This window comes from Lysobacter sp. TAB13 (assembly GCF_052113885.1).
Taxonomy (GTDB): domain Bacteria; phylum Pseudomonadota; class Gammaproteobacteria; order Xanthomonadales; family Xanthomonadaceae; genus Lysobacter; species Lysobacter gummosus.
Window position 1 is genome coordinate 1 of sequence record NZ_JBFRDR010000026.1, and the last position, 56,203, is coordinate 56,203.

General features: G+C 66.7%; 50 protein-coding genes and 1 pseudogene (1 of these 51 cut by a window edge). 30 read left to right on the forward strand and 21 right to left on the reverse strand.

The genetic code is table 11. From position 1 onward, the window contains the following. The 5 genes from AB4Y92_RS22060 to AB4Y92_RS22080 all read left to right on the forward strand — a co-directional run. Nucleotides 1-438, forward strand: a 438-nt coding sequence (locus AB4Y92_RS22060) for a helix-turn-helix domain-containing protein (protein WP_441821609.1), incomplete at its 5' end; no start/stop codon positions are given. A 658-nt stretch (nt 439-1,096) separates the two neighbouring features. Next, complete coding sequence (locus tag AB4Y92_RS22065; protein WP_441821610.1) at nt 1,097-3,493, forward strand: S8 family serine peptidase; 2,397 nt, start codon at nt 1,097-1,099, stop codon at nt 3,491-3,493. A 497-nt stretch (nt 3,494-3,990) separates the two neighbouring features. Further along, nucleotides 3,991-5,361: a hypothetical protein gene (locus AB4Y92_RS22070; protein ID WP_441821611.1), complete on the forward strand. Its 1,371-nt coding sequence runs from the start codon at nt 3,991-3,993 to the stop codon at nt 5,359-5,361. 10 nt (nt 5,362-5,371) lie between these two features. Further along, nucleotides 5,372-5,866 carry a hypothetical protein gene (locus AB4Y92_RS22075; RefSeq protein ID WP_441821612.1) on the forward strand — a complete coding sequence of 165 codons (495 nt, stop codon included), beginning with the start codon at nt 5,372-5,374 and terminating at the stop codon, nt 5,864-5,866. Next, complete coding sequence (locus AB4Y92_RS22080) at nt 5,863-7,833, forward strand: GMC family oxidoreductase (RefSeq protein ID WP_441821613.1); 1,971 nt, start codon at nt 5,863-5,865, stop codon at nt 7,831-7,833. Before AB4Y92_RS22075 ends, AB4Y92_RS22080 begins: the two co-directional genes overlap by 4 nt. A 275-nt stretch (nt 7,834-8,108) precedes the next feature. Here the strand turns inward: AB4Y92_RS22080 and AB4Y92_RS22085 are convergent, their stop codons facing one another. After that, nucleotides 8,109-9,056: a helix-turn-helix transcriptional regulator gene (locus AB4Y92_RS22085; RefSeq protein ID WP_441821614.1), complete on the reverse strand. Its 948-nt coding sequence runs from the start codon at nt 9,054-9,056 to the stop codon at nt 8,109-8,111. Between the two features lie 102 nt (nt 9,057-9,158). On the opposite strand from AB4Y92_RS22085, the gene AB4Y92_RS22090 reads away from it, so the two are divergent. Together AB4Y92_RS22090 and AB4Y92_RS22095 are read left to right on the forward strand one after the other, a co-directional pair. After that, nucleotides 9,159-9,566: a GFA family protein gene (locus tag AB4Y92_RS22090; RefSeq protein ID WP_441821615.1), complete on the forward strand. Its 408-nt coding sequence runs from the start codon at nt 9,159-9,161 to the stop codon at nt 9,564-9,566. An 82-nt stretch (nt 9,567-9,648) separates the two neighbouring features. After that, nucleotides 9,649-10,113 (forward strand): MmcQ/YjbR family DNA-binding protein, encoded by a 465-nt coding sequence (locus tag AB4Y92_RS22095; protein WP_441821616.1) that lies wholly within the window; start codon nt 9,649-9,651, stop codon nt 10,111-10,113. Here AB4Y92_RS22095 and AB4Y92_RS22100 read toward each other — a convergent pair. Further along, nucleotides 10,025-11,452: an aminotransferase-like domain-containing protein gene (locus AB4Y92_RS22100; protein WP_441821617.1), complete on the reverse strand. Its 1,428-nt coding sequence runs from the start codon at nt 11,450-11,452 to the stop codon at nt 10,025-10,027. The two genes, AB4Y92_RS22095 and AB4Y92_RS22100, sit on opposite strands and share 89 nt — an antisense overlap. Before the next feature lie 228 nt (nt 11,453-11,680). Between AB4Y92_RS22100 and AB4Y92_RS22105 the strand changes: the two genes are divergently transcribed. From AB4Y92_RS22105 to AB4Y92_RS22120, 4 genes are read left to right on the forward strand one after another with little or no spacing between them, the layout of a single operon-like run. Beyond that, nucleotides 11,681-12,037 (forward strand): hypothetical protein, encoded by a 357-nt coding sequence (locus tag AB4Y92_RS22105; RefSeq protein WP_441821618.1) that lies wholly within the window; start codon nt 11,681-11,683, stop codon nt 12,035-12,037. Next, nucleotides 12,034-12,240, forward strand: a complete 207-nt coding sequence (locus AB4Y92_RS22110) for a twin transmembrane helix small protein (RefSeq protein WP_057941446.1) — start codon at nt 12,034-12,036, stop codon at nt 12,238-12,240. The genes AB4Y92_RS22105 and AB4Y92_RS22110 overlap by 4 nt, the downstream gene beginning before the upstream one ends. 53 nt (nt 12,241-12,293) lie before the next feature. Next, entirely contained in the window at nt 12,294-12,674 is a 381-nt protein-coding gene (locus AB4Y92_RS22115) for a cupin domain-containing protein (protein ID WP_441821619.1), read from the forward strand. Continuing rightward, on the forward strand, nt 12,671-13,603 hold the full coding sequence (locus AB4Y92_RS22120) for an ADP-ribosylglycohydrolase family protein (protein WP_441821620.1): 933 nt from the start codon (nt 12,671-12,673) through the stop codon (nt 13,601-13,603). Before AB4Y92_RS22115 ends, AB4Y92_RS22120 begins: the two co-directional genes overlap by 4 nt. A 343-nt stretch (nt 13,604-13,946) precedes the next feature. Here the strand turns inward: AB4Y92_RS22120 and AB4Y92_RS22125 are convergent, their stop codons facing one another. The 7 genes from AB4Y92_RS22125 to AB4Y92_RS22155 all read right to left on the reverse strand — a co-directional run bounded on the left by AB4Y92_RS22125 (nt 13,947) and on the right by AB4Y92_RS22155 (nt 23,413). Next, nucleotides 13,947-14,291 carry a hypothetical protein gene (locus AB4Y92_RS22125; RefSeq protein WP_441821621.1) on the reverse strand — a complete coding sequence of 115 codons (345 nt, stop codon included), beginning with the start codon at nt 14,289-14,291 and terminating at the stop codon, nt 13,947-13,949. Between the two features lie 140 nt (nt 14,292-14,431). Next, complete coding sequence (locus tag AB4Y92_RS22130) at nt 14,432-17,884, reverse strand: amidohydrolase family protein (RefSeq protein WP_441821622.1); 3,453 nt, start codon at nt 17,882-17,884, stop codon at nt 14,432-14,434. A gap of 350 nt (nt 17,885-18,234) precedes the next feature. Next, nucleotides 18,235-19,182 (reverse strand): DegV family protein, encoded by a 948-nt coding sequence (locus tag AB4Y92_RS22135; RefSeq protein ID WP_441821623.1) that lies wholly within the window; start codon nt 19,180-19,182, stop codon nt 18,235-18,237. A gap of 103 nt (nt 19,183-19,285) precedes the next feature. Further along, entirely contained in the window at nt 19,286-19,924 is a 639-nt protein-coding gene (locus tag AB4Y92_RS22140) for a 2-hydroxychromene-2-carboxylate isomerase (RefSeq protein WP_441821624.1), read from the reverse strand. 11 nt (nt 19,925-19,935) lie between these two features. Continuing rightward, nucleotides 19,936-20,340 (reverse strand): DUF1761 domain-containing protein, encoded by a 405-nt coding sequence (locus AB4Y92_RS22145; RefSeq protein WP_441821625.1) that lies wholly within the window; start codon nt 20,338-20,340, stop codon nt 19,936-19,938. Between the two features lie 302 nt (nt 20,341-20,642). After that, entirely contained in the window at nt 20,643-21,944 is a 1,302-nt protein-coding gene (locus AB4Y92_RS22150) for an amidohydrolase family protein (RefSeq protein WP_441821626.1), read from the reverse strand. After that, nucleotides 21,941-23,413: an amidohydrolase gene (locus AB4Y92_RS22155; protein WP_441821627.1), complete on the reverse strand. Its 1,473-nt coding sequence runs from the start codon at nt 23,411-23,413 to the stop codon at nt 21,941-21,943. The genes AB4Y92_RS22150 and AB4Y92_RS22155 overlap by 4 nt, the downstream gene beginning before the upstream one ends. A gap of 142 nt (nt 23,414-23,555) precedes the next feature. Between AB4Y92_RS22155 and AB4Y92_RS22160 the strand changes: the two genes are divergently transcribed. The 5 genes from AB4Y92_RS22160 (at nt 23,556) to AB4Y92_RS22180 (ending at nt 27,927) form a co-directional block, all read left to right on the forward strand. Continuing rightward, nucleotides 23,556-24,332, forward strand: coding sequence for an AMP nucleosidase (locus tag AB4Y92_RS22160; RefSeq protein WP_215056816.1), 777 nt, complete (start codon nt 23,556-23,558; stop codon nt 24,330-24,332). A gap of 33 nt (nt 24,333-24,365) precedes the next feature. Continuing rightward, entirely contained in the window at nt 24,366-25,259 is an 894-nt protein-coding gene (locus tag AB4Y92_RS22165; protein WP_441821628.1) for a hypothetical protein, read from the forward strand. Between the two features lie 52 nt (nt 25,260-25,311). Continuing rightward, nucleotides 25,312-26,346, forward strand: a complete 1,035-nt coding sequence (locus AB4Y92_RS22170) for a serine hydrolase domain-containing protein (RefSeq protein ID WP_441821629.1) — start codon at nt 25,312-25,314, stop codon at nt 26,344-26,346. Between the two features lie 182 nt (nt 26,347-26,528). Beyond that, complete coding sequence (locus AB4Y92_RS22175) at nt 26,529-27,098, forward strand: lysozyme inhibitor LprI family protein (RefSeq protein ID WP_441821630.1); 570 nt, start codon at nt 26,529-26,531, stop codon at nt 27,096-27,098. 271 nt (nt 27,099-27,369) lie between these two features. Continuing rightward, nucleotides 27,370-27,927, forward strand: coding sequence for a DUF924 family protein (locus AB4Y92_RS22180; RefSeq protein ID WP_441821631.1), 558 nt, complete (start codon nt 27,370-27,372; stop codon nt 27,925-27,927). A gap of 134 nt (nt 27,928-28,061) precedes the next feature. Here AB4Y92_RS22180 and grxD read toward each other — a convergent pair whose 3' ends face one another. After that, entirely contained in the window at nt 28,062-28,988 is a 927-nt protein-coding gene (grxD, locus tag AB4Y92_RS22185; RefSeq protein ID WP_441821632.1) for a Grx4 family monothiol glutaredoxin, read from the reverse strand. A gap of 128 nt (nt 28,989-29,116) precedes the next feature. On the opposite strand from grxD, the gene AB4Y92_RS22190 reads away from it, so the two are divergent. Next, nucleotides 29,117-29,893 (forward strand): polysaccharide deacetylase family protein, encoded by a 777-nt coding sequence (locus AB4Y92_RS22190; RefSeq protein WP_441821665.1) that lies wholly within the window; start codon nt 29,117-29,119, stop codon nt 29,891-29,893. Between the two features lie 19 nt (nt 29,894-29,912). Here the strand turns inward: AB4Y92_RS22190 and AB4Y92_RS22195 are convergent, their stop codons facing one another. The 3 genes from AB4Y92_RS22195 to AB4Y92_RS22205 are packed head-to-tail and all read right to left on the reverse strand — an operon-like array spanning nt 29,913 to nt 32,489. Then, nucleotides 29,913-30,611: a methyltransferase domain-containing protein gene (locus AB4Y92_RS22195; protein WP_441821633.1), complete on the reverse strand. Its 699-nt coding sequence runs from the start codon at nt 30,609-30,611 to the stop codon at nt 29,913-29,915. Beyond that, nucleotides 30,608-31,231, reverse strand: a complete 624-nt coding sequence (locus AB4Y92_RS22200) for an SGNH/GDSL hydrolase family protein (RefSeq protein WP_441821634.1) — start codon at nt 31,229-31,231, stop codon at nt 30,608-30,610. Before AB4Y92_RS22200 ends, AB4Y92_RS22195 begins: the two co-directional genes overlap by 4 nt. A gap of 7 nt (nt 31,232-31,238) precedes the next feature. Continuing rightward, nucleotides 31,239-32,489, reverse strand: a complete 1,251-nt coding sequence (locus AB4Y92_RS22205) for an aminotransferase class I/II-fold pyridoxal phosphate-dependent enzyme (RefSeq protein ID WP_441821635.1) — start codon at nt 32,487-32,489, stop codon at nt 31,239-31,241. Between the two features lie 280 nt (nt 32,490-32,769). Between AB4Y92_RS22205 and rsgA the strand changes: the two genes are divergently transcribed. Next, entirely contained in the window at nt 32,770-33,906 is a 1,137-nt protein-coding gene (rsgA, locus tag AB4Y92_RS22210; RefSeq protein WP_441821636.1) for a ribosome small subunit-dependent GTPase A, read from the forward strand. A 471-nt stretch (nt 33,907-34,377) separates the two neighbouring features. Further along, a complete protein-coding gene (locus tag AB4Y92_RS22215; RefSeq protein WP_441821637.1) occupies nt 34,378-35,652 on the forward strand; it encodes a flavohemoglobin expression-modulating QEGLA motif protein in 1,275 nt (424 codons plus the stop codon). Here the strand turns inward: AB4Y92_RS22215 and AB4Y92_RS22220 are convergent. The 5 genes from AB4Y92_RS22220 to AB4Y92_RS22240 form a co-directional block, all read right to left on the reverse strand. Further along, nucleotides 35,649-35,969 carry a hypothetical protein gene (locus AB4Y92_RS22220; RefSeq protein ID WP_441821638.1) on the reverse strand — a complete coding sequence of 107 codons (321 nt, stop codon included), beginning with the start codon at nt 35,967-35,969 and terminating at the stop codon, nt 35,649-35,651. The two genes, AB4Y92_RS22215 and AB4Y92_RS22220, sit on opposite strands and share 4 nt — an antisense overlap. 17 nt (nt 35,970-35,986) lie before the next feature. Continuing rightward, nucleotides 35,987-36,904 (reverse strand): hypothetical protein, encoded by a 918-nt coding sequence (locus tag AB4Y92_RS22225; protein ID WP_441821639.1) that lies wholly within the window; start codon nt 36,902-36,904, stop codon nt 35,987-35,989. A gap of 141 nt (nt 36,905-37,045) precedes the next feature. Continuing rightward, entirely contained in the window at nt 37,046-37,786 is a 741-nt protein-coding gene (phbB, locus tag AB4Y92_RS22230) for an acetoacetyl-CoA reductase (RefSeq protein ID WP_441821640.1), read from the reverse strand. Nucleotides 37,787-37,825: 39 nt separating this feature from the next. Beyond that, nucleotides 37,826-39,154, reverse strand: a complete 1,329-nt coding sequence (locus AB4Y92_RS22235; RefSeq protein WP_441821641.1) for a CitMHS family transporter — start codon at nt 39,152-39,154, stop codon at nt 37,826-37,828. A 301-nt stretch (nt 39,155-39,455) separates the two neighbouring features. Further along, nucleotides 39,456-40,646, reverse strand: a complete 1,191-nt coding sequence (locus tag AB4Y92_RS22240) for an OprO/OprP family phosphate-selective porin (RefSeq protein WP_441821642.1) — start codon at nt 40,644-40,646, stop codon at nt 39,456-39,458. 218 nt (nt 40,647-40,864) lie between these two features. Here AB4Y92_RS22240 and AB4Y92_RS22245 point away from each other — a divergent pair, with 218 nt between their 5' ends. From AB4Y92_RS22245 to AB4Y92_RS22265, 5 genes are all read left to right on the forward strand, one after another. After that, nucleotides 40,865-41,575, forward strand: coding sequence for a response regulator (locus tag AB4Y92_RS22245; RefSeq protein ID WP_441821643.1), 711 nt, complete (start codon nt 40,865-40,867; stop codon nt 41,573-41,575). Then, the gene (locus AB4Y92_RS22250; RefSeq protein WP_441821644.1) at nt 41,568-43,016 is read left to right on the forward strand and encodes a sensor histidine kinase; all 1,449 of its coding nucleotides are present in this window, start codon (nt 41,568-41,570) and stop codon (nt 43,014-43,016) included. Before AB4Y92_RS22245 ends, AB4Y92_RS22250 begins: the two co-directional genes overlap by 8 nt. 74 nt (nt 43,017-43,090) lie before the next feature. After that, a complete protein-coding gene (locus AB4Y92_RS22255; RefSeq protein ID WP_441821666.1) occupies nt 43,091-44,188 on the forward strand; it encodes an ABC transporter substrate-binding protein in 1,098 nt (365 codons plus the stop codon). 216 nt (nt 44,189-44,404) lie between these two features. Continuing rightward, nucleotides 44,405-46,717: an NADP-dependent malic enzyme gene (locus AB4Y92_RS22260; RefSeq protein ID WP_441821645.1), complete on the forward strand. Its 2,313-nt coding sequence runs from the start codon at nt 44,405-44,407 to the stop codon at nt 46,715-46,717. Nucleotides 46,718-46,727: 10 nt separating this feature from the next. Next, nucleotides 46,728-47,783: a glycosyltransferase gene (locus AB4Y92_RS22265; RefSeq protein ID WP_441821646.1), complete on the forward strand. Its 1,056-nt coding sequence runs from the start codon at nt 46,728-46,730 to the stop codon at nt 47,781-47,783. Nucleotides 47,784-47,795: 12 nt separating this feature from the next. On the opposite strand, the pseudogene AB4Y92_RS22270 reads toward AB4Y92_RS22265, so the two are convergent. Beyond that, a pseudogene (locus tag AB4Y92_RS22270) lies at nt 47,796-47,876 on the reverse strand (DUF6053 domain-containing protein); the annotation flags it as partial. Here AB4Y92_RS22270 and AB4Y92_RS22275 point away from each other — a divergent pair. Continuing rightward, nucleotides 47,875-48,222, forward strand: coding sequence for a hypothetical protein (locus AB4Y92_RS22275; RefSeq protein WP_441821647.1), 348 nt, complete (start codon nt 47,875-47,877; stop codon nt 48,220-48,222). The pseudogene AB4Y92_RS22270 and the gene AB4Y92_RS22275 sit on opposite strands and share 2 nt — an antisense overlap. A gap of 134 nt (nt 48,223-48,356) precedes the next feature. Here the strand turns inward: AB4Y92_RS22275 and AB4Y92_RS22280 are convergent, their stop codons facing one another. Next, nucleotides 48,357-48,989: a flavodoxin family protein gene (locus AB4Y92_RS22280; protein ID WP_441821648.1), complete on the reverse strand. Its 633-nt coding sequence runs from the start codon at nt 48,987-48,989 to the stop codon at nt 48,357-48,359. A 99-nt stretch (nt 48,990-49,088) separates the two neighbouring features. On the opposite strand from AB4Y92_RS22280, the gene AB4Y92_RS22285 reads away from it, so the two are divergent. Continuing rightward, complete coding sequence (locus AB4Y92_RS22285) at nt 49,089-49,973, forward strand: LysR substrate-binding domain-containing protein (RefSeq protein ID WP_441821649.1); 885 nt, start codon at nt 49,089-49,091, stop codon at nt 49,971-49,973. A gap of 178 nt (nt 49,974-50,151) precedes the next feature. On the opposite strand, the gene AB4Y92_RS22290 is transcribed toward AB4Y92_RS22285, so the two are convergent. Next, nucleotides 50,152-51,030: a LysR family transcriptional regulator gene (locus AB4Y92_RS22290; RefSeq protein WP_441821650.1), complete on the reverse strand. Its 879-nt coding sequence runs from the start codon at nt 51,028-51,030 to the stop codon at nt 50,152-50,154. Nucleotides 51,031-51,116: 86 nt separating this feature from the next. Here AB4Y92_RS22290 and AB4Y92_RS22295 point away from each other — a divergent pair, with 86 nt between their 5' ends. From AB4Y92_RS22295 to AB4Y92_RS22310, 4 genes are all read left to right on the forward strand, one after another. Continuing rightward, nucleotides 51,117-51,761, forward strand: coding sequence for a glutathione binding-like protein (locus tag AB4Y92_RS22295; protein WP_057941477.1), 645 nt, complete (start codon nt 51,117-51,119; stop codon nt 51,759-51,761). Next, nucleotides 51,758-52,087 carry a DMT family transporter gene (locus AB4Y92_RS22300; protein ID WP_441821651.1) on the forward strand — a complete coding sequence of 110 codons (330 nt, stop codon included), beginning with the start codon at nt 51,758-51,760 and terminating at the stop codon, nt 52,085-52,087. The genes AB4Y92_RS22295 and AB4Y92_RS22300 overlap by 4 nt, the downstream gene beginning before the upstream one ends. Before the next feature lie 376 nt (nt 52,088-52,463). Then, complete coding sequence (gene aceE, locus AB4Y92_RS22305) at nt 52,464-55,169, forward strand: pyruvate dehydrogenase (acetyl-transferring), homodimeric type (RefSeq protein WP_441821652.1); 2,706 nt, start codon at nt 52,464-52,466, stop codon at nt 55,167-55,169. Between the two features lie 195 nt (nt 55,170-55,364). Further along, on the forward strand, nt 55,365-56,203 hold the 5' portion of the coding sequence (locus tag AB4Y92_RS22310; RefSeq protein WP_441821653.1) for a HamA C-terminal domain-containing protein. Its footprint extends 121 nt past the window's final position; 839 of the gene's 960 nt are visible here — the first part of the coding sequence; it begins with the start codon at nt 55,365-55,367; the stop codon falls past the right edge of the window.

Below are 56,203 nucleotides of genomic sequence, written 5' to 3' on the forward strand. Positions count from 1 at the left end.
GACCTGCCGGTGCTGGCGCCGATGGCGCTGCGCGAGATTTTCTATCGCGTGCTGATGGGCGACCTGGGCCATCGCCTGCGCGCGCTGGCGGTCACCGACAGCCGCTCCAGCCGCGTCGCCAAGGCGGTCGCGGTGCTGCGCCAGCGCTATCTGCAGCCGCTGTGCATCGAGGACCTGGCCGACGAAGTGCACATGAGCACCTCCTCGCTGCACCACCAGTTCAAGGCGGTGACGACGATGTCGCCGCTGCAGTTCCAGAAGCATCTGCGCCTGCACGAAGCGCGCCGGCTGATGATGGTCGGCGGCATCGAAGCCGTCGCCGCGGCCCATCGCGTGGGCTACGAAAGCCCGTCGCAGTTCTCGCGCGAGTACAAGCGCCTGTTCGGCGCGCCGCCGCCGTCGGAAGTGGTGTTGGCTCGGGGTGCGCCGCAGGGGTGAGGTGGGGCGCGTGGTCGGCCTTCGGTGTCGTCGAAGTTCCCGGTTTTGACATGCCCGCCGTCGTGGCGGGTTATCTCATCGCGATCCGCTGAGACGCGCGGCGCGATGAGGTGATGCGATCGCGCGAGGCCGCGTTCGCATCCAATCGTTCAGTGCATTCATCATCGTCGATGTGACGACAGGTGTGCGGCGACGCCTGCGCGCGGTCTATCGATCCGAACATCGACCCGATATTCATCGGGCATTCCCGCGCAAATTTCCGCGTCCATCGCACCTGAAAAAACGTTTCGACTGAAACCGACCCCGCACCTGTGCAACGCCCGCACCGATAGCGGATCCCCATCGCGAATCGAATCTATCCCGTCTGCGAAAACAGGGTAGGGAGCCCGCCGCGCATCTGCGTTGATGCGCGCTGCGCGTAAGAAATCGTTATGAAATTTCGTGCTGTATGAATGCATATCGAGTGATGGGGGGATGTAGTTCTTTTTGCGTTTGAGGATTGAGCGTGCCGAAAACGCCTCTCTCCCCACCCTCATCGGCGCGCCGCCATCGCTGTTCCATTTCTCCGCATCAAGGTCCTTATGCCTTGGCCGTGGCGGGCGCCTGCGCCCGGCGGCAGCGGGTGACCATGTCTGAAACCAGCATCAGGAATGAACGAATGAAGAAGATGTCGTCGAAAAAATTCGCCGTGCTCGGCCTCGCCGCCGCTTGCGCCACGGTGTTGGTGTGGTCGCGGCAGCAGACCCAGGCGCCGGATGCCGCGTCCGTCGGCGCGCTCGCCGGCGCCAATGCCGCCAGCGTCGCCGCCGGTTCGGTGTACGCCTCGATGCAGCCGGTGGCGATGAACGCGCCCACGCCGCGCAACGCCGCGCAAAGCAAGCTCGGCGCCGGCCAGTTGTTGCAGGCGGTGCAGGCCTTGTCGCAATCGCAGAGCCAGAGCGGCGGCGCGTCCGCGCCGTCGGCGTCTTCGCAGCGCGGCCCGGCGTATCGCGGCGCTTCGGTGGCCGAGCAGATCGCCGCGCTCGATCGCGCCGGCATTCCCTCGCGCTTCCGCGATGGCGAGAAGGTCAAGGTCAACGTCGATCTGTCGCTGACCTACGATCAAGTGCAGAACCCCAGCTTGCTCGACCGCGCGACCGCGTCGCTGCGCGAGACCTTGCTCGCCGCCGGTATGCAGGCGCATCAGATCAACGGCTCGCCGAGCATCGAAGCGTCGGTGCCGCTGGCGCGCCTGGAATGGGTCGCCGGCCTGCAGTCGGTCGCGCAGGTGTCGTTGATGACGATGTCGCAGACCACCGCCTTCAGCGACGGCGCCACCGCCAGCAACATCGATCAGCTGCGCGCGCTCGGCAATTACGATCAGCTCGCCGCGGGCTTGCGCAGGGAACTCAAGGGCGAAGGCCTGACCATCGCCGTCGTCGATCACTTCAACAACCTCAACGGCGCGGTCAAGGCGCTGCAGGACGCCGCGGAGTGGCCGCAGAACAGCGCCGCCGAAGCCGACAAGCTGACCCTGACCGCGTCCACCAACGGCGCCTTCGGTTATCGCGGCGAACCGCACGGCAACGCGGTCACCGAAATCGCCTACGACATCGCGCCGTCGGCCAAATTCCGCCTGTACGACAACACCGGCGCCGCCGACTGGGTCAGCGCGATCCAGGACGCGGCCAATCTCAACGCGCAGAACGTGGCCCAGGGCGAGCCGCGCGCGCAGGTCATCACCGCGTCGCTGGGCTTCAACCTCGCCGCGCCCGGCGACGGCACCGGCACCGGCAGCGAGCTCAAGGGCCTGTACGAAGCCATCGACGCGGCCAAGAACAACGGCGTGATCGTGCTCAACGCCGCCGGCAACGAAGCGCAGGTGCATTGGGACGACGACAGCACCGCCGGCGCGGGCGCCAATGTGTTGCAGGACTTCCTGGTCGGCAATGTCGGCGCCAACGGCGCGGCGATCGTGGAAAGCATCAATCCGCTGACCATCGACGGCCGCTACGGCGGCTGCATCCCGGTCGGCGCCCGGACCCAGAAGGACCGCGACACCTTCGAGTTCGACGTGTGGCTGGGCTGGAACGACTGGACCAGCGCGAACAACACCACCAACGCCGACTACCGCCTGGAGCTGGTGCGTTGGGCGGATGCCGTGACTCGCAACGGCCGCGTAGTCACGCCGGCCGGTTGGGTGGCGGTGGCGCAATCGGATTTCGCCCAGACCGGCGCGGCCGGTCAACAGCCGCTGGAATTCATTTCCTACCAGGCGCCGGCCGCGACCAAGACCACCGCCTGCAATGCGCAGGGCTTCGACCCCGCGCGCTTCGCCGGCGGCGGCAAGTTCGGCGTGCGCATCACCCGCAAGACCGCGGGCGTGAACAACTTCCTGCGCCTGATGAACTCGGGCTACAACTTCCAGTACGCGCAGACCGCGCGGTCGCTGATCCATCCGGCCGATGCGGCCAGCGTGATCACGGTGGCGGCGCTGGATGCGGCGACCTCCAATCTGGAAGCCTACAGCTCGCGCGGCCCGGTGCTCGGCGCCGGTGGCGCGCGTCCGGCCGGTCAGGCCGCGGGCAACGCCAAGCCGGATCTGGCCAACTTCGCCAACGTCGATACGGTGTCTTACGGCGACAACGCCTTCAACGGCACGTCCTCGGCGACGCCGCACGCGGCCGCGCTCGCGCTGCTGGGTCTGCAGCATCAGCGCCAGTTGACCAACGCCACCGTGCCGGCGCCGTTGCCGGCCAATGCGACCGCACAGCAGAAGACCGAACGCGCGGCGTTGCTTAAGCAGCGCAACGTCAATCTGGCCGATTCCACCTACGACGCGCTGGTCTATGTCTCCAGCACCGGCGGCAACGACCTGGGCGATGCCGGCTTCGACGCCAGCTACGGCAACGGACGTTTGAAGTTCCACGCCAACGCCGAGTCGTGCTTCCTGTCGGCGACCTACGACGCGAAGTACCGTTCGCTGCTGCCCGCGCAGGCCTCGCCGCTGCCGGCCGGACAGAAGAGCTACGAGCAACTGCGCATCGACAACAGCGCCACCTGCGCCGCGAACTGACGCAGCCCGGCCTTCGCCGCGGATTCGCGGCGAAGGCTTCCCCCTGCACCGGGCCTCGCGCCCGGTGTTTTTGTTTTCGCGGCCTGGGTTGATCGCAGGCTTCGCCGCGCAATGTCTCGCTGCAGCGCAAACAAGCTTCGCGCGCGCTCACCCAAGCTCACGAACGCACTACCCGGACTAACTGTTTTCGCCGCCCATCCGGCTTGCGTGTTGCGTGCCGCTGGAACAAAGAACGCAATCCTCGCGGGCCGCAGGACAGCGTTTTCGCGCGCAAGGCAAAGAAACTCCGGATATTTTCCTTCTGCCATGCGCGTCGCATTTTTGCCTCGCGCCGGCCGGTAGCGTCCGACCCCGACGCGAAGCAGCCAGCGATTCGATCGCCAGCCATCGTACTTCGGCCTGCGTTCCTTTGTGCGTCCGCGCTCGCGCGGACGGCTGCCTGCATCGCGACCCGGCGACACCTTCGCTTCGGTCCATCAGGGAACAGAGGACAGGCCATGAATCATCGATATCGCTCCGGCCCGCCGTTGCGCACACCGCTGGCCGCGGCGGCGCTGGTGTTCGCGCTCGCCGCGTGCACCGACAGTCATCTTCGGCCCGAGCCGCACGACACCTTGTCGCGCGCCGACATCCGCAACCATGCGCGAAGCGGCGACACGTTGCCGTTGCCGCCGTTGAGTTCGACGATTCCGCTCGAAATCAGCGTGCCGCAGCAGAAACCGAATCTGCAGGATCTGCAGGACGATTTCGATCTGTTCTCGTGGCAGTCCTTCGTCGCGGTGAACTGGCCGGCCGGGCCCGACGGCAATCCCAAGCCGGGCGCGAGCATCGGTCCGGACGTGCCGACGGTGTGGGAGAACTGGAAGGAAAGCCGCGACATCTTCCTGCCTGGCGGCGCCACGCCGCCGCCGTGGGGCCAGGACCCGCCGCCGCCGGACGTGTGCAAGGGCAAGGGCGCGGCCACCTTGAACCTGACCCAGGTCGGCAAGACCCCGAACGTGCTCGACGAAAGCGGCGAGCCGTTCGAGACCGGCCCGCTGATCGACCAGAACGGCCAGTACGTGCGCTTCGCGATCATGGCCAATCAGGACATGTTCAACACCATCGTCAGCGACGGTCTGTACAGCAAGGCCGGTCAGGCCAAGTTCGCTCAGCCGGCCAACTTCGCTCAGCCCAAGGGCTCGAAGAACGTCGGCGCGATCATGATCAAGTCGTCGTGGAAGGTGATGGGCGCAAACGACGATGTCAGCCGCTTCCACACCATCCAGGCGCTGGTCTACACCAATCCGGGCGAACACGAGGGCGTCGCCGCGGCATGCAAGCGCCAGACCGTGGGCCTGGTCGGCTTGCATATCGCGCACAAGACCGCCGATGAGCCGCAGTGGGTGTGGTCCACCTTCGAGCATGTGGACAACGTGCCCAGCGACGGTGAGCCGATCGACAAATCGCATTACAACTTCTACGACAAGAACTGCACGAAGAACTGCGGCGTCAACCAGCCGCCGCCGCGGCCGTGGAATCCGAACGCGGCGCATACCCAGCCGACCCAGGTGATGCGCGAGATTCCGCTGACCGCATCGACCAAGGCGCTCAACGCGCGCTATCAGGCGGCGTTGCAGAAGAGTTATCCCGGCACGGTGTGGGCGAACTACGAGCTGATCAGCACGCAGTGGCCGACCAACGCCAACAATCCGACCGATCCCACCGGCAATCCGGCGCCGAGTTTCCTCGCCAACGCGACCTTGGAAACCTACATCCAGGGCAAGGTGCCGCAAGCCTCGTCGAGCTGCATGGCCTGCCACAACAACGCGACCATGACCAACGGCCTGACCTCGGATTTCACCTACCTGCTGCAGCGCGCGCAATAAGGAGAGCGACATGATCGATTACATGGAGTACTTCATCCGCCTCAGCGTCGGGCTGACCGGGTTCACCCGCGACGCGATCGCCCCGCAGATCGATCCGATCGACATCAAGACCGTGTACCTGCAAGTGTTCCGCAAGAATCTGGCCAACGGCATGGCCGATCAGATCATCGCGAACTACTACGGCTTGAACCAGGCCGAGGGCGGCCAGGACAAGAACCAGGAAGCCATCGCCGGCGCCTTGCTCGCCGGCACCTATCCCGACGAAGTGCTGGCCCTGCGCCAGTTGATCTACCTGTGGTACATGGGCGCGTGGCCGACGGTGCTGTATGACCAGTCGCCGACCCACGGCCAGACCTTCAGCGCCATCGTCTCGGCCACCAGCTACACGCAAGGGCTGGTGTGGCGGGTGATGCAGTCGCATCCGATGGGCAGCTCCAACTACACCTACGGCTATTGGGCGAGCACGCCGCCGCCGCTGCAGGCTTATCTGGAGAATCCGGCATGAGCATCACCGTCCCTGCGAACGGTTTCGACGTGGTGATCGTGGGATCGGGCATTTCCGGATCGATCATCGCCTATCAACTCGCGCTCAAAGGCAAGCAGGTGTTGATCCTGGAGGGCGGCCCGCCCGTGCCCAAGAGCCGCGAGGCGTACATGCAGACCTTCTTCGCCGCCGACGCGAAGACACCCGAGTCGCCGTATCCGCCGACCATGCAAGGCCCGGCCGGCAAGGGCAATCCGCTCGGGCAGCCCGATCCGGCTTCGCTCAACACCCCGCGCTATACCGTGCTGCAGATCAACGCCTGGCAGAAGCCGCTGCAGTGCTACTTCGTCTACGGCGCGCAGACGGCCAAGCGCGCCGACGATCCGGACATGCAGTTCGCCTTCGGCAGTTCCTACGAACGCGTCGCCGGCGGCACCACCTGGCATTGGCTGGGCACCTCGCTCAATCATCTGCCGAACGATTTCCAGCTCAATACCAAGTACGGCCAGGGCGTGGACTGGCCCGGCGGCGCGCAGTTCTACCAGAACCTGCTGCCGTACTACCGCCTGGCCACCGAAGTGATCGGCGTGTCGTCGGACAAGCCGCCCATGGTCGATCTGTACAAGACCTTCGATGTCGAACCCGGCGGCGACTACGGGCCCAACTACGACTATCCGATGCCGGGCATCGTGCCGTCGTTGAACGACGTGCTGTATCAGCAGAAGGTCACGTCCCTGAGCGTGGACGGCATTCCGCTGTTCGTCACGCCCACGCCGCAGGGGCGCAATTCGCGTCCGGGCAAGCGCCGCCAGTGCGCGGGCAATACCAACTGCATTCCGATCTGCCCGATCCAGGCCAAGTACGACGGCACCGTGACCCTGGCGCAGGCGCTGCAGACCGGCAACGTGCAGATCCAGTATCAGACCGTCGCCAACAACATCCGCCTGCAGGGCGATCAGGTCAGCGGCATCGACTATCTGACCTACGACAGCCAGACCGGGCCGTCCACCGGCAGCGGCACCGCGGTCGGCAAGCGCTATGTGCTGGCCGCGCACGCGATCGAGACGCCGAAGCTGCTGCTGATGTCCAATCGCAATCCCGGCTTTGGCAACGGCGTGGCGAACAGTTCCGATCAGGTCGGCCGCAATCTGATGGACCACGTGATGTATCTGGCCTGGGGCTTGTCCAAGGACCCGATCTACGCCTTTCGCGGGCCGCTATCGACCTCGGGCATCGAGACGCTGCGCGACGGCGCCTTCCGCAGCCAGCGCGCCGCGTATCGCATCGAGATCGGCAACGAAGGCTGGAACTGGGCGACCAACGATCCCAACACCACCCTGGCCGATTTCGTGTTCGGCCAGAACAACACCCAGTTGAACGGCGATTCGGTCAACCAGCAGGGCAAGGCGCTGCGTTTCGATCCTTCGCTGCCGGCTTTCAGCAAGCTTTACGGCTCCAAGCTGGTAGCCACGCTCAACGGCGTGTACACGCGGCAACTGCGCCTGGGCTATCTGATCGAGCAATTGCCCGATCCGGACAATCGCGTGCAGTTGTCCAACCTCTACAAGGATCACCTGGGCCTGCCGCGTCCGCAGGTGACTTACCGCATCCGCGAAGACTATGTGCGCAACGCGTTCGCGTCGGCGAAGGCGGCCTCGACGCAGATCTTCGCCGCGCTCGGCGCGACCGAGTACACCCAGGTGCCGGCGGCGCCGGTGCTGAGCGGGGCGGACGCCTCGCCGACTACGTTCCAGTACCAGGGCAACACGTACACCTTCTATGGCGCGGGCCACATCATCGGCACTTATCGCATGGGGACCGACTCGAAGCACTCAGTGGTCAACGCGCGCCAGCAGTCCTGGGACCATTCCAATCTGTACCTGGTCGGCAGCGGCGTTTTCCCGTCCACCGCCACCGCCAACCCGACCTTGACCATCGCCGCGCTGGCCTTGCAGGCGGCGGACCATATCCTCAGCGACCTCGGCTGACCCCACCGGGACGCAGGATGCTGCAGGGAGGGCAGAGGAGGCCGCGTCCGGGGAGGACGCGGCCTCGTTGCCGCCGTTGCGGAGAAGCTTTTGTGGGAGGTCTGTTGTGGGAGGGAGCTTTAGCCCCGATGCTTTTCGATCAGCGGCAGCAGAGCCCTGATGGCTTTAAAAGCGCCTGGAAGCGGAGGCTGGATTCGAATCGGCTGAGACAAAGGCATCGGGGCTAAAGCTCCCTCCCACAACAGACCTCCCACAACAGCTCCCTCCCACAAAATTCACTGCACCGCGCGCAACAACCGCTCCGCCACCGCGCGCAGTTCCGGCCGCCGCTCGCCGGCGTCGACCAGTTCGAACTCCACTCCGGTCAACGCCAGCAGCGCGAGTATTTCCTCCGGGGTCTCGCCGCGCACGTGCAGCAGGCAGGAGTGTTCGTCGATGTGTTCGAGCACGCCGCACCACGGCGGCAGCGACGCGGTCAGCGACTCGGCCGAGCCGCGCAGCTTGGCGCGCACGGTCGGCCCGTGCAGCGGCTGGCTGATCGCCCGCTGCACATACGCGGCCACGTCTTCCGGGAACACGCGCGGAACGAACCCGCCGCCGCCGCAACGCGCGGCCTGGATGCGGTCGGCGCGGAACAGCCGCCAGTCGTCGCGGCTGCGGTCCCAGGCCAGCAGATACCAGCGGCGGCCGCTGCTGACCAAGCGCAAGGGTTCGATCGTGCGGCGTGTGGCGCGACCGCCGCGATCGTTGTAGTCCATCTCGATCAGCAGATGGTCGCGGCAGGCGCCGGCCAGTTCGGTCAGGGTCTCGACGTCGGGGCCTTCTTCGCGCTGCTTCAACGACACGGTCACCGAATACAGCGCGCTGACCCGGCGCCGCAGCCGCGCCGGCAGCAGTTGGTCGAGCTTGCCGAGCAGGCCGACCGCGGTGTCCTCGATCCGCGCCACGCTGGCCGTGGCGCTGCGCAGCGCCACCACCATCGCCACCGCCTCGTCGTCGTCGAGCAGCAGCGGCGGCAGCGAAGCGCCCGCGGCCAGCCGATAGCCGCCGCCCACGCCGGTGGAGGCCTGCACCGGATAGCCGAGTTCGCGCAGGCGATCGACATCGCGGCGCACGGTGCGCGCATCCACTTCCAGCCGCTCGCACAGGTCGGCGCCGGTCCAATGGCGGCGCGATTGCAGCAGCGACAGCAGACGCAGCAGTCGGGTCGAGGTCTTGAGCATGGGGCCCAGTCTAAAACCTATTGAGGACAGGAACTGTCCTCAATGGATCGTATCCTGTGTTCGTCCCGGGGCCGTCCGCCCCCGCTATCGGAGAGAGCCCAGATGACCGTCCAGACCTACCAGGCCAGCTGCCACTGCGGCGCTATCCGTTATGAAGTCGATCTCGACCTTGAGGCCGGCACCGGGCGCTGCAATTGCTCGATGTGCGGCAAGCTGCGCAAGTGGGGCGCGCTGGTGAAGCCCGATGCGTTCCGTCTGCTCAGCGCCAAGCCGGAGGATGTCGGCACCTACCAGTTCGGCACCTTCAGCGGCACCTACCACTTCTGCAAGCACTGCGGCATCCATGCCTACGGCAGCGGCGATCTGGAAGTGCTGGGCGGCAAGTACTACTCGGTGAATATCGCCTGCCTGGACGTGGATCACGAGGTGTTGGTGGCAGCACCGATCAAGTACATGGACGGCCTGAACAACAACTGGTTCGAAACGCCGAAGGTGACCGCGCATATGTGAGTGCCGGCGCATCATCGGGGCGACCGCGGCCGCGGCATCGCCCCGCATGCGAACATGCGCGCACTTCCGATTCGCTTCCGTCATGGACACCAACGCCGTAAAAAAACATTGCCGCGCCTATCCGGGCGCGGAAGAAAGCCTGCACGGCGCGCCGTCGAACATCCTGGTCTACAGCGTGGGCGGAAAATTCTTCGCCTACTTCAAGACCAGCGAGCCCGAGCGCTGGCGTTTCAGCTTCAAGACCTCCTCCGACCGCTTCCTCGAACTCACTGGCATCCCCGGGGTCAAGACCGCGCGCTTCATGGGCCGCTATCACTGGGTGACCGTGGTCGATGTGCGCAGCCTGCCGGCGGAGTATCTGCGCGAGTTGATCGATTGGTCGTACCGGCGCGCGCTCGGCAATCTGAGCCGCAAGCGCCAGGCCGAAGCGCTGGCCGATGCCGGCGAAGCGCAGCGCCTCAGGCTGGCGCCGATCGCGCCGCCGAAAGCTCGCCCAAGACTTTTAGCGCAGCGTCCACCCGTGCATCGAGTGCGTGGCCGTAGTTGAGCCGCAGGCAGTGGCCGTGGCCGCGATGCGCGGAGAAGATCGGCCCCGGCGCGATGCTGATGCCGCGCTGCGCGGCCTGGCGCTGCAAGGCCAGGGCGTCGCGATCGGGCGGCAGTTCGATCCACAGGAAGTAGCCGCCGTCCGGCCGCGTCACCCGCGTGCCGCTGGGGAAATAGCGCGCCACCGCTTCCAGGTACGCGGCCTGTTGTAGCCGCAAGGTCTGGCGCAGGCCGCGCAGATGGCGCTCGTAGCCGCCGCGCTGCAGATAGCGCGCGATCGCCAGCTGCGCCGGCACGCAGGTCGCCAGGGTGTTGGTGAGTTTGAGCCGCGCCACGCGCTGGGCGTAGCGGCCGGGCGCGGCCCAGCCGATGCGATAGCCCGGCGCCAGGGTCTTGGAAAACGACGAGCAGTGCAGCACCAGTCCGCGCGTGTCGAAGGCCTTGGCCGGCAATGGCCGGCGCGCGCCGAAGTGCAGCTCGCCGTAGACATCGTCCTCGATCAGCGGCAGCTCGTGCCGCGCCAACAGTTCGACCAGCTCGCGTTTCTTCGCCTCGGGCATGCTCGCGCCGAGCGGATTCTGGAAGCTGGTCATCAGCCAGCAGGCCTTGGGCGCGTGGCGGCGGCGGATCGCGGCGTCGAGCGCGCCGAGTTCGATGCCTTCGCGCGGATGGGTCGGTACTTCCACCGCGTGCAGGCCGTGACGCTCCAGCGTCTGCAGCGCGACGTAGAAGCACGGCGATTCGACCAGCACCGCATCGCCGGGGCGAGTGGTCGCGGCGATGCACAGGTTCAGCGCTTCGATCGCGCCGTTGGTGACGACCAGATCGTTGATGCCCAACTCCACCGCGCCGATGCGGTAGCGCAGGGCGATATGCCGGCGCAGTTCGGCGTTGCCCGGGGTCAGGTCGTCCACCGTGCTGCGCGGGTCCAGGTGCACGGCTTCGTGCGCCATCGCCCGGCCGAGTTTGGCCAACGGAAACAGCGACGGACTCATGAACGCCGAACCCAGCGGCACGATGTCGCGCGCCATCGCCGATTCCAGCACTTCGAACACCAGCGCGCTGATGTCCACCGCGCGCGATTCGCCGTCGGGCGCGGACGCCGCATCGGGTTCGGGCAGCAGCGCGTGGACGTGCTCGCTGACGTAGTAGCCCGAACGCGCGCGCGGCCGCACCAGGCCTTGGGATTCGAGCAGGTAGTAGGCCTGGAACACGGTGGCCGGGCTGAGCTTGCGCGCCGCGCTGGCCTGGCGCACCGAGGGCAGGCGCTGGCCGGGGCGCAGCAGGCCCTGGCGGATGGAGCGGGCGATGTCGTCGGCCAGGGTCTGGTAGCGCTTCATAGGGGTCGCTGTGGCTGATCGAAGGGCGTCGGGGCTGAAGCCCCTCCCACAAGAGCGACCCTCCCAGCAGGGCCGGTGGTCGGCGCTTTCGAATCCCGAATCTCCAATCTCGGACAAATCCGAGACTGATCCGGTTTTTCTTACAGAATCTGAGTCTACGCAATCTGAGCCGGCAGGCGAACAATGGATCTCGCAGCAAAAGCTGCGTCATCGCCGCTACTCATCACCATGAACCCGCAAGTCGAATTCAACCTCGCCCTGATCCTGTTCATCCCCTGGTTTTCGATCCTGGCCTGGCTGTTCTGGGCCTACCCGCGCCAGCCGCGAGGCGGCGCGCGCACGCTGTTCGACAGCGCCAGCCTGATCCTGGCCACCGCGGCCGCGTTCTGGGGCATGCACTGGAGCATGCTCAACGCCGATCCGCAGGCCGGCGCGATCTGGAAACAGGTGCTGGCCACCTCGATCGCCTACGGCCTGTTCTTGCTGGTCATGACCACGGCGATCGCGCTGCGCTGGCGCTGGTTGCGCGGCCGCACTGCCTCTCCCGACACCACAGGCCCGCTCACGGGCAAGGTCGAATCATGAAACTGCTGTTCGTCGCCGCCTTCCTCGGCGTGATCCTCTACAACCTCGGCGCCGGCCTGTACTACATGCTGGTCGATAAGGGCACCAGCAAGCGCACGGTCAACGCGCTGACCCGGCGCATCGGTTTTTCGATCGCCTTGATCGCGCTGGTGATCGTCGGCATCGCCACCGGCGTGGTGCAGCCGCACGGCGTGGGCGCCTGAGCGCGGGACATCGCCTGCGCTAAGCTGCGCCGATCCGACCGCAGCGACCGCCGATGACCGCCGCCCGCATCAAATCCAACGCCGACACCGCCGAGTACTACTTCGAAGAACGCTGCCATGTCGTGGAGTGCTGGAACAGCGCCGACGACGCCCAGACCTCGATCGCCCGCATCCGCGTCGAGCCGGGCGTGACGACGCGGCTGCATCGCCTGCGCAGCACCGCCGAGCGCTATGTGATCGTGCAAGGCCGCGGCCGCATGCAGGTCGGCGACATCGCGCCGGGCGAAGTCGGCCCGGGCGATGTCGTATTCATTCCCGCCGACGCGCCGCAACGCATTACCAATCTTGGCGACGACGATCTGATCTTCCTCGCGATCTGCACCCCGCGCTTCGTGCCCGAGTGTTACGACGACCTCGAACCGGAGGCGGCATGAGCGGATTGCGCGAACGTTACCTGGGCTGCCTGCTCGGTCTGGCCTGCGGCGACGCGGTCGGCACCACGGTGGAATTCCGCAGCCGCGGCAGTTTCGAACCGCTGACCGACATGGTCGGCGGCGGGCCGTTTTCGCTGCGCGTGGGCGAGTGGACCGACGACACCTCGATGGCGTTGTGCTTGGCGGCCAGCCTGATCCACTGCCGCGGTTTCGACGCGCGCGATCAGATGAATCGCTACTGCAACTGGCGCGATCACGGTTACCTGAGCAGCAACGGCGAGTGTTTCGACATCGGCGCGACCGTGAGCGCAGCGTTAGACCGTTATCGCCGCAACGACGACCCCTATGCCGGCGACCCCGGCCCGCGCGCGGCCGGCAACGGCGCGTTGATGCGATTGGCGCCGGTGCCGATGCTGTGGCGGCGCGATGCGGAACTGGCGCGGCATTACGCGGCCGAATCCACCCGCACCACCCATGGCGCCGCCGAAGCTTTGGATTGCTCGCGCCTGTTCGCCAGCCAAGTGCGCGCCGCGCTGATGGGCGCGGGCAAGGAAGCCGTACTTACGCCGGCGATGACGCCGCCGGATAGCGACAAAGTCGCGGCGATTCATGCGCGCGCTTATGCGGGGAAGGTTGAGAGCGAGATCGTGGGGTCGGGCTACAGCGTCGCCTCGCTGGAAGCGGCGTTGTGGTGTTTCCTGCATACCGATTCGTTCGAGGCGGCGATTCTGCGCGCGGCTAATCTGGGGGATGACGCTGATACCACTGCGGCGATTTGCGGGCAGGTAGCCGGGGCTTACTACGGGGTCGATGCGATTCCGCGCGGGTGGCTGGACAAGTTGGTGATGCGCGAGCAGATCGTGACGATGGCGGAGACGTTGTTGGATCTTTCCGAACATCCGGAAGCGCTTGAAATTCGCCCCCTTTGAAAAAGGGGGCTGGCGCCTGGGTTGATCGGTTTCGAAGTGAGCCTTCAATGCGCCGGGGGATTTGCTTTTCGCGTGATGCCTAAGGTTGCGCGGTCAAAAGCAAATCCCCCCTAGCCCCCCTTTTTCAAAGGGGGGAACAGCAAAGGCAAAGGCGACAGCGGCAACATGCGAGGCGACCAATAAAATTCGCCCTCTTTGAAAAAGGGGGCTGGCGCCTGCGTTGATCGGTTTCGAAGTGAGCGCTTAGTGCGCCGGGGGATTTGCTTTTCGCGCGATGTATGAAGTTGCGTGGTCAAAAGCGAATCCCCCCTGCCTCCCTTTTTCAAAGGGGGGAACAGCACGATCAAGCCGCAGTCACATCCCGCAACTCCCACCCACTACCCGCCAGCAACCGCAAGCGATGCTTGAGCACCGTGCCCGACAACGCCGTCACCGCGACCAGATCCATGCGCAGGTCCCGCTGTTCGCCCTGTACGGTGGCATTCGGATCGGTCGCACCCAGGCTCGGATCGACTTCGTCCGGTTCGGGTTGCTTCGCCCGCCAGCGTTCGAACAGCGCGTCGCCGCGCAAGGCCGCCTGCAACTGCGAGGCGAAGCCCTCGGCGCTGACCGCGGTGAACGACAGGTCGGCGTCGCTGCCGCGCGCGCGTTCGCCGTCGGGGATGCTGAGGTAATAGCGAGTGGCCATCGGATGTCTCGGCAAAAGGATGGCGTTCAGGGTAATAAGCCGCGCATACGCCGGGCGTGAATGCGGCGTTGCCGGATCGGAATTCTGCCGGCCGAGGTCGCGGTTTGCTCGCTCAGGCCGGCCATCGCCGAATCCGGCGATCAATCCTCCTCGCCGTCGTGCGCCTGATGCGGCCCATGGCCCTTGGGGCAATGACACACCGAGGTCGGGCCGAATTCCACGCCGAAGGTCTGGCCGTCGCGATGACGCTGCCAATAGAACTTCGGCGCCTTCTCGGCGCGGTTGCCCAGCTCGGCCATGTCGGCATCGACGTCGAACAAACGCCCGTCCACCATCACATAGCGCGTGTCGATGGTCGCGCGGATGTTCTCCAGCGGATTGGTGTTGAGCACGACCAGATCGGCCTTCTTGCCGGTCTCCAGCGAACCCAGCTGCCTGGACAGGCCCAGGTAATCCGCGCCGTCGATGGTCGCCGCGCGCAGCGCTTCGAAATTGCTCATGCCGCCCTGGGTCAGCATCCAGATTTCCCAGTTCGCCGACAGGCCCTGCAACTGGCCGTGGCCGCCGACCTGGATCTTGACGCCGGCATCGCGCAGCTTCTTCACCGACTTGGCGACCTGGATATGCCAGTAATCCCAGTCCGGCGCGGTCTCGCGGCGGATCGAGCGCGCATCCAGGGTTTCGCGCGGGAAGAAGCGGTTGAGCTTCTTGTCTTCCCAGACGTTGTCGCGCGCATACCACCAGTACTCGCCCGACAGGCCGCCGTAGCTGACCACCAGCGTCGGCGTGTTGCGCACGTCGGTCTGCTTCCACAGCTCGACCACGTCCTTGTACAGCGGCGCGACCGGGATGTTGTGCTCGATGCCGGTGACGCCGTCGAGGATCATCGGCAGGTTATGGTTGAAGGTCGATCCGCCTTCCTCCACCACCAACATGTTCAACTCGCGCGCGGCCTGGTTGATCTGCTGGTGCTGTTCGCGCCGCGGCTGGTTGTAGCTCTTGACCGAGAACGCGCCGTTGGCCTTCATCCGGCGCAGATGGCTGCGCGCGTCGTCGAGCGAGTTGATCACCGCCTTGAAGTCGCCGTCGGCGCCGTACAGGATCGTGCCGGTGGAGAACACGCGCGGGCCGACCATCTTGCCGGCCTTGAGCAGTTCGGCCTCGGAGAACACGAACTCGGTGGTCGCCGAGGGATCGTGCATGGTGGTGATGCCGAAGGCGAGGTTGGTGTAGTACGCCCAGTTCTGCTGCGGCACCACGCCCTGGCCGAAGTGCGCGGCGTGCGCGTGCACGTCCACGTAACCGGGCAGGATGGTCTTGCCGGTGGCGTCGATCACGCGCGCGCCGGCCGGCACGGCCACCGAGGCGCTGGCGCCGACGGCGACGATCTGATCGCCGCGCACGACCACGGTGCCGTCTTCGATCACATCCTGGCTCTTTTCCGCATCGCGCATCGTCATCACCCGCGCATGGGTGAAGGCGACCGTGTCCTGCGGCGTATAGACCGGCACCTGCAGGCCGACGCGGATGCCCGGTTCGTCGGCCGACGGTTTGGCCAGCGTCGCCGGCGCGCCGGGCAGGAACGAGAACGCCTGATTGAGCGGGCGCGAGTAGTAACGGTCGCCGACCATCCAGTGCAGCGACTTGGAATCGGCCGCCCAGTGCAGATAGCTGCCGACATCGGCGCTGACCTGCGCGACCGGCAGCGCCTTGCTGTCCTTGCTCAGTTCGACCGAAGTGCCGGCGGTCATCAGCGGCGCGACGTAGGCGTTGAACAACTCGGTGAACGCCACCCACTTGCCGTCCGGGCTGATGCTGACCGAATCGACGTACTTGAGGTTGAAGACTTCGCGCTCGTCCTCGCCGTTGAGGCCGACCGACATCAGCTTCTTCTTCATGCCGCCGCCGCTGAGGTAGTACACGCGGGTGCCGTCGGCGCTGAACTGCGGCGACTCGCCGCTGGTGGCCACGCGCAGCGGACGGCTGCCGTCGGCGTTCATCACGTAGATGCCGCGATCCATCGACCACAGGCTGCCGGTGAGGCCGCCGCCGCCGGTCTTGGAATAGACGATGCGGCGCCCGTCCGGCGAGAAGCGCGGGCTGTAGTAGAAGCCTTTCTCCTGCGTCAGCCGCTTGCTGCCGCCGCCGTTGGCGCCGGTGACGTAGATCATGCTGAGCGCTTCGTCCGACCAGGTCGTGTACAGCAGCTTGTTGCCGTCGGCGCTGAAGCTGGGCTGGTATTCGTAGAGGTTGTCGTTGCCGGTCAGGCGTTCGGGCTTGCCGTCGGGCAGGCGCTTGCGCCACAGCTGGCCGACCGCGTGGAAGATCAGAGTCTTGCCGTCGGCGCTGGTGGCGACATCGCGGATCATCTTCGGATCGAAGCGGCCAGCGTCGAGGGTCTGTTCGAAACGCAGCGGCTGCGCCACGGTCTGTTCGACGTTGGCGGTGAAGGCGATCGGCTCGTGCTTGCCGTCGGCCATCGACACCCGCCACAGCTTGCCCTGCGCCCAGATCACCACCGATTTGGAGTCCGGCGTCCAGGCGAAATTCGCGTACGGGCCGAAGATCGCCCACGCCTCCTGCATGTCGTGCGAGAGCCCGTCCCACACCGGCCGCGCTTCGCCGCTGGCCAGGTCGAGCACGTGCAGCACCGACTTGTCGCGGATGCGCTTGACGAAGGCCAGCGACTTGCCGTCGGGCGAGGGCTGCGGACGCACCGCGCCGCCGGCGGTGTCGATCACCGTCGCGGTCTTGCCGCTGGCGCGTTCCAGGCGCTTGATCGCGTAGATGGTGTCGTGGGGGTTCTTGTTGTACTGGAAGCTCGGGCCGGCGGTGACGTCTTCGGAGTAGTAGACATAGCGGCCGTCGGGCGACACCGCCGGTTCGCCCAGGTCCTGTTGATCGTTCTTCTGCTTGGTCAGCTGCAGACCGCCGCCGCCGCCGGCGGCGTGATAGATCCACAACTCGCCGGCGCCGAGCGAGCGTTCGCCGGTGAAATGCTTGCGTCCGATCAGGAACTGGCCGTCGGGCGTCCAGGCCGGGTTGTTGAGCAGGCGGAAGTCTTCCTTGGTCACCGCGGTGGGGTTGCTGCCGTCGGCGCGCATGCGCCACAGGTTGTTGCCGCCGCCGCGGTCGGAGGTGAAGGCGATTTCGCGGCCGTCGGGTGAGAAGCGCGGCTGCACGTCCCAGGCCGGGCCGCTGGTGATGCGGCGCGCCTGGCCGCCGCCGATCGGCAGCAGGTAGATGTCGCCGAGCAGGGAGAAGGCGATCTCGCGGCCGTTGGGGGCGACGTCCAGGTCCATCCAGGTGCCTTCGTCGGTGTCGAAGCGCACCGTCTTGGTCTGGCCGTGCGGCGCGCTGACGTCCCACTTCTTCTCGTCCTTGTCGCCGGGCTTGCTGGCGCCCTTGGCGGTCTGGACCGAGGCGCGGGCCGGATCGGTGCCGGCGGGCTTGAGAGCGTCCTGCTCGAGTTGCACGGCCGGCTTGTCGCCGTCTTTCTTCTCCTGCGGCGCGGGCTGCGGCGGAGTCTGGGCGAGGGCCGGGGCGGCGAGCGCGCTGGCGAGCGCGAGGACGAGCAGGCGGTGACGGGTCATCGGAGCGGCTACCTGGACGGACAAAGTCCGCAGGCTAACCCGGCCGGTGGTGCGGGGGCCTGGGCTGGAAGTCGTGTTTGGGGAAGAGACTTGAGCGTCATCTCTCCAGAACGTCATTCCCGCGAAGGCGGGAATCCAGAGACTTCAGCGTCATCTCTCCAGAACGTCATTCCCGCGAACGCGGGAATCCAGCGACTTCAAAGGTTCTCGCACGAAAGGCCCTGGATTCCCGCGTTCGCGGGAATGACGGTAGGTGGGGACGCTGTTGCCGATTGCCGATTGCCGACTCCCGAATCCCGAATCCCGAATCCCGAATCCCGAATCTCGAATCTCGAATCCCGAATCCCCACTCAACCCTCGAAATCCGCCTTCTCCGCCGCAAACCCCAACGCCAGCGCGCCCTTGCCGACATTGACCATGCCGGTAAGACTCATGACGCTGTCATACAACTCCACGTTGTTATCGCGGCAAGCCACGCGCAGGGTTTCATAGCCGGGCAAGCTGCGCAGTTCCGACAACTCGCCGCCGTAGCTCAAACAGACGGTGGGCGTCATCAGACCGTTGCCGGCCACCTTGCGCGCGGCGAACTCCATCAGCTTCTGTACCGCGTTCTCGTAGCCCTTGATCTTCGCCACCGGCCCGGTTTCGCCGCGGTTGCAGTGCAGGATCGGCTTGATGTCCAGCGCCGTGCCCAAGGTCGCGCTGAGGAAACTCACGCTGCGGTCGCCGCGATGGCGGGTGCGCGCGCGCAGGTAGTTGAGGTCGCGCGGGATCAGATAACCGTGCGTGTGCAGCACCAGATGCTCCAGGCGCGCGCGGATCTTCGGCGGGCCTTCGCCGGCGCTGCGCAGGCGCACCGCTTCGACCGCGGTGATGCCCTGCGCCGCGAACAGGTTCAGCGTGTCGATCACCCGCAACGAGAACGGCGTGTTGATGCCGGCGGCGCTGCGCACCGGGCGGTAGTCGTTGAGGATCGCGAAGCTGGCCTGATTGGCGTTCTCGAACACCGGACTGCGGGTCTTGGTGATCGTCATGCAGAACACGTAGTCGTAATCGATCGCCAGTTGGCTGACGAACAGATCGCGTACCTGCTGCACGGTGAACGGCGTGGTCTCGGCCTCGAAGCCGCGATCGGCCAGATGCGCGTGCAGGAACTGCAGCGTGGCTTGTTCGTTGCGGTGATCGGCGAGCACGGCCTGACCGATGCGCACGGTGATGGGCAACAGATGGATATCGTTCTGTTGCAGGTAGTCCAACGGCAGATCGCAAGCGGAGTCGACGACGATTCCAATGCGCATGGGTCCCCCCCGGGTCTTGGCGCGTGGTTATCGAATGTTTCCGCAGCATACCGTTTCGCGACGTGTGTCACGCAAGAATGCGCTTACCCGGCGCCGGCCTCGTTCAGGCCCGGCGTTGCACTCCTACCGGCAGCTGCTTGAGCCGTTGCATTTCGGGATCTTCAAGCCAATCGGGGTGTTGCAGTGCGTCAAGGGCGAAATCGTGTGCGTCGTTGCCCCAGAACAACTCATTACCAATACTCAACGTAGGCACGCCGAAGACACCGGCCAACAGAGCCGATTCGGTGTTCGCGCGCAGGGCCGATTTGGTCTGATCGCTGCCGATCGCGCCGATGTCCACGCCCAGCGCGGCGACGACCGGGCTCAGGGCCTCGATGCTGTCGCCGGCCTGTCCTTGAGTCCAGATCCAATCGAAGATCGCATCCACCGCCTCGGGCGTGTTGCCGGCGGCCACGCACAGGCGCAGCGCGGCCAGCGGATTGAACGGATGCGCCGGCGGAAAGCGTAGCTCGGCGCCTTCGCGGCGCGCCTGCCACAGCACGTGGCGATAGGTGAATTCGCGCTTGCCGGGAATTTCCGCCGGGCCCTTGTTGCCGTGCGCGGCCAGGATCGCGCCGAACGCCACCGGCACCAGCGCGATCGACCGCTCGCGCGCGATCGAGCGCAGCTTGCGCCATTGCAGATACGAAAACGGCGAGATGAAATCGAAGTACCAGCGCAATGCCGGTTGCGGGTCGCTCATCGCCTGACTCCTTATTTCCACGCGCCGATGATCACGCCGTAGAGAATGAATTGGATGATGTGATAACCGCTGTCGATCATCCACAGCTTCAGGCTGCGCTGGGCGAAGGCGTAGTTGATGCCGAAGCTCATCGAGACGAAGAACAGGCCGACCACGAAGCCCACGCCGAAGCCGTCCGCGGCGCTGGCCTGCGGCGGCATCAGCACGGCGAAGATGGTCGCGGCGAGGAAGGCGCAGACGATGGCGATGGCGAAGGTCAGGCCCGGATGGTCGGGCTTGGCGTCCGGGTCCATGCCGGCTTCGCGGCACCAGGCTTTCTTGAACAAGGGCCCGTACCACAGGCCGCCGAGCACGAAGGCCGAAGCGGTGGCGGCGATGATCGCCAGCCAGTTGACGTGTGCGATGGGCAGGGTCATGAGGGCATTCCGGAAGCGGTCGGGCGGCGATGGCGGCAAGCATACGCTGTGGGGTGGTGAGGGAAGGTCAAGCGCGGCGAGGCGGCGGTAGCCACAGCCGCAGCCGTTGCCGCAGCTGTTGCCGTTGCTGTTCCCCCCTTTGAAAAAGGGGGGCAGGGGGGATTTAGCTTTTCGCCTTATCGCGGTGGAGCCAAATCAAAAGCAAATCCCCCCTAGCCCCCCTTTTTCAAAGGGGGGAATCGGTAGGTGGGATCAAAGGGGGGCGGTAGGCGGGATGCGCTATCGGATCGGACGTTGCCGGATCAACGCCCCGCCGGCGTCGGATACGCGCGCGGCAAGCCGTTGTCCGGATGCAGGTAACGATCGCGCAACTCGGTCTGGCGGCTGCGCATCGAAATCGCACGGCCGTCCATCCACACCTGCAAGGCCACGCTGCTGACATCGAGCGGGTCGCCGCTCCACAGCACCAGATCGGCGCGCTTGCCCGGCGCGATCGAACCGACTTCGCCGGCCACGCCGAAGGTTTCCGCCGGCACCCGGGTCAGCCCGGCCAGGCCGTCGGCCCACGGCAAGCCGGCGGCGACCGCATTGCCGGCCAGCTGCCGCACCTTGCGCACGTTGTGCGAGGCGCCGCCTTCGCTGAAACCGACCGCGACCCCGGCCGCGCGCAGACGCGCCGCGTTTTCCATGCTGGCGCCGACCTGATCGAAATCGCTCGGCAGGTTGGACAGTGGGTTGACGAACACCGGCACCTTCGCCGCCGCCAATTGCGGCGCCAGGCGCCAGGCCTCGCCGCCGCCGGCAATGGCGATGCGCAGCTGATGTCTGGCCGACCAGCGCAGCAACTGGCGGATGTCGGCGGCGCGATCCACGCCGAACACGATCCGCCCGCCGCCGCCGAAATACTTCTGCAGCGCGCTGCGTCCGGCCGGCGTCAGCAGCGCGGCGTGATTGTCCGGGCCGATGCGCCCGTGCAATTCGTCGACCAGTTGATCCAGGATCATCCACTGCGCCGCGCGCGAACTGCCGCTCAGCCCCAGGCTGTCCTTGCCCAGGCGCACGAACAGCACGCGCGGGCCGATCGGGTCGGGGCCGCCGTCCAGGCGTTCGATCCCGCCCTGGCCGGCGACGATCGAGCCGCCGCTGGCGGTGCCGGCGCCGAGCAGGGTCCAGCCGATGCCTTCGATGCGGGTGACCGGAATCACCACCGAATCCGGGTTGTAGGCCAGGGTGACGTCGAACTCCGGCCGCACCGTCATTTCCTTGGTGTCGGCGCCGAGCGCGAGGGTTTCATCGACCGTCGCCTTTTCGCCGGACACTTCCTCCAGGCCGATTTCGCTGATGCCGCCGAACAGGGTCGGCGTGACCGGCCGGCCCTCGGCTTCGATCACCTGCGCGCCGGCCGGCGCGCTGAGGCCCTTGCCGACCGCGCGCACCACGCCGCCGGAGACCAACACGTCGGCATGTTCCAGCGAACCTTGCGCCGTGGCGGTGTGGACGGTGGCGTTGCGGATCAGCACGTTCTGCGCGGATGCGGCGAAACTGACGCACGCCAGCAGGGCGGCGAACAGCGGCGCATGCCGCAGTACGGACACGCGGCTCATTGCACACCTCCGGTTTGCGTCGCCGTCTGCGCGGCCGGTTGCCCGAGCATGAAATCGGACTTGGGCTGGCGCGACGGATCGGCGCGGTCGTAAACGCGCGCGCCGTCGATGTAGACCTGCTCGGCCTTGGCGTAGACGCTGAAGGGATTGCCGTTCCACACCACCACATCGCCCATCTTGCCCGGCTCCAGGGTGCCGGTGCGCTCGACGATGCCCAGCGCCTTGGCCGGGTTCTGGGTGAGCCAGCGGATCGCCCGCTCCGGCGCGATGTCGATGCCGGCCAGGCGCGCGTGCGCCATCACCTTGGCCGCTTCCTGGTTGAGCCGCTGGATGCCTTCCTCGGAATCGGAATGCACGATCGCGCAGCTGTTGGCCGGGCGATCGACGATGGCGAGGTTTTCCTGGATGCCGTCGAAGGCTTCCATCTTGAAGCCCCACCAGTCGGCCCACAACGCGCCGCAGACGTTTTCCTGCGCCAGCCGGTCGGCGATCTTGTACGCCTCCACGCCGTGGTGGAAGGCGGCGATCTTGAAGCCGAACTCCTTCGCCAGATCGAGCATGGTGGTCATCTCGTCGGCGCGGTAGCAGTGGATGTGGACCAGGATGTCGCCCTTGATCGCACCGGCCAGGGTGTCGAGCTTGAGATCGCGCTTGCCGCCGGTATCTTTCTCGCTGTCGGCGTTGTTGGACGCAGGGGTGGAACTCTGCCACCAGCGCTTCTTCGCCGGCGCGGCGGCCTTGGGCGAGGTCTTGCGCAGGTATTCGCTGGCGTCGATGAAGGCCGCGCGGTAACCGGCGACGTTGCCCATGCGTGTGCCCGGCGAGACGTTGCGGCTGCCGTAGACGCGCTTGGGGTTCTCGCCGCAGGCCATCTTCAGGCCCCACGGCGCGCCGGGGAATTTCATCGCCTGGTAGGAGGTGGCGGGCACGTTCTTGAGAGTGACGCCGCGGCCGCCGATCAGGTTGCCCGAGCCGGGCAGGATCTGCAGCGAGGTGATGCCGCCGGCCAGCGCGGTTTCGAAGCCTGGGTCCTGCGGCCAGATCGAGTGCTCGGCCCAGACGTTGGGCGTGACCGGGCTGGTCATCTCGTTGCCGTCGGCGTGGGCGCTGACGCCGGGGCTGGGGTACACGCCCAGGTGCGAGTGGACGTCGATGATCCCCGGCGTGACCCACTTGCCGGTCGCATCCACGCGCGCCGCGTCGGCCGGCGCGTCCAGGGCGCTGCCGACCGCGACGATCTTGCCGCCCTGCAGCAGCACATCGGCGTTGTCCAGGCGCTGGCCGGTGCCGGTCAGGACCGTGGCGTGCTGCAGCAGCACCGGGCCCGAGCCGAGCGCCTTGTAGGTGCTGGGATAGGGGTCCTGGGTGTAACGGGAGGTCGAAGCGGGCGCGGCGGGCGCGGCCGTGGCCGCCTGCGCGGCGCTGGCGAGCAACGCCAGGCCGCAGCCGGCCAGGAACGGTCGAAGCATGATTTCCCCCGGGGAAAGCGGAGCCAGGTGTCGAGCGGCGGGTAACCATGGAACCGTAACGGCCGCTTTGTGCGCTGCCAACCCTGACTATCGTCATGGGCGGTGCCACAATGGCCGTACAACAACAAGAAAAGGCCAAGGCATGAAAGACAAAGAACAGATCGTCGAAAACTGGCTGCCGCGTTACACCGGCGTGCCCCTGGACCAGTTCGGCCAGCACATCCTGCTGACCAACTTCGGCGGTTACCTGCACACCTTCGCCCGCCTGACCGGCGCGGAGATCGTCGGCATGGACCGGCCGATGCCCAGCGCGACCGCCGACGGCATCACCATGATCAACTTCGGCATGGGCAGCCCGAACGCGGCGACCATGATGGACCTGCTCTCGGCGATCATGCCGCAGGCGGTGTTGTTCCTGGGCAAGTGCGGCGGCCTCAAGCGCAAGAACGAGCTCGGCGACCTGGTCCTGCCGATCGCGGCGATCCGCGGCGAAGGCACCTCCAACGACTACCTGCTGCCCGAAGTGCCGGCATTGCCGGCGTTCGCCTTGCAGCGCGCGGTCTCGACCATGATCCGCGACCTCGGCCACGACTACTGGACCGGCACCGTCTACACCACCAACCGCCGGGTCTGGGAGCACGACGAAGCCTTCAAGGAGCGTCTGCGCGCGATGCGCTGCATGGCCATCGACATGGAAACCGCGACCGTGTTCGCCGCCGGCTTCGCCAACCGCATTCCCTGCGGCGCGCTGTTGCTGGTCTCGGACCAACCGATGATTCCCGAGGGCGTGAAGACCGAGGCTTCCGACGCCAAGGTCAGCGCGAGCTTCGTCGATACCCACATCGGGGTTGGCATCGAAGCGCTGAAGCTGATCCGGCGGCATGGCAAGTCGGTGCGGCATTTGCGCTTCGACGAGTAAGATCCGCCATCCATCAGGCCCCGGGGAGGGCTCATGCGCAGCATCGTCATCAACGCATCGCTGACGGTGCTGCTGGCGCTGGGAGCCGCTGGGGGCGCCGTGGCGCAACCGCCGGCGCCGGCCGCGGCGCCGATTCTGGACGAGGTCCGGTCCAGGCCGCGCCTGGGCGTGTACTACTTCGATCCGGCCAACAACAATTCCGAGGAATGGGGCGCGTTGGCCGGCCTGGTCGGCTGGGGCATCAATCGGTTCATCAACGCCACGCCCGCGCTCAAGCGGGCCAGCGTCGCCGAGCGCGACCGCATCGCCGTGAAGGTGGACGTGCCCGCCGAGCGCGCCGCGCTGCTGGGCGCGTTGCGCGCCGATGCGGCGCCGGCTTTGCTGGTGCTTCGCTACGGCATGAGCCAGGACATGTCGGCGTTGATGGTGCTGGCCGAGCTGCGCTCGCCCGACGCGCCGCACGAAAAACCCGTGCGGTTGGCGTATCAGTCGCCGGTGCACGAGTTGCAGGCCAAGACCGCGCAGCAGATCCAGGCCGACGTCGCCGACGTGGAGCGGCGCAAGCCGGAGCTGAGCGCGCGTGAGTACCGCAAGGCGCTGGAACAGGCGAATTCGCCGCAGCGCGACTGGCCGGCGATCTATCGCGCCCACGCCCAGCATTGGCTCGACGACGATGCCGCGGCGCTGCGCCTGGCGTTGGCACAGGCGCGCGAACGCATGGAAGCGATGATCGAATTCGCGCGCGCCAACGATTCGACCCTGTCCGCCACCGGCCTGTTGCCCAAGGTCGGCGAAACGCTCTCGCGCGACGGCGAACTGCGCAGCAAGGTCGAGGCGGCCGACCTCATCGTCGCCAAGCGCTCCGACGATCCGGAGTACTACCTGGGCTGGACGACGTTCCTCGCCGACGACAGCGCCGCGCGGTGAATCGCGTGCGCCTTGGCTGGATCGCATCGCTGCAACTTAAGGAAGCCGTCGCATGATCGCGCCTCGACGAAGCCCATGGTGGTTGCTCGCGCTGCTGTGCTGCGTGTTTCCGGTCGCGGCGGCCGACCCCGCCGTCGAACGTGTCCTCGCCCGCTGGGACGGCGATACCCGCGTCGATCTCAAGGCCGTGGTCGTGCTGCGCGACGGCGAACTCATCGCCGAGCGCTACTACAACGGCGACGACGCGCGCAGCCTGCACGACATGCGTTCGGCCGGGAAAAGCGTGACCGCGCTGCTGGCCGGGATCGCGCTCGATCAAGGCCGGATCGCCTCGCTGGACGATCCGATCGAACGCTATCTGCCCGCCGCGCGCGGCAAGCCGGTGGCGGGCACCTCGGTACGCGATCTGCTGACGATGCGCTCGGGACTGGATGCCGACGACACGCAGGAAGGCTCGCCCGGCAACGAAGACCGTCTCGATGAGGCCGTCGATCCAGCCGCGTTCGCACTCGGCATACCGCGCCGCGAGGCCGCCGGGACGCGCTATCAGTACAACTCGCTGACCGCGTATCTGGCCGGATGGGTGGTCGCGGCGGCGGTCGCGCAACCGCTCGACGAATTCGCGCGCGCGAATCTGTTTCAACCGTTGGGCATCGAACATTGGCAGTGGCAGCGCGATGCCTCCGGCCATGCCAAGGGCCAGGGCAACCTGTCGCTGAGCGCGCGCGACATGGCCGCCATCGGCGAGTTAGTGCTCGACGGCGGCGAGCACGCCGGACGCCGGCTGATCTCGCGCAAGACCCTGGACGACATCCTGACCCCGCGCATCGCCATCGCCGCGGTCGATCCTTTCGCGGATCACTACGGCTACTTCTGGTATCTGCGGACCCAGCGCATCGCCGGCCGCGACGTGCCGGTCGCGTTCGCTTCCGGTAACGGCGGCAACAAGATCTACGTGGTGCCGTCGCTGCGCGCGGTGATCGCGATCACTTCCTCCGCCTACGGCCGCGGTTATGGGCAGCGGCGCTCGCAGGACATCCTGCGCGCGGTGCTCGCGGCGATGGGGCCGGCTGTGGCGACGGACTGAGCGGTTCGTCGCGTCGCACGATCTGTGGGCTGCTGTAAGCGCCCCGGGAAGGCTGAACGGTTTACCCCGCGCCGAGCAAAAACCCACTGGATTTATAGGGGTTTTGCGACGCCCGACACGCGACATCCGAAGGCCTGAGACCTGCGCGGACGACACTGTGCTCCACGACCGGAGGACAGGTCATGGAACAGCTCATCTTCACCGTCATCGGCGCCCTGCTTACCTGGGCGTTCTACTTCATCCAGCGAATCGCCGAGCGTCGCGGCACTGTCGATGCGATCGAGCGCGGCAAGCAGTTGCTCGCGTTGAAGCAGGAGCTCGACGGCGCGCACACCAGCGTCGAGGAACTGCGCCGTTTCGAAAACAAGCTGATCGGCAAGGCCGAAACCGCCGCGCGCATCGCCGACAATTATTTCGGCAAGGCCGAGGCGATCGCGCGCGACAGCGACGACGATCGGGTCAGTCAGGCCGACATGGGCGAGCAGGCGATCGCCGAGCTCAGCCGCGAGCAGACGCGCCTGGACGGTCTGGTCGCGCACCTGCGCAAGCAGATCGATGGCGAGGATCTGGCCGCGTTCGAGCAGGCGCATCAGGCCTGGCTGGCGTTTCGCGAGCGCCATGCGCGCTTCGTTTCGCAGTCGTATTCGTCCGGGCCGATCCGGCCGCTGATCTATGCGGTGACGATGGAAAGTCTCACCGTGGCCTGGATCAATGAGTTGGAGACGCAGTTGGGCGAGGATGAGGCGGGGTGATGGGGCGAGGTTGGCTTTGGTTTGGCGTTCCCGCGAAGGCGGGGATGCAAGGCTTCATCGCGGCGTGAAAGCAAAGTCGCTGGATCCCCGCGTTCGCGGGGATGACGGGGGAATGGCGGTGCGGCGCGACATGGCGTAACGCGCGGTGTCGCTCGCACCGCATCGCGCCTTACGTTGCGTCGTCCATCGCGCCATCCACCCGGCCGCACCCACGACACACCCGCACCCGTTTTGCTACGGTTCGCTCCCTGTCCCCAAGCGCAGGTTCCGCATGTCCGTCACCGCACAAGACGTCGTCGATTTCTGGCGCAAGGCCGGTCCCGGCCGCTGGTTCGATCGCGACGACCATTTCGATCAGCAATGCCGCAGCGGCTTTCTCGATGCCCACCACGCCGCGGCGCGGCGCGAGCACGACGACTGGGTCGAGCGCGACGCCGAGTCGGCGCTGGCGCTGTTGATCCTGCTCGACCAGATTCCGCGCAACGTGTTCCGCGGCAGCGCGCATTCGTACGCGACCGATCCGCTGGCGCGGCACTACGCGCGGCGCGCGCTGGAACTCGGCCACGACCGCAGCATCGAGCCGGAACTGCGGTCGTTCTTCTATCTGCCGTTCGAACATTCCGAGGATTTGCTCGATCAACGCCGCTCGGTCGAACTGCACCGGGCGCTGCCGGCCGGTGCCGACGGCACCGACGCCGCGCAGTGGGCGATCAAGCATCTGGAAATCATCGAGCGCTTCGGCCGTTTCCCGCATCGCAACGCGGCGCTGGGTCGCGACAGCAGCGCGGAAGAACAGGCCTATCTCGACGGCGGCGGCTTCAAGGGCTGAGGCGGTTGCGGGCGCGATGCCCGCATGGGGTCACCGCTCGCGTTGCCGGCGATGACGCACGCCGATACGCCAGCGCCAAAAACGCGAAAGCCGCGACGCGAACGTCGCGGCTTTCGCAGCAACAACGAAGGCGATCAGTACTTGGCGATAGCGCCGTCCAGATCGGCCCAGGCGTCGATGCCGCCTTCGACGTTATAGACCTCGCGGTAACCCAGCTGACGGAAATGCTCGGCCGCCTGCGCGCTGCGGCCGCCGTGGTGGCACAGGAATGCCAGCGGCGTGTCCTTGGGCAGGGTTTCCAGCGCGCTGGTGCCGTGATCGAAGCTGTCGAAGGCCAGATCGACCTGAGCGATGGCGCGTTCGTCCGGCGGACGCACGTCTACCAGGCGCAGCGAACCGGCGCGCACGCGCTCGCGCGCGTCGGCCGGAACGATCGCGCGCACCGCCGGCGGCGCGTTCGGGTTGGTGATCACCAGGCCGCGGCCGCGTTCGTCGTCGGCCCAGTCGATCGACACGCCGTCGGCGCGGCGGGCGTTGATCCAGTCGGTCTGCACGCGCACGCCCTCGACTTCCACCGCGACCGCATTGGCGTCGATCGGCGCCAGCTGCAGGCGTACGTTATGGCGCGCATCGACTTCCAGCTGCACCGCGTAATCGGTGCCGGCATTGGCAACCGCGTCGCGCAGCATCTGCGCCGCGGCCGGGGTGATGCTGAGCTTGGGCGGGCTGCGATCGGGCGCCGGCAGGCCGAGCGCGCTGTGCAATTCGCCGCTGGCGGCCATCTGCTCGATGATGTCGCTGCCGCCGACCAGCTGCGCGTCGATGTACAGCTGCGGGATGGTCGGCCACTCGCCGTAGGCCTTGATGCCCTCGCGGATTTCCGGATCGGCCAGCACGTCCACATGGGCGTAGCCCTGCGGCAGCAGCGCGTTCAGCGCGCCGGAGGCCTTGGCCGAGAAGCCGCACTGCGGCGCGGTCGGGCCGCCTTTCATGAACAGCACGACGCGGTTGGACTGAAGCAGGGTTTCGATGCGCGAGCGCAGGGCGGGATCGAGGGACATGACGGTCTGGTTTGGCGGGAATGAAGCCCACATGGGGGCGGCCGGCGGGTGCCGCAAGGTAGGATGGCGCATCCGCGGTGCCAGCCGCCGTCGCGTTACCGTCTGGAGCCGTTCCCCCGCGCATGAGCATCGCCAGCATCGCTGTCCTCCATCGTCCGCCGCGCCGCCCCTGGGCCTGGCTGTGGCTGTTCGGCGCCTCGCAGTTGCTCATGCTGGCGTTGTGGTGGCGGTTCGGCTGGGCGGCCGGGCTGGCGGCGATGCTGGTCAGCCACGGCGCCATGTTCTGGGGCACCTTGTGGCCGCGCTCGCGTTTGTTCGGACCCGTGCTCGCGCGCCTGCCGACGCAGGCGCGGGCGATGTGGCTGACCATCGACGACGGCCCCTCCGACGACACCCCGGCGATGCTCGACCTGCTCGATCAGTACGGCGCCAAGGCGACGTTCTTCCTGGTCGCCGAACGCGCCGCGGCGCGGCCGCAGCTGGCGCGCGAGATCGTCCGCCGCGGCCACGGCATCGGCAATCACAGCCAGTCGCATCCGCAGGCCTGGTTCTGGGCGCTGGGACCGGGGCGGATGGCGGCGGAGATCGAACAGGCGCAGGCCGGCCTGCGCACGGTGACCGGGGTGACGCCGCGCTGGTTCCGCGCGGTGGTCGGCATGGCCAATCCGTTCGTGTCGGCGTCGTTGAAGAAACTGGCGCTGGCGCGGGTGGCGTGGAGCGCGCGCGGCTTCGACGGCGTGCGCGGCGAGCCCGACTCGGTGGTGGCGCGCATCGTCGCCGATTTCCGCCCCGGCGCGATCGTGCTGCTGCACGAGGGCGCGCCGCACGGCAACAACGTGGCGATCGTCGAAGGCGTGCTGCGGGCGATGAAGGATGCCGGCTACGTCGCGGTCGTGCCCGAGTAAGCGCTCAGCTCAGCTCAGCTCAGGCGCGAGCGACGATCAGCCAGTTGTTGAACGGCGTATTGCCGTACAGCGGCGCCACCGTGGTGCTCAGCCCGTGCCCCTGCAACTGCTCGCGCAGCGCTTGCGCTTGCGGGTAACAGCGCGGCGCCGACTGCATCCAGCCGATCATCTTGGCCAGGCGGTCGGAGATCAGGCCGACCCGGCCGCGGCCGCTGCCGTCGGCCAGGGCCGTGCGGATGACCAGGCGCGCGCCGGGCTCCAGCATCGACGCGGCGGCATCGATCAGGCCGCGTTGGGTCGGCGCGTCCAGGTATTGCAGGACATCCAGGATCGTCACGCTGCCGCGATGCGGCGGCGGGCCCTGCGCCAGATCGACCAGATCGAAGCGCGCCCGGGTCAGTTCGACCTTGCCGGCGACCTTGCGCGCGCGGCCGATCTTGGCCGCGTCGTTGTCGACGCCGCGATACGCCATCGTCTGCCCGTCCAGGCGCAGCGCGTGCACCAGCAGGCCCAGGCCGCAGCCCAGGTCCAGCACCGGCGCGCGGCTGCCGCGCAACGCTTGCAGCACGCCGGGATACAGCGGATCGCTGCCGAGCTTGGCGCGGCTGTAGTAGTAGTCCCAGCGATTGCCGAGCGGATGCGCCGGCAGGAAGGCGCGCGCGATGGCGATGGCGCGTTCGCGCGGAAACGGGCGCGTGGCGTCGATGACGGCGGTCACCGCGGCGCCGGTTCCCGCAGCAGATCGCGCGCCACCGGCAGCGCCAGCGCGGTCCACTGCGCGTACATCGCCGCCGACGGATGCAGGCCGTCTTCGGCCAGCATGATTGCTTCGCTTGCGCGCTCGCGCGACACCGGGGTGATATCGACGAAGGCCACATTCAACTGCGCGCACACTTGCGCGGCGCTGCGATTGAACACGTCCAGCTCGGCGCCGATGACCTCCGCGCCGCGCTGATCGGTGGCGCCGAACGGCGTCGCGCCCCAGTCGGGAATCGACAGCACCAGCACCCGGTCGGCGCGGCCGCGCGCGTAGCCGATCGCGCGCCGCAGCAGATCGCGGAACTCGGCCGCGTATTGCACCGCGCTGCGGCCGCGGTATTGGTTGTTGACGCCGATCAGCAGGCTGACGAAATCCCATTGGCCCAGCGGCTCGGCCAGATCCAGCGCGAGCGCCAGCTCATCGGTGGTCCAGCCGGTGGTGGCGATGATCCGCGGCGCGTCCACGGCGATGCCGTGTTCGCGCAACTGCACCGTCAATTGCACCGGCCAGCGGCCGGATTCGGGCACGGCCTCGCCGATGGTGTAGCTGTCGCCGAGCGCGAGGTAGGTCAGCGCCATCGCGGCCTCAGGCCACGGCGGCGCGCTGGCTCTGCGCGCGCGCGGCGTAGCGGTCGAGCACGCGCTCGATCCGGCCGAACACTTCGCGCACCTGCGCCGGTTCGGGCAGCAGGGTCACGCGGAAGTGGTTGCGGTACGGCACGTTGAAGCTCGAACCGGGAACCACCAGCACGTCCTCGGTTTCCAGCAGTTCCAGGGCGAACTTGTGATCGTCGAAGCCGTGCGCGGCCGCGCCGGTCACCGCCGGGAATGCGTACAGCGCGCCGGCCGGCACGACCAGTTCCAGATGCTGGCTGGCCTGCACCGATTCGATCACCGCGCGGCGCGCCTCGAACAGGCGTCCGCCCGGCTCGCACAACGGGGTGATGGTGTCGGTGCCGTTGAGCGCGGCCTCGATCGCGAACTGGCCCGGCACGTTGGCGCACAGGCGCAGCGCGCCGAGCAGGTCCATGGCGTGATGGAAATCGCCGCTGGCGACCGGGTCGCCCGACAGCACCGCCCAGCCCACGCGCCAGCCGCAGGCGCGATGGACCTTGGACAGGCCGCCGAAGCTCAGGCAGGGCAGATCGCCGGCGATCGGCGCGACCGGAGTGAACTGGGCGCCGTCGTAAAGGATGGAGTCGTAGATTTCATCGCACATCAGCAGCAGCTTGTGCTTGGCGGCGATGGCGACGATGCGTTCGATCAGCTCGCGCGGGTAGGCGGCGCCGGTCGGGTTGTTGGGGTTGATCAGCACGATGGCGCGGGTGCGGCTGGAGACCAGTTGCTCGATCTCGTCCGGGTCGGGCAGAAAGCCGTTCTCGGGCTGGCAGCGGTAATACACCGGGCGGCCGTCGTTGAGGATGGTCGCGGCCGACCACAGCGGGTAGTCGGGCGAGGGCAGCAGCACTTCGTCGCCGGGATTGAGCAGTGCGCGCAGCGACAGATCGATCAGCTCACTCACGCCGTTGCCGACGAACACGCGCTCGGGCGAGGCGTTGGGCGTGCCGCGCTTCTTGTGGAAGGCGGCGATGGCCTCGCGCGCGACCGGCAGGCCCTGCTGATGGGTGTAGGGATCGGTATCGGCGATGTGGTCGGCGATCGCGCGCTGCAGGTGTTCGGGCGCGCGGAACCCGAAGGCGCCGGGGTTGCCGATATTGAGCTTGATCTGCTTGCGTCCCTGGGCTTCCAACTCTCTGGCTCGCCGGGCCAGTTCACCGCGGATTTCGTAACGGACTTCGGACAGGCGTTCGCGGGTTTTCAAGGGCGGAAGGGACATTGGAGCGGGCAGGGTCGATGGATGGGGCTTCAGACTAGCTGAATCGGCCCGACTAAGCAGCTTGGCGGCGGCGAAAAACCCCGGTTTCGGCGGCGCCGGCCCGGGCCGGGCGCACGTTTCCCGGATTTCGCCGCGGCGGCCCGTGCCGGCGGGTATCCGGCGCGCGGCGGGCGGGACGGTCCCGATTCCGGCGTCGAATCCCGCCAGCGGCGCGCAATCGCGACGAAACCGGCGGGCAGCCTATGTAGAATCGCGCCATGCCTGAACTGCGCCCGCGCCTTTGACTCCCGAACTCGCCGCCTTGCAGGCGATCGGATGGCCGATCACGGCCGAGGAGCTTCTGCCGGCCGACCCGGTATGGCGCCAGGCCTTGGCCGATCACCCCCAGGCCCGCCCGGCGCGGGTCACCGAGCAGCATCGCAGCGGCTATGTCGTCTCCGACGGCCCCGACAGCGGCTATCGAGTGGAGTCCCTGCCCGAATGGCAGCGCGCGGCCAGCTACAAGAAAGGCGCGCTGGCGCCCGAACAGCGGCCCGGTGTGGGCGACTGGATGCTGGTCGAAGGCGATCCCGAGCGCGCCAAGGTCGTGGCGCTGCTGCCGCGCTACAGCGCGATCAAGCGCGGCGCGGCAGGCGAGCACTACAAGCAGCAGCTGATCGCGGCCAACATCGACACCGTGTTCGTGGTCTGCGGCCTGGACGCGGACTTCAATCCGCGCCGGATCGAACGCTATCTGCTGCTGGTGCGCGGCGGCGCCGAGCCGGTGATCGTGCTGACCAAGGCCGACGAAGCGACCGCCGCCAACGAGCACGCCGTCGCCGAAGCCACCGGCGCCCTGATCGAACTGGCCCAGGGCGTGGCGATCCGCGCGGTCAACGCGCGCGACCGCGAGAGCAGTGTCGCGGCGATGTCGCCGTGGCTGAAACCTGGGCGCACCGTGGTGCTGGTCGGTTCCTCCGGCGCCGGCAAGTCCACGCTGACCAACAGCCTGCTGGGCATCGAACGCATGAAGACCGGCGCGGTGCGCGAAAGCGACGCGCGCGGCCGCCACACCACCACGCATCGCGCCCTGATCCCGCTGCCGTCGGGCGCCTGCCTGATCGACACGCCGGGCATGCGCGAACTCAAGCCGACCGGCGAAGAGGACGTGGCGGAGAATTTCAGCGACATCGAAGCCCTGGCCGAGCAATGCAAGTTCCGCGATTGCTCGCACGCCAGCGAACCCGGTTGCGCGGTGCGCGAGGCGATCGAGAACGGCAAGCTCGACCCGCAGCGTTTCGCCAGCTATCTGAAGTTGAGCGGCGAAGTCTCCGGCGCGGCCAGCAAGCTCGCCAACCGGCGCGCGCAGAAGGCCGACATCAAGGCGCCCGGCAAGCCGGCCGGCAAGCGTTCGGACGACAAGCATGGGCGGCGTTGAGCGCGCTTGCGTTGTCTTGCGGGTTGCGCCGCTGGGGCGTGACGAAGAGCGAATCCCCCCTGCCCCCCTTTTTCAAAGGGGGGAGGTGATCGGAGCGGTTCGTCGGTTGCAGGTGCGTTCGCCGGGATTCGCAGTGAACGCACCACGTCCACACACCGCCGCGGCAATCGCAATCGCACCTCGCCCACACGCCGCGCCCTTTGAAACCCCCGTGCTGTTCCCCCCTTTGAAAAAGGGGGGCAGGGGGGATTCGCTCTTAGCTCCTATCGCTCCTTACCCAAACCCCAAGGCCGCCGGAGCGGTTCGTCGATTGCAGGTGCGTTCGCCGGCATTCGCAGCAATCGCAATCGCACCTCGCCCACACACCGCGCCCTTTGAAACCCCCGTGCCGTTCCCCCCTTTGAAAAAGGGGGGCAGGGGGGATTCGCTCTTAGCTCTTACCGCCCCTCACCCAACCCCCAAGGCCGCCCCATGAGCGTCCTGAGCACCGACCTGCGCCCCGACATCCAGCATCACGCCGCGCTCGACGCGCGCATGGTCCGCGCCGCGCGCGGCATCAAACTGTTGACGATGGCCAGCTGGCCGGCCGGTCTGGAAGCGCCGTTCCTTGCCGACTACGCCCGCGGCGTCGCGCGGCTGCCGGTCATCGACTACCCCAAGCACGACTTCTCCGAAGTGCGCGCCGAACTCGACGCGATCGCCGCCGAAGCCGACCGCGATCATCCGCTCGGCGAATACCTGATCGAATCCGCGCATTCCTGGGGCGTGGCCGCGCAACTGCTCGAATGCCTGGGCACCACCGCGGTCACCGACTACTCGGTGCAGTTGTTCGGCAAGCCCGACGCCGCCCTGCCCGGGCAGGGCCCGAGCACGCGCGAGGCGGCCAACCACTTCATCTCCATCGCCAACGAACTCGACCGCGAACTGATGTCGCCGGCCGAAACCGTGGAGATTTCCGCGACCGCGCTGAGCCTGCAACTGCAGCGCGATCTGGACGACTACTTCGACGCCCGCGTGATCGAAGTCGTGCTCGATCCGGAGCTGATCGCCAAGGCCGCCGCCGGTTCCACCCGCATCCGCCTGCGCAGCGGCGCGGCGTTCAGCGATTACGACCGCCACCAGCTGCTGCAGCACGAAGCCTTCGTGCATTCGCTCACCGCGCTCAACGGCCGCGAGCAACCGGTGCTGCCGAGCCTGGCCTTGTCCTCGCCGCGCAGCACCGCGACTCAGGAAGGCCTGGCGACCTTCGCCGAACAGATCACCGGCAGCATCGACATCGGCCGCATGAAACGCCTGAGCCTGCGCATCGACGCGGTCGCGATGGCGCTGGACGGCGCCGACTTCATCCAGGTGTTCCGTTATTTCATCGACGCCGGCCAATCGTCGTCCGACAGCTTCGCCTCGGCCCAGCGCGTGTTCCGCGGCGTGCCGACTCATGGCGGCGCGGCCTTCACCAAGGACACCGTGTACCTGCGCGGTCTGGTCGGCGTGCACACCTTCTTCCGCTGGGCGCTGCGCCAGCAAAAGCTGCATCTGTGCCGCTGGCTGTTCGCCGGCAAGATGACCCTGGGCGACGTGCAGCGCTTCGAACCTCTGTTCCAGGACGGCGTGCTCGCGCCGCCGCGCTGGATGCCGCCGTGGATCACCCGTGCCAACGGTCTGGCGGGAATGCTGGCGTTCTCGCTGTTCGCCAATCGGATCCGGTTGGATCAGATGGCTGAGGGCGATTTCAGCGAGATCGGCTAACTCTGCCGATACAGGACCACATCGGTTTCCACCGCCTCCACCACCATCGCGCCGCTCCACTCGCGCGCATGACCGGCCGGCGCCGCCGCGCTGGCCGCGAGCACGACGCAGCGCGAGGGATAGTGAGAAGTGGGGTGATAGGTGAATTGCACCCGGTTGCATTTCGGGCTCTTGACCGCGTCCGACGGCGTGTCCTCATCCACGACCGCGCTGTCGGCGAATACCTTGCCAGTGGCTTCTCGGCCCATGATGCCGCGGGCGATCTGCTCCAGGTCGTACCAGCCGGGAATCTCGGCGTCCTTGGGTTTCTTTGCCACGGTCGTTCTCCCGTCGCTTATTCGGTTTTGAAGTTGGCGTCGCGCAGCGCCTGGATCAGCGTCTTCAGATCGTCGTAGGGTTCGCTGTCGCGCAGATCGTTGAGGCTGTTCTTGAGATTGGTGCGCCGTTCGGCGAGGGTGCCGCTCAAATCGGCGGTTTCGCCCTTGGCCGCGAGAAACCCTTGCAACACCGGCAGTTGCGCCTCCGGCAAGGCATCGACGAAATCCGATACCCAATCGGTGCCCTGCTGCAATTGCACGATCTGCGTGTCGGACATCGCCTTGAGCGTTTGCAGGCGCTGGCTGTCCCGGGCTTGCTGCTCGGCGGCGGATTTCTGCACGCCGAGGATCGCCCCGTTGATGGTGCCGGCATGGTAGTAGTCGAGTATGTCCGACAGCGCGACCTGCGGCGGATAGACGCCGGTTCCGCGCAGCATGGATTGGCGGATGTTGACCAGCACGCTCTTGCGGTTGGCGTCCATCTGCGCGATCAGCGCATCGAGCGTGCGATCGAACAGATAGTCCTTGTCGTAGATGGTCTGGCCGCCGTGGAGCAGCGCGGAGAACGCGATGTAGTTGTCCTTCACCCCGACCGAGTCGGTCAGCGTGGCGGCGATGTCGGTCAGCAGCGAGAGCCCGTCGACCGCGGCCTTGCTGTGCTTGCGGTTGGAAGCGACATCGTTGCGGAATTCGGCGTAGCGGATATCGCTGAGCGCCAGCAGTTTCACGATCGCCTGATCGCGCTTGGCCTTGTCGTCGCCGCTTTCGATCAGCGACTGGACCAGATCGTCGGCCTTGAAGCCGTTCTTGCTTTCCAGATCCTTCGGCTTGACCAGCGGCGCCGGCGCGCCGCGCAGGGTCGAACAGCCGCTGGCGCTCAGGCACAGCGACAGACAAAGAAGCAGCGCGGCGGGCGCCTTCCCTAGCGTGATCATGTTGTCCCCCTGTCTGCGCCGGCGACGATTCGCCGGCCGCGCACATAGGGCATAACGAAACCCGGGCGCGGATCAGGACAGGCGCTCGTGCCGATGCCCCCGGGCGCCGAAGGGGGAGGGACGCGCCCGGGGGCGGGCCGATCAACTCATCTGCAAGCCACCATTGACCGCATAATCCGCGCCGGTCACGAACGCCGCATCATCCGAAGCCAACCATGCGCACAGACTGGCGATCTCCTCCGGCTTGCCGAGCCGCCGCACCGGCACCGACGCGGCGAGGCGGTCGAGCACATCGGGCGGGAACGCGCTGATCGAGGCGCTGGCGACATAACCTGGGGACACGGTGTTGACCGTCACCGCGCGCGCGGCGAATTCCAGCGCGAGCGAACGGGTGAAGCCGTGCATGGCCGACTTCGCCGTGGCGTAGTTGACCTGGCCGATCTGGCCCTTCTGCGCGCTGACCGAGCCGATGTTGATGATCCGGCCCCAGCCGCGCGAGGCCATGCCGTCGATCACCTGCTTGGTGATGTTGAACAGCGTGTGCAGATTGCCGGCCATGACCGCGTTCCAATCCTCGCGCGTCATCTGCCGGAACAAAACGTCGCGGGTGCCGCCGGCGTTGTTGACCAGGACATCCACCTCGCCGACTTCGGCCTTGACCTTGGCGAACGCGGCCACGGTGGAATCCCAATCGGCGGCGTTGCCTTCGGAGGCGATGAAGTCGAAGCCCAGCTCGCGCTGCTCGCGCAGCCAGCCGGCTTTGCGCGGCGAGTTCGGGCCGCAGCCGGCGACCACGGTATGGCCGCTGTGCGCGAGTTTCTGGCAGATCGCGGTGCCCAGGCTGCCCATGCCGCTGGTGACGTAGGCGATACGGAGTGTCATGGCAATCGATTCCTGTGATGAGGCGCGGCGACGGCGCGATCAGGCGGCGAAGGGATACAGGGCGAACAACAACGACGCGGCGAGCAGCAACAGCGAAATCAGCACCGCCCACTTCAAGGTGAACTTCTGGTGGTCGGCGAAATCCACGTTGGCCATGCCGACCAGCAGATAGGTTGAAGGCACCAGCGGGCTCAACAGATGCACCGGCTGGCCCGCCAGCGACGCGCGCGCCATCTCCACCGGGGTGATGCCGTAGTGGCCGGCGGCCTCCGACAGGATCGGCAGCACGCCGAAATAGAACGCGTCGTTGGACATGAAGAAGGTGAAAGGCATGCTGGCGATCGCGGTGATCACCGCCAAGTACGGGCCCCAGGCGTCGGGAATCACCGCCAGGAAGCTGCGCGACATCGCCTCGACCATGCCGGTGTTGGACAAGATGCCGGTGAAGATGCCGGCGGCGAAGATCAGCGACACCACCGCCAGCACGTTGCCGGCGTGATTGCCGATGCGGCGGCGTTGTTCGGCCAGATCCGGATAGTTGATCACCAGCGCGATCGCGAAGCCGATCATGAACAACACCGGCAGCGGCAGCAGGCCCATGATCAGCGCCGCCATCAGCGCGACCGTCAGCGATGCGTTGATCCACAGCAGCTTGGGCCGCTTGGTGTCTTCGCTGTCGGCCAGGGTCGGCAGATTGTCGCTGGCGGTGTCGAGTTCGGGATTCCAGTCGGCGGCGTGGCCGTCGAGCGTCACGATGCCGAGCCGGCGCCGCTCGCGCAGGCCCAGATACCAGGCCAGGGCGATGATGCCGAGCAGCGAGACCGCCATCGCCGGCAGCAGTGGCACGAACACTTCGCTGGGGTCCACGTGCAAGGCGGTGGCCGCGCGCGCGGTCGGCCCGCCCCAGGGGGTGAGATTCATCACGCCGCTGGCCAGGATGGTCACGCAGGTCAGATTCAAGGCGTTCATGCGTAGCCGCTGGAACAGCGGCAGCATCGCCGAGACGGTGATCATGTACGTGGTCGAGCCGTCGCCGTCGAGCGAGATCAGCATCGCCAACACCGCGGTGCCGACCACGATCTTGACCGGATCGCCCTTGACCAGCTTGAGGATGCGCTTGACGATCGGATCGAACAGACCCGCGTCGATCATCACCCCGAAGTACAGGATCGCGAACATCAGCATCACGCCGGTCGGCGCGATTTTCTTGATGCCCTCGATCATCATCTCGCCGATGCCGGCGCCGAAACCGCCGAGCAGGGCGAAACCGATCGGTATCACGATCAGAGCCACCAGCGGCGACAGCCGCTTGCTCATGATCAGATACATGAAAGTCAGGACCATGCCGAAGCCGAGCGCGGTCAACATGTGTGGCTCCTTTGGAGCGAGAAATGAGTGCGGAGGAGTGAGGAGTGAGTAGGGCGGGCGAGCTGGAGATGAGTTCTGAGGAGCGGGCAGAGCGCAGCTTTTGCTTTACTCTCTCCTCACTCCTGTGAACTCGTTCCTGCCTCAAAAGTGGTACTGAAACCGCCCCACCACCACGGGGCGAGAAATGAGTGCGGAGGAGTGAGGAGTGAGTAGGGCGGGCGAGTGGAAATGAGTTCTGAGGAGCGTTCAGAGCGCAGCTTTTGCTTTACTCACTCCTCACTCCTGAGAACTCGTTCCTGCCTCAAAAGTCGTACTGAAACCGCCCCACCACAGCACGCGTGCGATCCAAGGTCCGATCCGCCAACCGATCGCGATTGCGGCTCTCGATCCAATCCAGCATGAAGCGCAGATTCGAGCGCAGATGCCAGTTCACCCCGACGCTGGTCTGATCCATCGACACATCGCTGAAATTCGCCGCGCCGTTGAGGTGCTGCTTGCCGCGGATCGTGTCGTAGCGCGCCGCCACCTGCCACGCGCCGCTGCTGCGCGTCGGCTTCACCCGGCCGAAGCGGCCGGACTTGCTGTCGTATGGCGTGGTCTCGCCGGTGATGAACCAGCCGACCAGGCCGTAGGCCGAGCGGATATCGCCGCGTTGCGAGCCGTCGTCGAAATTCGCCCCGCTCACCTCGGACTGCAGATACCAGGGCCCGCGGGTGAAGCCGAACTCCAGCGAGTACTTATCGACATCGGTATCGAGCCCGCGGCTGAAATTGACCAAGGTCGCGCGGCTGTTGTCGGACAGATGCCCGGCCGGACGCGGCGCGATGCGCAGGCCGTTGGCGCCGTCGCGGCCGGGATGATCGTAGTACTCGCGCGCCAGCGACAAGCCCAGGTGCAAGGTGTCGCCGTCGTCGTGGCGCGGCGCCCAGGTGCCGCGCGCGCCGAACGCGCGGCCCTTGACTTGCCACACATCGATGCTTTCCAGGCTGTAGACGCTGCCGCCGATGGTGTAGTCCTCGCCGTCGGTGATCCAGGCCGCGCCGAGTCGGTACAAGGGCGCGACGGAACTGGCGAACATGCTGCGCTCCATGAACGCGCCGTAGTTCGAACTGATGCGGTCGTCCAGGGTGAAGTACTGCTTGAACTGGCCGATGGTCAGCTTGCCGGCCTTGAAATCCTTCGTGACGTAGACGTCCTTGGCCTCGACGTTGTCGCCGCTGAACTTGTCCTGCAGGCCGGCGAAGTCGCCTTCGATCTTGTAGCCCCAGCCGTAGAACCGGCCCGACACGTCCAGCCACAGCCGGCGCACTTCGCTGTCGTCGGGATTGGCCGTGCCGCGATCGTCGTTGTCGAACTGGGCGAAGTCCCAGTGCACACGGCCGCCGAGCTCGGCGGTGACGGGCTTATCGCCGGCTTCATCGGCATGAACGACGCCGGACGCGGCGAGCAGGCACAGCGCGACACACGCGCCGGCGTGGTGGACAACAGCCATCGATGTTTCTCCCGACCCTGCTTTTCCCGCAGTTTTCCGCGCGACAGGCGGCGCGCACTGCGCTTATAGTTGGGTCGGCCCGGACGGCCTGTCCCAACCCCTCCAGCGCAGGCTAGGCGGTCGAAGCTGTCAAAGACCTGTCATCACGCCTGTCATCGCCGGAGCGATTCGTCCGGCCGCTCCCTGACTGCGGCCCGGGCCGCGACGGAAACCATCGAGTGCGCATCCTGCTAGTCGAGGACAACGCGGATCTGGCCGACGCCATCGTCAGGCGCATGCGCCGCGACGGCCACGCCGTGGACTGGCAGTCCGACGGCCTGCAGGCGGCCAACGTGCTGCGTTATCAGGCCTTCGATCTGATCGTGCTCGACATCGGCCTGCCGCGGCTCAACGGCCTGGGCCTGCTGGCCGGATTGCGCGAACGCGGCGACACCACGCCGGTGTTGATGCTGACCGCGCGCGACGGCATCGAGGACCGGGTCAAGGCGCTGGATTCGGGCGCCGACGATTACCTCAGCAAGCCCTTCGACTTCCGCGAGTTCGAAGCGCGCTGCCGGGTGCTGCTGCGGCGCAACCGCGGCCAGGCCGCGGGCGTGGTGCAGATCGGCGCGCTGAGCTTCGACGCCGGCGCGCATCGCGTCACCCTCGACGGCGAAGCGATCGAAGTGCCCAACCGCGAGTTCCGCCTGCTGGAAATCCTGATCGGCAAACTCGGGCATGTGGTCAGCAAGGACGAGATCGGCAACGGCCTGTTCGGTTTCGACGACGAGGCCGGGCCGAATGCGATCGAGTTGTACGTCGGCCGCCTGCGCAAGCGCTTGGCGGCGGCGCCGCTGCGCATCGTGACCGTGCGCGGCGCCGGTTATCTGATCGAAGCGGCCGATGCCGCCGGTGCCGAGCCGCCCAGCGCGGAGCCCGCCGATGGCTGAGCCCGCGCGCACCGCGGCCGAGCGCCGCGACTCCATCCGCAAGACCTTGCTGATCTATCTGGGCGTGCTGTCGCTGATCGGCGCGGTGCTGCTGTTCGCGGCCGCGCGCAGTTACGGCCGCGCCGCCGCGGATCGCTCTTACGACCATCTGCTGATCGCCTCGGCGCTGTCGATCGCCGACAGCGTGGCCCTGGTCGATGGCCAGTGGCAGGTCGATCTGCCCTATGCCGCGCTGGACTTGTTGGCGATGGCGCCGGAGGACCGCGTGTACTACCGCGTCGCCAGCCGCGAAGGCGCCACCATCACCGGTTACAGCGACCTGCCCGCGCCGCCGTCGCCGCCGCTGGACGGCAAGCCGCGGTTGTTCGATGCGATGTACCTGGGCGAACGCACCCGCTTCGTCGCGGTGTCGCGCTGGGTCGCCGGGCCGTTCGCGCAGGGGCAGGCGATCGTGCAGGTGGGGCAGACGCGCATCGCCCGCGAAGCGCTGGCCGACGATGTGGTGTTGCGCGCCTTGGTGGCGATCGTCGCCGCTTCGCTGGCGGCGCTGGTTCTGGTGTGGGTCGGCGTGCATCGCGCGCTGCGGCCGGTTCAGAAATTGGAGCGCGATCTGTCGCTGCGCGAGCCGTCCGACTTGAGGCCGGTCACCGGCGCGGTGCCGTTGGAACTCGATCAACTGGTCGGTGCGCTCAACCGTTTCATGGCGCGGCTGTCGGCCAGCAACGAAACCCTGCGCGCGTTCATGGGCGATGCCGCGCACCAGATGCGCACGCCGCTGGCGGCGCTGCGCGCGCAGGCGCAACTGGCGCTGGACGAAGACGATCCGGCCGAACAGCGCCGCAGCCTGGTGATGATCGAGCGCAACGCCAGCCACATGAGCCGGCTGTTGAACCAGTTGCTCAGCGACGCCAGCGCGATCCATCGCTCGCATCTGCAGCAGTTCGAAACGGTAGATCTGGCCGAGCTGCTGCATCAGGCGATCTTCGAATCGATCCCGCAATCGGGCCCGCGCCCGGACCTGCGTCTGGCCGCGACCAATCATCCGGTGCTGGTGCGCGGTGACGCGCTGCTGCTGCGCGAGGCGATCAAGAACCTGATCGACAACGCGCTCAAGCACGGCCAGCCGCGTTCGGCGGAGCGCAAGCATATCGATCAAGGCGAGGGCGGTCCGTTGCAGATCGCGCTGACCGTGAGCGACGACGAACCCGTGCCGACCGCGGTGCTGACCGTCGCCGACCACGGCCCCGGCATCGCTGCGGCCGACGCGCAGACCGTATTCGAACGCTTCGCCCGCGGCCGCGACGCCGCCGCCGGCGGCGCCGGCCTGGGGCTGGCGATCGTCAAGCGCATCGTGGACAGCCATGGCGGCCGGATCGACTTGTCCAATCGCGTCGGCGGCGGGCTGGTGGTGACCTTGCGGCTGCCGAGGGCCTTACCGTGAGAGCGAGGAACGAGTTTGGAGGAGTGAGAAACGAGAAAAAGCCCGGGCGCTGGCGGTCATCCGCCGTGCGCCGCTTGTGCCTCTACTCATTTCTCACTCTTCTCCACTCGTTCCTCGCGGCCAGCGCCGCCCCCGGCGACATCCGCACCTTCAAATCCCCGCAACCCACCGCCGCCCACCTGCGCATCCACGGCTCGACCGATATCGAGAACTTCGCCGCGGTCATCAGCGACTACCAGCGCCTGAATCCCGGCACCGAAGTCGAATACACCGATCTGGTCGCCCAGGACGTGTACGCGCGCCACCTGCAGGGCGGGCCGCGCGCCAGCGCCGATCTGCTGATCAGCAGCGGTATGGACCTGCAGACCAAGCTGGCCAACGACGGCCACGCCCTGGCCCATCGCTCGCCCGCCACCGCCGCGCTGCCGGCGTGGTCGCAGTGGCGCCACGAAGCCTTCGGCATCAGCTACGAACCGGTCGTCATCGTCTACAACAAGCGCCTGTTGCCGGCCGCGCAGGTGCCGCACACGCGCCGCCAGTTGCTGGCGCTGCTGCGCGATCCGGCGGCGAAGCTGTCCGGGCGGGTCGGCACCTACGATGTCGCCCGCAGCAGCGTGGGCTATCTGCTGGCGACCCAGGATCACCAGCTCGGCAGCATGGCCGGCGCCCTGCAGGCCGCGCTCGGCGACAACCGGGTGGTGCTGGAGGAGCGCACCGGGCCCTTGCTCGACCGGGTCGCCAAGGGCGAGCTGGCGCTGGCCTACAACGTGCTGGGCTCCTACGCCCAGGCGCGGGTCGACGCCGGTGCGCCGCTGGGCATCGTCCTGCCCGAGGACTACACCCTGGTGCTGCTGCGCACCGCGCTGATCCCGCGCACCGCCGCCAACGCCGCCGAGGCCGGGCGCTTCCTCGACTACCTGCTGTCGCCGCGCGGCCAGAGCATGCTGGCCCGCCATGTCGGCCTGCAGCCGGTGCTGCGCGCGAACGCCGCCGGCGACGGCGCGCCGCTGGGACCGCAGGCCCGCGACGGCGCCCGGGTCCGGGCGCTGCGGCCGATCCCGCTGGGGCCGGGGCTGCTGGTGTATCTGGACGCGCTCAAGCGCCGCCAGTTCCTCGACGCCTGGCGCAGCACGGTCCAGCCGCAGCGCAAGGCCGGGGCGGCGGCGCCGTGAGTGCCCATACGCGGGCGTCGGTTACCCGCGCCGCGGCGCCCGGCGGGCCCGGCCGGCCGCTGGCGCAAAGACCGCGGCAGGTGTCGCGGTTACAACTGTGTACAGCCCCAAAGTACTAATGAATGACGCCTGGCGGTCGCGCGAATCCGCCCTGACGATCCATTAGACTGCACCTTCACGCCATGCTCGCGCCCCTGCCACGGTAGCCCCCAAGCGATGTCCGACAACGATCTGAAAACCGCCGCGCTCGACTATCACCGCCTCAGCCCGCCGGGCAAGATCAAGGTCACCGCGACCAAGCCGATGGTCACCCAGCGCGACCTGGCCCTGGCCTATTCGCCGGGCGTGGCCTACGCCTGCGAGGCCATCGTCGAGGACCCCAACGCCGCCAGCGAACTCACCGCGCGCGGCAACCTGGTCGCCGTCATCAGCAACGGCACCGCCGTGCTGGGCCTGGGCGACATCGGCCCGCTGGCCGGCAAGCCGGTGATGGAAGGCAAGGGCGTGCTGTTCCAGAAGTTCGCCGGCATCGACGTGTTCGACATCGAAATCGACGAACGCGATCCGGACAAGCTGGTCGACATCATCGCCTCGCTGGAGCCGACCTTCGGCGGCATCAACCTTGAAGACATCAAGGCGCCGGAATGCTTCATCGTCGAGCGCAAGCTGCGCGAGCGCATGAAGATCCCGGTGTTTCACGACGATCAGCACGGCACCGCGATCATCGTCGGCTCCGCCGTGCTCAACGCGCTGGAAGTGGTCGGCAAGAAGATCTCCGAGGTCAAGCTCGCCACCAGCGGCGCCGGCGCCGCCGGCATCGCCTGCCTGGACATGCTGGTCGCGCTGGGCATGAAGCCGCAGAACATCCTCGCTGTAGACCGCGACGGCGTGCTCTACAGCGGCCGCGGCAACATGGACCCGGACAAGCAGCGCTACGCGCGCGACACCGACAAGCGCACCCTGGCCGACATCATCGCCGGCGCCGACGTGTTCCTGGGCCTGTCCGCCGGCGGCGTACTCAAGCCGGAAATGGTCGCGACGATGGCCGACAAGCCGATCATCCTCGCCCTGGCCAATCCGTACCCGGAAATCCTGCCCGAAGACGCCAAGGCCGTGCGTCCGGACTGCATCATCGCCACCGGCCGTTCGGACTACCCGAACCAGGTCAACAACGCGCTGTGCTTCCCGTACATCTTCCGCGGCGCGCTCGATGTCGGCGCCACCGTCATCAACGAAGAAATGAAGCTGGCCTGCGTGCGCGCGATCGCGGCGCTGGCGCGCATGGAGTCTTCGGATCTCGGCGGTGCTTATGGCGGGGACGTCCCCACGTTTGGCTCCGAATACCTGATCCCGCGTCCGTTCGACCCGCGCCTGCTGGTGATGCTGGCCCCGGCCGTGGCCAAGGCGGCGATGGATTCGGGCGTGGCCAAGCGTCCGATCCTGGACATGGACGCCTACGAAGAAAAGCTCAGCCAATACATCTACCGCACCGGCCTGTTGATGAAGCCGGTCTACGACCGCGCCCGCGCCGACCGCAAGCGCGTGGTCTACGCCGAAGGCGAGGAAGAAACCGTGCTGCGCGCGGTGCAGACGGTGATCGACGAAGAACTGGCCTATCCGATCCTGATCGGCCGCCCGGACGTCATCGACACCCGCATCAAGCGCCTGGGCCTGCGCATGCGCGAAGGCGTGGACTTCGAGTTGACCAACATCAACGACGATCCGCGCTTCAACGAATACTGGCAGCAGTACCATGCGCTGACCGAACGCCGCGGCGTGTCGCCGGCGGCGGCGAAGAACCTGCTGCGTTCGCGTCCGACGCTGATCGCCGCGCTGATGGTCGAACGCGGCGAAGCCGACGCGATGATCTCGGGCCTTGTCGGCCGCTTCCACAAGAAGCTGGGCTACATGCGCAGCATCTTCGACTTCGACCCGGGCGTGTCCGGCACCTCGGCGATGACCGGCGTGATCAACGACCAGGGCGCGTGGTTCTTCCTCGACACCCATGTGCAGGTCGATCCCAGCGCCGAGCAGATCGCCGAAGCGACCTTGCAGGCGACCTACCGCCTCAAGCTGTTCGGCATCGAGCCCAAGGTCGCGCTGCTGTCGCACTCCAACTACGGCAGCCACGACAATCCGTCGGCGGCGAAGATGCGCAAGGTCCGCCAGATCGTCAAACAGCGCCAGCCCAAGCTGGAAATCGACGGCGAAATGCAGGCCGACACGGCATGGGACGACGTGCTGCGCAAGCGCATCTTCCCCAACGCGACCCTGCACGGCCGCGCCAACCTGTTCGTGCTGCCCAACCTGGACGCGGCCAACATCACCTACAACATGGTGCGGGTGATGACCGACGGCGTCGCCATCGGCCCGATCCTGATGGGCCTGGACAAGCCCGCGCACATCCTGACCCCGGCCTCGACCCCGCGCCGCGTCGTCAACATGACCGCCATCGCGGCCGTGGACGCGCAGATCCGCGCCTTGCGCGAAGCCGACCGCAAAGGGTTGGCGGAGCTCGGCGGAGTCTGATGCCGCGCGCATGGGCGAAGGGGGCGCGCTGAACGCCGTACTGGCCAGCGAACCGCTGCCGGTATCGGCGGCGCCCACCTTCGTCCCGGTGGCCGAGCCGCGGCCGCAGGTGAGCGTGTTGCTGCTGTGCTTTCGCGACGCGGACTACATCCGCGCCGCGATCGAAAGCGCCTTCGCCCAGACCGTGCCGTGCCAGATCATCGTTTCCAACGATTGCTCCGACGACGAAACCTTCGACATCGCGGTGGAAATGGTCGCCGCCTATCGCGGCCCGCACCGGGTCAGTGTGCGCCGCACCGAGCGCAACCTGGGCGTGTCGGCGCATTTCAACGATGCGATGACGCTCGCCCACGGCGACATCATCGTGATGATGGCCGGCGACGACATCGCCTATCCCGAACGCGTCGCCACCATCGTGCGCGCGTTCGAGGACACGCCCGGCGCGACCGTGCTCGGCAGCGATTTCGACGGCATCGGCACGCGCGGCGAACCGATCAAGGTCAGCTTCCGCGCGCGCCCGGAACGGTACGAACTCGATTACTACGTGCGCATCGGCCGCCTGATCGGCCTGCTCGGCGCGACCATGGCGTTCCGCCGCTGCGTCTACGACCGCTTCGGCCCGCTGCTTGGCCCGATCGAAGACAACGCGCTGAGCCTGCGCGGCGCGCTGCTGGGCCAGTCGCTATGCCTGCGCCAGCCGCTGATCCAATACCGGCGCCATCCCGGCAGCGTCAGCGGCACCGTGTTCGCGCGCGACGAACCGCGCGCGGTCGCCACCCGCCGCCGTTACGAGCGCACCGTGCAGTTCTATCGCGGCACCGCCGACGATCTGGAATCGTGCCTGCGGCAGATGCCGGAACTGCCCGAACGCAAGCGCCGCCTGGCGCGGCAAGTACTGGCGATGTACCGCATCGAAGCCGACGCGCGCGAAGCGATCATCGCGCAACCGCGCTGGCGCTGGCTGGGCCCGGTGATGCGCGGCCTGGCCCAGCGCGGCCTGCGCCGCAAGAGCGCCGAACGCGCCTTGAAGCTGCTGCTGCCGCGCTCGTGGTTCGGCCTGCGCTGATTCGCGCTCGAAGCGGCCCGCTGTTGTGGGAGGGCCTTCAGGCCCGACGCTTTTCGCTCCGATCGCCATCACCTCCAAGGCCCGCCCCCGCATGAGCTGGTACCTCACCCTTCGCCCCGCCGCATCGCAAGCCGAGCCGGCGGACACCGAAGCCCTGACCGCTTACCTCACCGCGCAACCCGAGCTGCGCCAGATCGGCCCGGTCGAATTCGAATCCGTGCCCGGCCAGCCGCAGATGCTGATGATCCTTGCCAAGGACAACGGCCGCGGCGGCTACGCCAGCGACGGCAAATTCATTCCGCGCATCGACATCATCGAACTGATCTGTCCTTATTCCGAACCGCCGGATTGGTACGACGCGATGGCAGCGCGCATCGCCGCGCATCTGCGTTGGCGGGCGGTGGAAGAAAGCGAAGAGCGGCAGGTCTGGCCGGCTTGATCGCGGCTCGAAGCCGCCTTGGCCCTTGATCTTGTGGGAGGGCCTTCAGGCCCGATGCCTTTCGATCAGATCAATGTAATTTCAGGCCATCTGATCGAAAAACATCGGGCCTGAAGGCCCTCCTACAAAAAACTTCAACGCGGCGAATCCATCTGCAAGTCCAGATACGGCCGCTCGAAGAACTGCCGCCCCAAGCTTTCCGCCGCCGCCACCGACCCCTGCGGATCGCGCGCGACCTCACCGCGCCCATTCCCCCACCCATGCACCGCGCCGATGAACTGCGAATGCGTGTAGCGCGCGTACTCCTGCAACTGATGCACGATCCCCAGCGCGATCGCCGGGTAGATTTCCTCCGACGACGTCAGCAACGCCACGCGCTTGCGCTTGATCCGCTCGCGCACCTGCGCCGAACCGGCGTGGCTTTTGGCGAAGTAACAAAACATCCGATCGAAGAACACCTTCGCCTGCCCCGACATCCCATACCAATACACCGGCGTGCACAGCGCGATGCCGTCGGCGGGTAAAAATTGATCGACGAACAACTCGCCGAACCCGTCGTCGATCCGGCAACGCCCGCTGTCGTCGCGGCACTGTCGGCAATCGCGCACCAACCCGTCGAGGTGATCGTCGATAAAGCGCACCGCCGCGTCGATCCCGCCCGCCCACGCGCCGCGTTCCACCGCCGCGGCCAAGGTGGCGCTGTTGCCGTCGCGGCGCGGGCTGGCGACCAGGATCAACAGGCGGGCAGGGGTGTGGGCTTCGGTCATCGGGGCGGGGCCGTGGCGGGAGCGATGAATCTATTTGCCGCCTACGCCTGCCACAAATGACGATAATCGCTCCGACATGAGCCAGATTCAGGCCAGACCATGTTCGCCGAGCTCCCGCTGACCGCCCTGCGCAGTTTCGAATCCGCCGCCCGCCACCTGAGCTTCAAGGCCGCGGCCGAGGAACTGCACGTCACCCCGACCGCGATCTCGCACCAGATCAAACAACTGGAGCACTGGCTGGGCCAGGCCCTGTTCGAACGCCTGCCGCGCGGCGTCGCCCTCACTGGCGAAGGCCGCCGGCTGTTCCGCGATCTGCACGGCGCGATGCTCGACATCGCCCAGTCGCTGGATGCCTTGCGTCCGCGTCGCAGCAGCGGCGGCCTGACCGTCACCACCACCGCCTCGTTCGCCGCGCTGTGGTTGATCCCGCGCCTGGGCGGCTTCTACCAACAGCATCCCGACATCGCCGTGCGTATCGACACCGGCGCGCAGGTGATCGATCTCAACCAGGACGCCAGCGTCGATCTGGCCATCCGCTACGGCGGCGCGGTGCCGGCCGGACTGCATCGGCACGGCGGCATGCAGGAACACTTCGGCGTCTACGGCGCGCCTGCTCATATCGAAATCGAAGCGGCCAAACCGTCGCCGACCTTGATCACCGTGGCCTGGGGTGATTCGCGGCTGTACGAATGCAGTTGGGAGACCTGGTGCGAGCGCGCCGGCCTGGACTGGATGAAACCCGGCGTGGTCATGCGCGCTTACGACGAAGAGCACTACGCGCTGCACGCGGCGAGCGCGGGGCAGGGCCTGGTGCTGGCCAGTTCGGTGGTGACTGCGGGAGCTGTTGCGCGCGGCTTGCTGGCGCCGTATCGGCCGCAGATCACGGTGCCGGGCGAGCGCTATCACGTGCTGTGCGTGCCCGGCCGCGAACGGCATCCGCCGGTGAAGGCGTTCTTGCGGTGGTTGGATGGGGAGATGGGGTGAGGGAGGCGGCTTTCGGGTGGCGGCTCGCTGAAGTCGCTGGATTCCCGCGTTCGCGGGAATGACGGTAGGAGGGTGGCGTCGTAGATGCAGCCGCGAACGTTTTTGCTCGTCATTCCCGCGAACGCGGGAATCCAGCGACTTCAGCCGGCCCCCTCCAGCGCAGCTCCCGTCCAATCCCCTAAGCCACCTCAACCCGCCCAGGCAACCACCCCATCGCAAATTCCCGCAACAACTTCACCCGAGCCGAGCGTCGCAGATCCGGATGGATCGCAAACCACAACTCGGTAGGCACCTCCGCCATCGGCGCCGACAACCGCTTCACCCCGCCCGCCGCATCGGCGAAATAGCACGGCAGCAGCGCACGCCCGATCCCCGCCTGACACGCCGCCAACGCCGCCGGCAGCGAATTCACCCGCATCGCGATGCGCGCCTCATCCACGTTCGCGCGCAGCCAATGCGCCGACGACAAATGCGACAGCGCATCGTCGAACCCCACCCACTCGCCGTCGGACAAGGCCGAACGCTTGCCCACCTTCGCGCCGCCGGCCACATACACCGCGGTGGAAATCGAAGCGATCCGCCGCACCGACAACCCATCGGGCATCAACGCGCTCGCCCGCAGCGCTACATCGGCGTCGGGCTGCTGCAGATTGACGAAGGCATTGGCGACGATCAGATCGCAGCGCACCTGCGGATGCTGCGCGGTGAACGCCGCGCACATCCGCGCCGCCACCCCGGCCAGCGTGTCGGGGATGGTGATGCGCAAACGCCCCTCGGCCTGCGCATCGCGCCCGGCCAGTTGCCGTTGCAGGCGATCGGCGTCGTCGAGAATCCGCTGCGCCGCCGCGATCGCGATCGCCCCGGCCTCGGTCGCGGTATAGCCGCTGCGGCTGCGCCGGAACAGCGCCGCGCCCGCACGCGCCTCGATCGCCGCCAGCCGCCGGAACGCGCTGGAATGGTCCAGCGCCAACGCCTTGGCCGCGCCGCTGAGGCTGCCGTGCGCGCCGATCGCGCGCAGCAGATCGAAATCTTCCAGGGACAATCGAGGTTGTCGCATCCGCAAGCAATCCTTGGGGTCGCGCCGTATTCCGGGCGCCGGGGCGTTCGACGAGAGTAGCGCCACTCCCTCACGGATACACGCTCATGAAGCTCTACTACACCCCGCACACCTGCTCGTTCGCCCCGCATATCGTCCTGCGCGAACTGGGCATCGAGGCCGAACTGCGCCGCGTGCGCATCGGCCCAGACCCCATCGTGGTCGCCGACGGCCGCGACTTCCGCGAACTCGGCGCGCTGGGCTACGTCCCGCTGCTGGAACTCGACGACGGCCGCGTGCTGCACGAAGGCGTGTCGATTCTGCAATACCTCGCCGACCAACACCCCGACAGCGGTCTCGCCCCCGCACCGGGCAGCGCCGAGCGCATCGAGTTGAACCAATGGCTGACCTTCATCAGTTCGGAGCTGCACAAACTCTTCAGCCCGTGGCTGTTCCACCCCGAGTACGGCGAAGCGCCGGCGCGGATCGCCCGCGAACGCCTGCAGCCGCGCCTGGCGCTGGTGGACCGCCATCTGGCCAAGAACGCATTCGTGCTGGGCGAGCGCTTCAGCATCGCCGACGCCTACCTCTACACCATCGCCGGCTGGGCCCGCGTGCTGAAGATGGACCTGCATCCGTACCCGGCCCTGGACGCTTATCTGGACCGCATCGGCCAACGCGACAGCGTGCGCGACGCGCTGCGCCGCGAACGCGAGGACGCGCGCGCACAACCCGAGCGAGCGCCTGCATGAAAGCCTCGACCGCATGGATGATGCTGATCGCCGCCGGCTTGATCGACGTGGCCTGGGCCTTGTCGATGAAACTCTCGCAGGGCTACACCCGGCCGTGGTGGACGGCGGCCTCGGTGGTCACCTTGATCGCCTTCGTCTGGCTGCTGGGCCGCGCGCTGACCGCCTTGCCGGTGGGCAGCGCGTATGCGGTGTGGACGGGTATCGGCGCCGCCGGCACGGTGCTGATCGGTTCGATGCTGTTCGGCGAATCCATCACGCCGATGAAGCTGGGCGGGGTGGGGCTGATCGTGGCGGGGATTTTGGTGTTGCGGGGAGCGCCGGCTTGATGGGCTGGACGGCAAAAGCAAATCCCCCCTGGCCCCCCTTTTTCAAAGGGGGGAATCCATCTCGGGGATTTCAGTAGCGGCTACTGCACCGCTTCGGATAACCGGGACACATCACCGCACCACCCACCACGCCCCCCACCCGAAGCATTCCCCCCCTTTAAAAAAGGGGGGCCAGGGGGGATTTGCTCTTCCAGCCGCCAAGCCCAACCAAACCCCACCGTATCCCGGCCCCCAGCACCATTCATCCATAGCCAATACGAACTATCCCACCCCACCGACCACCCAAAGCAAGCCGAACCCCATCCCCCGTTTGTTAGACTCGACGCTCTAATCCGTCCCCCAACATTCGAGGCGCGGCCACGGGGCCGCGAGATAGATGAACCAGCCGCTTGCCAGCTCCCTGCACGACCTCCTGCAGAACGACCCCGACCCGACCGAAACCCAGGAATGGGTCGAATCCGTCCAGGCCGTCATCGCCCGCGACGGCGCCGAGCGCGCCCACCAACTGCTCGAAGGTATGGTCGAGGTCACCCGCCGCGCCGGCGCCCACCTGCCGTTCCAGCCCACCACCGAATACATCAACACCATCCCGCCACACCTGGAGGCCAAGAGCCCCGGCGACGCCGCGATGGAATGGCGCATCCGCTCGCTGATCCGCTGGAACGCCATGGCGATGGTCGTGCGCGCCAACCGCAAGCCCGGCGACCTCGGCGGTCACATCGCCAGCTTCGCCTCCGCGGCCACCCTGTACGACGTCGGCTTCAACCACTTCTGGCGCGCGCCCTCGGCCGATCACCCCGGCGATGTCATCGGCGTGCAAGGCCACAGCTCCCCCGGCATCTACGCACGCTCCTTCCTCGAAGGCCGCATGAGCGAATCCCAGCTCGACAACTTCCGCATGGAAGTCGACGGCCGCGGCCTGAGCTCCTACCCGCACCCGTGGCTGATGCCCGATTACTGGCAAGTCCCGACCGTGTCGATGGGCCTGGGCCCCATCAGCGCCATCTACCAGGCGCGCAACTGGAAATACCTCGAAGGCCGCGGCCTGATGCCGAAGTCCGACCGCAAGGTCTGGGCCTTCCTCGGCGACGGCGAAACCGACGAACCCGAATCCCTCGGCGCCATCTCCGTCGCCGGCCGCGAAGGCCTCGACAACCTGGTCTTCGTCGTCAACTGCAACCTGCAGCGCCTCGACGGCCCGGTGCGCGGCAACGGCAAGATCATCCAGGAACTGGAAGGCCAATTCCGCGGCGCCGGCTGGAACGTCATCAAGACCATCTGGGGCAGCTACTGGGACCCGCTGCTGGCGCGCGACACCACCGGCAAGCTGCGCCAACTGATGATGGAAACCGTCGACGGCGAATACCAGAACTGCAAAGCCTTCGGCGGCAAATACACCCGCGACAACTTCTTCGGCAAATACCCGGAAACCGCCGCACTGGTCGCCAACCTGTCCGACGACGACATCTGGCGCCTCAACCGCGGCGGCCACGACCCGCACAAGGTCTTCGCCGCCTACCAGGAAGCCGTCAACACCAAGGGCATGCCCACCGTCATCCTGGCCAAGACGGTCAAGGGCTACGGCATGGGCGCGTCGGGCGAATCGCTCAACCCGACCCACGGCACCAAGAAGATGGACGACGAAGCCGTCCGCCTGTTCCGCGACCGCTTCAACATCCCGGTCACCGATGAGCAACTGAAAGACGGCGCTGTCCCGTTCTACCACCCCGGCGAAAAATCGCCGGAAGTCGAATACATGCTCGAGCGCCGCAAGGCCCTCGGCGGCTTCCTGCCGCAGCGTCGCCGCAAAGCCAGCACCTCGCTGGAAGTGCCCAAGCTCGAAACCTACGACCGCCTGCTCAAGAGCACCGGCGAGCGCGAAATCAGCACCACCATGTCGTTCGTGCAGGCCCTCAACATCGCCCTGCGCGATAAGCAAGTCGGTCCCCGTATCGTCCCCATCGTCGCGGATGAAGCGCGTACCTTCGGCATGGAGGGTCTGTTCCGCCAATTGGGCATCTACGCCCCTCACGGCCAGAAGTACAAGCCGGTCGATCGCGACCAGCTGATGTACTACCGCGAAGACACCACCGGCCAGGTGCTGGAAGAAGGCATCACCGAAGCAGGCGCGTTCTCCTCGTGGCTCGCCGCCGCGACCAGCTACAGCACTAACGACCTGCAGATGCTGCCGTTCTACATCTACTACTCGATGTTCGGCTTCCAGCGCATCGGCGACAGCGCCTGGCAAGCCGCCGACATGCGCGCGCGCGGCTTCCTGCTCGGCGCCACCGCCGGCCGCACCACGCTCAACGGCGAAGGCCTGCAACACGAAGACGGCCACAGCATGGTCCAGGCCGGCCTGATCCCGAACTGCCGCAGCTACGACCCGACCTTCAGCTACGAAGTCGTGACCCTGCTGCAACACGGCATGCAGCGCATGCTGACCGAACAACAGGATGAGTACTGGTACCTCACCCTGATGAACGAAAACTACACCCACCCCGACATGCCCGAAGGCAGCGCCGACGGCATCATCAAGGGCATGTACCTGTTGAAAGACGCCGGCAAGCCCAAGAAGGGCGAACTGCGCGTGCAACTGATGGGCAGCGGCACCATCCTGCGCGAAGCCATCGCCGCGGCTGAGTTGCTGGACAAAGACTTCGGCGTCACCGCCGACATCTGGTCCTGCCCCAGCTTCAACGAACTCGCCCGCGACGCCAGCGACGCCGAGCGTTGGAACCGCCTCAACCCGGAAGCGAAGACCGCGCGCAAGCCGTACATCACCGAACTGCTGGAAGGCCGCCAAGGCCCGGCGATCGCCGCGACCGACTACATCCGCATGTACCCGGAGCAAGTGCGCGCCTTCGTGCCGATGCGCTACACCGTGCTGGGCACCGACGGCTTCGGCCGCTCCGATACCCGCGCTAACTTGCGCCGTCACTTCGAGGTTGATCGCTACTACATCGCGCATGCGGCCATTGCGGCGCTGGCGGCGGAGGGGAAGATGACGGGGAAGGATGTGGCGAGGGCTATTAAGCAGTACAAGATTGATGTGGACAAGCCGAATCCCTTGGGGGTTTAAGGTTCCATCAGATCTGAAAAAGCAGCCTTCGGGCTGCTTTTTTTTATCAAAAAAGTCTGGACTCTCTCTGTGTGGCCGTTTTTCCCTAAGTTTTACGTGCAAATGTTCGTTCGCACGATTAAAGGCTCTAGTTGACTCGTTCCATCGTGCGATCAAGACTGGCGGCAGCCACGCTGAGCAGGCTTGGAGGGGGGGATGTCTGACAAGGATCAGAAGGCGTTAACGGCTGCCTTAGCGAAGTTGAAGCAGCACACAAAAGTGCAGACTTATATTGCTGCTTGCGGAAGTGTTTCTCCGCCCGGCGACGTCAATCTGCTATTTGCTCGTTTCAGGGAGGATGAGCCAGATATAGAAGCTCTGGCGACCTTTCTTCTTAATCAAGTCGTCAATTACGTGATTCCTCTCGGAAAAAGGCTGAAAGTCTTGGGCGAAGCCCAGGATGCTGGAGGGGATTACGCGCCCATCGAGCGTCTAGCAAGGGAGGCTCGGAACAAATTCATAGAGTACGACTCGAAAAATCCAGGGCGGGCCAGTGAGGTAGGCGAGTTACTCGCCTACCTCGTTGCTAATGAATGGTTGGGAGCCTTTCAAATAGCATCAAAAATGTTGCTAAAGACCAGCGCAAATATGCCTGTTTATGGCGTTGACGGCCTGCATGCCAAGTTTGAAGACGGCATCATGACTCTATATTTCTTGGAGTCAAAGCTCTCCGAGACAGCGGCAAAAGGAATCGGTGAATATTGTGAGTCGACTGCCGATTTCTCAGCGAATCGAAAACAATACTTGCTTGAGAATTCTATAATCAACGATCTCGGCAATTTTGATACCCTTTCGCCAAGCGAGCGGGCGCTGGCATTGAGTTATCTGGATATTTATGGGGATAACAAATCTCAAAGAGTGGAGCGGTCCGTAGGAATTATTTGTTACTCGGAGTCCGCTTTCAATAAAAAGCTACCTAAGAATGGGGCTCCACCTAAGGATCACGAAGACGGCTTCTCAAAAAAATATGAATCCAAGAGGCCGAGCTATCAGAA

What these genes read in the sequence shown, in the direction of transcription:
- AB4Y92_RS22065 (WP_441821610.1), top strand. Translation starts at nt 1,097, where the DNA reads ATGAAGAAGATGTCGTCGAAAAAATTCGCCGTGCTCGGCCTCGCCGCC.
- AB4Y92_RS22070 (WP_441821611.1), top strand. Translation starts at nt 3,991, where the DNA reads ATGAATCATCGATATCGCTCCGGCCCGCCGTTGCGCACACCGCTGGCC.
- AB4Y92_RS22075 (WP_441821612.1), top strand. Translation starts at nt 5,372, where the DNA reads ATGATCGATTACATGGAGTACTTCATCCGCCTCAGCGTCGGGCTGACC.
- AB4Y92_RS22080 (WP_441821613.1), top strand. Translation starts at nt 5,863, where the DNA reads ATGAGCATCACCGTCCCTGCGAACGGTTTCGACGTGGTGATCGTGGGA.
- AB4Y92_RS22085 (WP_441821614.1), bottom strand. Translation starts at nt 9,056, where the DNA reads ATGCTCAAGACCTCGACCCGACTGCTGCGTCTGCTGTCGCTGCTGCAA.
- AB4Y92_RS22090 (WP_441821615.1), top strand. Translation starts at nt 9,159, where the DNA reads ATGACCGTCCAGACCTACCAGGCCAGCTGCCACTGCGGCGCTATCCGT.
- AB4Y92_RS22095 (WP_441821616.1), top strand. Translation starts at nt 9,649, where the DNA reads ATGGACACCAACGCCGTAAAAAAACATTGCCGCGCCTATCCGGGCGCG.
- AB4Y92_RS22100 (WP_441821617.1), bottom strand. Translation starts at nt 11,452, where the DNA reads ATGAAGCGCTACCAGACCCTGGCCGACGACATCGCCCGCTCCATCCGC.
- AB4Y92_RS22105 (WP_441821618.1), top strand. Translation starts at nt 11,681, where the DNA reads ATGAACCCGCAAGTCGAATTCAACCTCGCCCTGATCCTGTTCATCCCC.
- AB4Y92_RS22110 (WP_057941446.1), top strand. Translation starts at nt 12,034, where the DNA reads ATGAAACTGCTGTTCGTCGCCGCCTTCCTCGGCGTGATCCTCTACAAC.
- AB4Y92_RS22115 (WP_441821619.1), top strand. Translation starts at nt 12,294, where the DNA reads ATGACCGCCGCCCGCATCAAATCCAACGCCGACACCGCCGAGTACTAC.
- AB4Y92_RS22120 (WP_441821620.1), top strand. Translation starts at nt 12,671, where the DNA reads ATGAGCGGATTGCGCGAACGTTACCTGGGCTGCCTGCTCGGTCTGGCC.
- AB4Y92_RS22125 (WP_441821621.1), bottom strand. Translation starts at nt 14,291, where the DNA reads ATGGCCACTCGCTATTACCTCAGCATCCCCGACGGCGAACGCGCGCGC.
- AB4Y92_RS22130 (WP_441821622.1), bottom strand. Translation starts at nt 17,884, where the DNA reads ATGACCCGTCACCGCCTGCTCGTCCTCGCGCTCGCCAGCGCGCTCGCC.
- AB4Y92_RS22135 (WP_441821623.1), bottom strand. Translation starts at nt 19,182, where the DNA reads ATGCGCATTGGAATCGTCGTCGACTCCGCTTGCGATCTGCCGTTGGAC.
- AB4Y92_RS22140 (WP_441821624.1), bottom strand. Translation starts at nt 19,924, where the DNA reads ATGAGCGACCCGCAACCGGCATTGCGCTGGTACTTCGATTTCATCTCG.
- AB4Y92_RS22145 (WP_441821625.1), bottom strand. Translation starts at nt 20,340, where the DNA reads ATGACCCTGCCCATCGCACACGTCAACTGGCTGGCGATCATCGCCGCC.
- AB4Y92_RS22150 (WP_441821626.1), bottom strand. Translation starts at nt 21,944, where the DNA reads ATGAGCCGCGTGTCCGTACTGCGGCATGCGCCGCTGTTCGCCGCCCTG.
- AB4Y92_RS22155 (WP_441821627.1), bottom strand. Translation starts at nt 23,413, where the DNA reads ATGCTTCGACCGTTCCTGGCCGGCTGCGGCCTGGCGTTGCTCGCCAGC.
- AB4Y92_RS22160 (WP_215056816.1), top strand. Translation starts at nt 23,556, where the DNA reads ATGAAAGACAAAGAACAGATCGTCGAAAACTGGCTGCCGCGTTACACC.
- AB4Y92_RS22165 (WP_441821628.1), top strand. Translation starts at nt 24,366, where the DNA reads ATGCGCAGCATCGTCATCAACGCATCGCTGACGGTGCTGCTGGCGCTG.
- AB4Y92_RS22170 (WP_441821629.1), top strand. Translation starts at nt 25,312, where the DNA reads ATGATCGCGCCTCGACGAAGCCCATGGTGGTTGCTCGCGCTGCTGTGC.
- AB4Y92_RS22175 (WP_441821630.1), top strand. Translation starts at nt 26,529, where the DNA reads ATGGAACAGCTCATCTTCACCGTCATCGGCGCCCTGCTTACCTGGGCG.
- AB4Y92_RS22180 (WP_441821631.1), top strand. Translation starts at nt 27,370, where the DNA reads ATGTCCGTCACCGCACAAGACGTCGTCGATTTCTGGCGCAAGGCCGGT.
- grxD (WP_441821632.1), bottom strand. Translation starts at nt 28,988, where the DNA reads ATGTCCCTCGATCCCGCCCTGCGCTCGCGCATCGAAACCCTGCTTCAG.
- AB4Y92_RS22200 (WP_441821634.1), bottom strand. Translation starts at nt 31,231, where the DNA reads ATGGCGCTGACCTACCTCGCGCTCGGCGACAGCTACACCATCGGCGAG.
- AB4Y92_RS22205 (WP_441821635.1), bottom strand. Translation starts at nt 32,489, where the DNA reads ATGTCCCTTCCGCCCTTGAAAACCCGCGAACGCCTGTCCGAAGTCCGT.
- AB4Y92_RS22215 (WP_441821637.1), top strand. Translation starts at nt 34,378, where the DNA reads ATGAGCGTCCTGAGCACCGACCTGCGCCCCGACATCCAGCATCACGCC.
- AB4Y92_RS22225 (WP_441821639.1), bottom strand. Translation starts at nt 36,904, where the DNA reads ATGATCACGCTAGGGAAGGCGCCCGCCGCGCTGCTTCTTTGTCTGTCG.
- phbB (WP_441821640.1), bottom strand. Translation starts at nt 37,786, where the DNA reads ATGACACTCCGTATCGCCTACGTCACCAGCGGCATGGGCAGCCTGGGC.
- AB4Y92_RS22235 (WP_441821641.1), bottom strand. Translation starts at nt 39,154, where the DNA reads ATGTTGACCGCGCTCGGCTTCGGCATGGTCCTGACTTTCATGTATCTG.
- AB4Y92_RS22240 (WP_441821642.1), bottom strand. Translation starts at nt 40,646, where the DNA reads ATGGCTGTTGTCCACCACGCCGGCGCGTGTGTCGCGCTGTGCCTGCTC.
- AB4Y92_RS22250 (WP_441821644.1), top strand. Translation starts at nt 41,568, where the DNA reads ATGGCTGAGCCCGCGCGCACCGCGGCCGAGCGCCGCGACTCCATCCGC.
- AB4Y92_RS22260 (WP_441821645.1), top strand. Translation starts at nt 44,405, where the DNA reads ATGTCCGACAACGATCTGAAAACCGCCGCGCTCGACTATCACCGCCTC.
- AB4Y92_RS22265 (WP_441821646.1), top strand. Translation starts at nt 46,728, where the DNA reads ATGGGCGAAGGGGGCGCGCTGAACGCCGTACTGGCCAGCGAACCGCTG.
- AB4Y92_RS22275 (WP_441821647.1), top strand. Translation starts at nt 47,875, where the DNA reads ATGAGCTGGTACCTCACCCTTCGCCCCGCCGCATCGCAAGCCGAGCCG.
- AB4Y92_RS22280 (WP_441821648.1), bottom strand. Translation starts at nt 48,989, where the DNA reads ATGACCGAAGCCCACACCCCTGCCCGCCTGTTGATCCTGGTCGCCAGC.
- AB4Y92_RS22285 (WP_441821649.1), top strand. Translation starts at nt 49,089, where the DNA reads ATGTTCGCCGAGCTCCCGCTGACCGCCCTGCGCAGTTTCGAATCCGCC.
- AB4Y92_RS22290 (WP_441821650.1), bottom strand. Translation starts at nt 51,030, where the DNA reads ATGCGACAACCTCGATTGTCCCTGGAAGATTTCGATCTGCTGCGCGCG.
- AB4Y92_RS22295 (WP_057941477.1), top strand. Translation starts at nt 51,117, where the DNA reads ATGAAGCTCTACTACACCCCGCACACCTGCTCGTTCGCCCCGCATATC.
- AB4Y92_RS22300 (WP_441821651.1), top strand. Translation starts at nt 51,758, where the DNA reads ATGAAAGCCTCGACCGCATGGATGATGCTGATCGCCGCCGGCTTGATC.
- aceE (WP_441821652.1), top strand. Translation starts at nt 52,464, where the DNA reads ATGAACCAGCCGCTTGCCAGCTCCCTGCACGACCTCCTGCAGAACGAC.